The sequence below is a fragment of the Lachnoclostridium sp. An131 genome, assembly GCF_002160825.1.
Classification (GTDB): Bacteria; Bacillota; Clostridia; order Lachnospirales; family Lachnospiraceae; genus Laedolimicola.
Window position 1 is genome coordinate 286700 of the sequence record NZ_NFLI01000001.1, and the last position, 57671, is coordinate 344370.

Consider the following 57671-nt stretch of genomic DNA (forward strand, 5'->3'; position numbering starts at 1 on the left):
GGACGACAATCACCGGACGCGGGGACTCTATTTTAACAATGTGGAGATCCCGATTGACCGCAATTCCGAAGGCTTCCGTCTGATTACCCGGATTCAGGACGAGGCGCACCGCTTTGCCATTGAATATCACCGCTCCCTGCGGAGCAAAGAACAGGTTCATTCTGTGCTGGATGACATCGAGGGCATCGGCCCTTCCAGGCGGAAGGCGCTGATGCGCCAGTTTCAGTCGCTGGAGGCTATCCGGGAGGCGGATGTGGAGACGCTGGCAGCCGTGCCCTCCATGAACCGCGCCGCCGCCGAAAGGGTCTGGAAATTTTTCCATTGAGGCGGCGGATACAGCCGCATTTGCTGTCATATTTTCCCGTCCGGCCTTGCAAGAATTACGGCAGATATGATAAAATGAAAGAAATATTTTGACAGGAATTCTGACAAGAAACTTTGAGAAAGGAACGATTATGGCAAGTGTATTGACAGTAGAGATGACCAAAATGGTCGAAAAGCTGAATCTTAAAAATATGACGCCGGATATTGATATCACGGATATGAAGCTGGCCTCGCCGGAGATCAACCGCCCGGCTCTGCAGCTGTCCGGATATTTCGCCCATTTTGCCTCGGAGCGGGTGCAGATTGTAGGCTTTGTAGAATATACCTATCTGCAGAGCAGGAGCGACGAGGAAAAGGAGCCTATCTATCAGAAATTTTTCTCCAGCGGAATTCCCTGTGTGATTTATACCTCTAAGACAAGACCGGAGCCCAGGGCTCTGGAGCTGGCAAATCAGTACAGGGTTCCTGTTTTTCTGGCGGACAAGACGACGTCGAATTTTATGGCGGCGATCATCAACTGGCTGAATGTACAGCTCGCGCCCCGGATTTCCATTCACGGCGTACTGGTGGATGTATATGGCGAGGGCGTGCTGATTATGGGTGAAAGCGGCATTGGAAAAAGCGAGGCTGCCCTGGAGCTTTTGAAGCGCGGACACCGTCTGGTGACGGACGACGTGGTGGAGATTCACAAGGTCAGCGACGACACGCTGGTGGGCCGTTCTCCGGAAATCACCAAGCATCTGATTGAGCTTCGCGGCATCGGCATCGTAGATGTAAAGACCCTGTTTGGCGTGGAGTGCGTGAAGGAGACGCAGCAGATCGACATGGTAATTAAGCTGGAGGACTGGGACAAGGATAAGGATTACGACCGCCTGGGCCTTCAGGAGGAGTATACGGAGTTCCTGGGCAACAAGGTGGTCTGCCATTCCCTTCCGGTCCGCCCGGGCCGGAATCTGGCGATCATCGTGGAGACCGCGGCTGTAAACCACAGGCAGAAGAAGATGGGCTACAACGCGGCGCAGGAGCTGTACCGGCGCGTGCAGGAAAGCATGGCCAGAAGAAATTAAAAAGACGCCTGCAGGCGATCCTGCTTTTGCCGGGCGCAGGCGCAGAAAATAAAAATATTTCGCGGCATGCCGTGAAAACAAGGGGTGTAAAGCTATGAGAAAATACTGTTTTGGAGCCGATATCGGGGGAACTACCGTAAAGCTTGGGCTTTTTGACCAGGACGGAATCATCCTGGAGAAGTGGGAGATTCCCACGCGTACGGAGCAGGAGGGAATTGCGATCCTGCCGGATATGGCTGCGTCCATAAAAGAAAAGATTCAGGCGCATGGGCTTGCAATGGAAGAGATCGCAGGAGTGGGCGTGGACGTTCCCGGTCCTATTTCAGAGGATGGAATCGTGCCCCATACGGCGAATCTGGGCTGGGGCTACAAGGAAGTGACAAAGGAGCTTTCAGAGCTGACGGGACTTCCCTGCAGGGCAGGAAATGATGCAAATGTAGCTGCGCTGGGAGAGATGTGGCTCGGCGGAGGAAAGGGACATACGAATGTACTGCTGATTACGCTTGGTACCGGAGTGGGCGGTGGAATCGTGGTAGATGGAAGGATTCTTACGGGCGTTCACGGAGCAGGCGGAGAGATTGGACATATTCATGTGGATGATGAGATCCAGGAGTGCTGCGGCTGCGGAAACAGGGGCTGCCTGGAGCAGTTTGCTTCTGCGACTGGAATCGCGCGTCTGGGACGTAAAGCCCTGGAAGAGAGCGATCAGCCGTCTGTGATGCGCGGTCAGGAGATGTCTGCCAAGGTTGTGTTTGACGCGGTGAAGGAAGGCGATGAGCTTGCGATTCAGGTGGCGGAAAGCTTCGGAAAATATCTGGGCAAGGCGGTAGCCGGAATGACGGCAGTTCTGGATCCGGAGATTATTGTGATTGGCGGCGGGGTATCCAAGGCCGGCCCGATTCTCCTGGACTATGTCCGGAAATATTACAAGCCCTGCGCGTTTAAGTCAGCGAAGGAGACTCCCTTTGCGCTGGCGGAGCTTGGAAATGACGCCGGGATCTATGGCTGCGCGAAGCTGATTCTCGGATAGGAAGCTTTCCGGGCAGGAAGCTTTTGGAGCGGAGGGCAGGCGTAGAAACGCAGAAATTTGTGCAGATCAGAGAAGAAGTGCCAAAAAGTGACAGCATTTTCGGCAGTCAGAAGCATTGACTTTTTGGCGGAAGAGTAATAAAATAGTCACAACAAAAGATAATACATATTGAATTACTAATGATAACAAAGACGTTACCAATTCCCGTGGTAGCGTCTTTTTACTTTTTTTGGGGCACCAGGCCCTATCTCTCCCTTTTATTTTTTATTCTCGAGGGCAACAAGCCAAACGGACATGGCCCCGGGCGCTTTTTTGGCCCCTGTGCTGGCAAGTCCATTTGGCGATTGCCGCGAGGGTAATCGATCCGCAGTTTACTGCGGATTTTTTGTTATTCTCGTTATTCTTGTGTTTCCTTTTTGAAATTGCTATAATGAGACAGTAGCATCGGGCTGCCAGGGATATGTTATCCACGGTAGGCCGGCGCTGATGATATTTGATGCGAAGGAAGCGGCAGATGAAGAAAATAGCAAAAGAAGAATGGCTGGAAATTGTTTTTTATGTGTTTATTTTGACGGTATGGCTTGCCTGGGCCTGGATTATGCCCTTCAATGAAGGACCGGATGAATATATGCGTTCCAGGATAGTGGAGTATATCGTGGAATATGGAAAGCTGCCGACAGGATATCAGCAGGAGATTATGGATTATTCCTGGGGCTTTACGTATGCTTTTCGTCCCATTTTGCCGCAAATCCTGGAAGCGGGCTTTGTGCGTGTGGGAATGCTGTTCACCTCAGATGCGTTTTCACTTCTTTTTGCGGGGAGGCTGTCCAGCATTCTCTGCGGTCTCGTGTTTGCGGGCTATGTGAGGACGATTGCGAAAAAGCTGTTTGACCGTTCCGGCATACAGTGGCTTTTTACGCTTCTTACCGTCTGCCTGCCTCAGGCCACGTTTTTGTTTACCTATCTGAATTGTGATTCTATGGCTCTTATGGCTGCAGCCATGATTGTCTGGTATCTTTTGAAGGGGATGGATGACAGCTTTTCGATTCCTGTCTGCCTGAAGCTGGCCGTCAGCTTTTCGATCTGTATTCTTTCTTATTATAATGCGTATGGTTTTTTGATCACGGGAGCGCTTGTGTTTTTCGGTTATTATCTGGAGAAAAACAGGCAGGGCGGGCACTGCTGGAAAGAGTTTTGGGCAAAGGGCGTTCTGATTCTCGGGGTGGTTCTGCTTCTCTCAGGCTGGTGGTTCGTACGGAATTATTTTCTGTATGACGGAGACATCCTGGGATTGAAGACACAGGATGAATACGCGGAGAAGTATGCGATGGATATCCTGAAGCCCTCGAACCGCCAGACCTATCAGAATCAGGGGCATTCCATGCTGTATATGCTGTTCCGTTCGGATTTTGTTTCGTCTGTGGTGAAAAGCTTTATCGGGGTTCTCGGCCCGTTGTGGTATGCGCTCCGGTGGTGGATGTACGCAGGCTACGGCATGATATTCGGGGCAGGCCTTATCGGCCTTCTGGCGGAGGCCGCAGTACGCCTCCACAGCAGAAAGCGGCGGAAAGAGTGTGAAAACGGTGCCGCGGCACGTCTGAACTACAGGCGTCTGTTTTGGCACATTGGCCTGATTGTTGCGATTGTGGTTCCGAATGTCCTGAATTTCTGGTATTCCTACGCCACGGACTATCAGCCTCAGGGGCGGTACAGCATGCCGATGCTGATTCCGTTCATGTATTATATCACGCGGGGACTGTATTTCCTGATACGCTGGATAGGAGAGCGGGCCGGAGCCTTGGCGCGCAGAATCCTGACAGTGGGTACGACGCTTGTGTGCCTGTGGATTGCAGGCTGTGCACTGTTCTGTGTTGTAAAGATTATGTGGCCGGCCTATAAGGATGTGGAGGATAAGTCGGTGGTGAAGGTGTACACAATGGAAGAGCTTTATGGGGAGGATTGGGAAGAGAGGCTTGGGCAATGAGCCAAGAAATAAAAAAGAGACGTCTGTCATGCAAGCATGTCATCCGTCTTTTTTTGTTTCTCTGCTCTGCTCATTGCCCTATAAAATGGGAGGATGCCAGGCAGCTGCTCTGCCTGGCATTTATTATGAAAAAGTTTATTCAAAAAAGGTAATTGGCGTTTAAGTTATGGTTTATTGCTTTCCTTCATCTTATGGTCTTATTATATGGAAGGAAAATGAATGAGGTATGATTATCTGTTGAACGTTTTTTAAAAGATATATGAATAAAATATGAACACAAAAACCCATAATATGGAAGTAAGATAAAAAGTTAAGCATATGTAAAGAAAATGTTATGACTTAACGAGAACTTTACAAAAATCGCGATTAAACTTTACGAAATCTTGATAATGTACTTAACATGAGCGATTATAATACTACAGAAGGAGAAGAGCCATGGAACATATCGAGATGCTGTTCCGCTTCGCAGGCGGACTTGGAATGTTTTTATACGGAATGAACGTAATGGCCGACGGTCTGCAGAAGTCCGCAGGGGACCGGATGAAGCATCTGCTGGAATTTCTCACCAGGAACAGGGTGATGGGGATTCTCGTGGGAGCAGGAGTGACGGCCATTATTCAAAGCAGCTCCGCCACGACGGTTATGGTGGTAGGCTTTGTCAATGCGGGCCTGATGACACTGGTACAGGCGGTAGGGGTGATCATGGGAGCCAACATCGGAACTACGATCACAGCCTGGCTGGTTTCTATGAGTGAGTGGGGGGCTGTACTGAAGCCTGAATTTTTTGCTCCGCTTCTGATTGGAATCGGAGCGTTTATGCTGCTTTTTGCAAAAAAGGAAAAGGCGAAGGATGTCAGTGAGATCCTGATTGGTTTTGGCGTGCTTTTTGTGGGCCTGAGCTTTATGTCTGATTCCATCACGCCTTACCGGGACGCGCCGATTTTCTCTGAGGCGTTTCGGATACTCGGCAGCAATCCGATTCTTGGAATCCTTACAGGGCTGGTGGTGACTGCTGTCATTCAGAGCTCTTCGGCTTCCGTGGGTATTCTGCAGACGCTGGCGGCAAATGGCGTGGTAAACTGGAGCTCTGCTGTCTTTATTACCCTGGGACAGAATGTCGGCACCTGTGTGACGGCGCTGCTGTCCAGCCTTGGCGCGAACAGAACGGCAAAGCGGGCAGCTGTCATACATTTGCTTTTCAATGTGATCGGAGCGGTTGTCTTTGGCATAGGAATGTTTGTAATATTTTCCTTTAACAGGGTATGGGCAGGCGCTCAGGTAAACAGTGTGGGCATCTCCATTTTTCATACAGTATTTAATATCCTGAATACGGTCATTCTCTACCCCTTTGCCAACACGCTGGTAAAGCTTTCCGGAGTGCTGGTAAAGGAGCCTGTGACGCAGGAGGAAGAGGAAATGGGAGAAGACGCAGCCTGCGGGCTTCCACATCTGGACAGCCGCCTTCTGGAGACCCCGTCCTTTGCCGTGGAGGGCGCGGTAAAGGAAGTGGTTCGCATGGGAGAGCTTGCGCTGCTTCATATGCAGACTGTTTTTGATGCGGTTCGGACGGGAAACAGAAAGTGGGTTGACAAAGCCTTTCAGATAGAGCAGACTATGAATAAATATGAAAAGCAGATGGTGGAATACCTGGCTCAGCTCAGCAAGGGCTCTCTTACGGAGCGCCAGCGCCTGACTGTGGGCAACCTGGTCTACACGGTCAGCGATCTGGAACGGATCGGTGACCACTGTGATAACATTGCAGAGCTGGCACAAAGCATGATTCAGGATGACCTGAGCTTTTCTCAGGAAGCCATGAAGGGCTTTGAGGAGATCACAGAGCTGGCCATGGATTCGGTAAAAGCAGCCGTACTGGCCAGAGAGACTGAAAGAATGGCTTATGTGCAGCAGGTGATTCAGATTGAGGATGAGATCGACGATCTGGAGGAGGATCTGAGAACAGAGCATATCGACCGTCTTGCAAGAAATGAGTGCTCTGCCGCAAAAGGAGTGTTTTTCCTGGATATGCTCAGCAATATTGAGCGGATCGCAGATCATGCCAACAATATTGTGGGCTATGTGGCTGATGAGGGAGAGGAGTAAAGAGATTGAAAAAAAAGGTTCTGATAGGCTATGTAATCGCTGCGGTCATAGCCCTGCTGGCATTTGAGTATGCGTTCTGGACCAATGGTTTCACATATCTGGAGCATCAGAGTGAGCACAGCTATCTGACCCAGGCAGAGCTTCTGCGGGATCTGTTTCTGGCTGAGGATGTGGCGGGGCAGAGCGGCGAGCGGGAGGATGCTTATGAGCAGTTTGCGGATGACTATGCAGAAAAATATAATATAAGAGTCACAATTATTGATGCTGAGGGAAATGTGCTGGGTGAATCCCGGGGCGCCGGAGAACTGATGAATAATCATCTGGACCGGGAAGAGGTTCAGAAGGCGCTCCAGGGCGAAAGCAACAGCCTGATTCGGAAATCGGATACCTTTGATGTGGACTACTGCTATTGCGCGGTTCCTGTGGAGGACGGGGATTTTCGCGGAGTGATCCGGGTGGCTGTTCCTTTGCAGGAGCTTCAGGACATGGATTATGAATTCGTCCGCTCCACGATTATGGCAATCGCGATCCTGGCAGCGCTGATTCTGTTTCTGGGGCTGTATTTCCGCAAATATGTGCTTGCTATGAAGAAGGTGGAAAATATGCGGCGGGAATTTGTCTCCAATGTTACGCACGAGCTGAAGACGCCGCTGACCTCGATCCGCGGTTTTGTGGAGACGCTGAAGGCGGGAGCCATAGAGGATCCCAAGATTGCGCACAAATTTCTGGATATTATTGAGATAGAGTCCGATCGCCTGAGCAATCTGATCAGCGATACGCTGCTCCTCTCTGAAATTGAGAGCAAAAAGGATACAAAGAGAGAGCCCTGCGATGTCAATGCGGTGATTACAGAGGTGGTAGAGCTGCTTCAGCCCAAGGTCAGGGAACATGTCCGGCTGATCTTTCATCCAGACGCTTCTGTGCGTCCTTACAGCTGCAACCGGGACCGCCTGAAGCAGCTTCTGATTAACCTGACGGATAATGGGCTGAAGGCTACAGAATTCGGCGCAGTGACGATTTCATGCAGAAGCACTGCCAGCCAGCTGGTGCTCGAAATTTCAGATACAGGCATAGGGATGGAGGAGGAGCAGCTTGACCGCATTTTTGAACGGTTTTACCGGGTTGACAAAGGACGCTCCAAGGCTCAGGGAGGAACCGGTCTGGGACTTTCTATCGTGAAGCACATTGTGGAGCTCTACAATGGGACCATTGAAGTCACAAGCAAGCCTGGCGTAGGAACAGAGTTCACTGTGAGGCTGCCTTACTGAGGAAGGGGAAAGGAAGAATAGTATGGCAAAAAAGGTAATTCTGACAATTGATGATGAAGAACATATTCTTGATTTGCTGGAATACAATCTGGAAAAGGGAGGCTACGATGTACTGCGTGCAGAGACAGGAGAAAAAGGCCTTGCGATTATGAAGACGATGCAGGTGGATCTGGTTCTTCTGGATTATATGCTGCCCGGTATAGACGGGATCGAGGTTCTGAAAACCATGCGGTCAGATCCGGCGCTTACCGCTATGCCTGTGATTATGCTGACAGCCAAGGGAGAGGAGATAGACAAGGTGCTTGGCCTTGAGATGGGGGCTGACGATTATCTGAGCAAGCCCTTTGGCATCCGGGAGCTTCAGGCCAGGGTCAAGGCCCTGCTTCGGAGAAGCTCTCTGGAGAGGATAGAGTCCCAGCCGGAGGATAAGATTCTCATTGGTGATCTGATGATTAACAATACCGCCCGGGAGGTCACGGTAGACGGACAGCCCGTTACGCTTTCCCTGAAGGAGTTTGAGCTTCTGTATCTTCTGGCAAGCCACCGCAACCGTGTTTTCACCCGTGAGCAGCTCCTGGAGCTGATCTGGGGTTATGAGTATTCCGGTGAGACCAGGACTGTAGACGTCCATGTGCGGAATCTGCGGAAGAAGATTGAAAGAGATCCGGATCATCCCCAGTATATCCAGACTGTGAGGGGGATGGGGTACAAGTTTGTGTAATATAGCCCCGCGGTTTTTCATATCCGGTGTTCGCGAGAAGCCGGACACAGGGATAACAGAAAACTGCGGGGTATTTTATTTAATCCTTTTGGGTGGCTCGGACGTTATTTATATAAAGCCATAAATGCAGAGCCGCAAAATGCAGCCGGAAAGCTTTAGATGTGGCTGATGCTTTTACCTGGAGGGATGTATATATGAGACTGTACAAGATGGAGCTGTATAAATTACTGTATCGGAAAATTTTCCGGATCAGTATGCCGGCTGTTCTGGGAATTCTTTTTGCCTATTTTCTTTTAATCTGCGTGGGAGAAGAAAGAAGCACCATAAACGGAAGCCTGTATACCGGTTTTGAGGCTATTCGAAGAGACAGAGAAATTACAGAGGAGTTTCGGGGCATTCTGACGGACGAGAAAGCCGGCCGAATTATTGAAGAATACGGTTTTCCCTCTCAGGTGATAGAGAATTATGGCGGCTTTCGGGATGAAAATTATTTAAATGGCTTTGTGACAGAGTATCTTGGAAACGGATATCTGAAAAGCTGGGATGATTATCGGATTTCGACCGGCCTGCGGCCTCTTCGGGAAAGCGAGCTGGGAAAGGCTGCGGAAGCCTCCGGCAGAGCTGTAATTCTGGATTATGCAAAGGGCTGGCCGGCTTTTTTGGAGCTTCTGCAGCTGGGGATGATCCTGGGAAGCGCGCTGGTTGTGGCTGCGGCCTCTCCGGTGTTTTCGGAAGAGCAGCAGAGCAGGATGGCTGCGCTGCTTTTTACAAGCAGGGAAGGAAGAGAGAAGGACGCTTTTGCGAAGACAGCCGCAGCGTTTACAGCGGCAGCGCTGATATATATTGTGATTACGTCTTTTATATTTCTGCTCGTGGGCGTTGTGTATGGCTTTGACGGCGGGGAATGTATGAGCGGAATGACGCTGATGCAGTATGGCTTTTATCCGGCGTCGCCAGTTTCCCTGAAATCGACTGCCTTCATCACCTTCCTGATGCTGAGCCTGGATCTGCTGGCGCTTTTTACGCTCTGCGCCATAACCTTGTGCGTGTCGGCCCATCAGAAAACGGCCTTTCACACGGTTGTCCTCACCTTTGCAGTCTGGACGGCCCCTTTGCTGCTCCGGCTTCTGTTTAACGGCGCGGGCTATCTGCTGGCGTCGGGAACACCGCTGTTTCTGGTAATGACAGGCATTCTGGCGGACTGGTACGATATGCTGTTCATCCCCGTCAGCATTGCAGCCTGTATCCTTGTGTGCACAGCCTTTTCCGGCTGGAATGCCTGGAGACGGGCAGAAGCAAATGTGTAAATTCCACGGCGTCAGCAGTGGCAGAAGAAACAATAGATGCCAGCTGATATATTAGAGAGCCTGCGGCCGGCAGTCAGTGAGAGAAAAATCTGAAATATAAAAGCCTCTGCGGTTTTCTGGATACGCCAGCGGCTGCTCCTTTGCGGAGAAAACTTAGAATTTTTCAACACACAGCCCGCGGCTTTCTTTTGCCCCAGTGTCCGGCTTCTCGCGGACGGCTGTATGATTCAGGCGGACTGCTTTTTAGTCCGTCCGGAGGCATACAGCCGTCCGTGAGACGTCCGCAAGGTGAATTGCTGTGCAACAGCAAGAGAGAGCGGCCTGGGCCGAACACCGGGCAAAGAAAGCCGCGGGCGTACGTTTGCAAAAATTCAAATTTTTCTCAGGTGTTCTTCAGCACCACCAGCTCCACATAATTTCCCACATGCTCGCAGGCATCTGCGCAGTCTTCCATATAGTCGAAAATCTCACGCCAGGAAATGATATCGATCACGTCTGTGCAGTGTTGCCGGATATTCAGAGTCGCTTCCAGGTACAGAGTATCGCATTCCTCCTCGATCTGATTCAGTTTAATTACCATGTCGTGAAGCTTTGCGGGTTTTTTGAAATTGATGAACTCTTCCATGATGCCCTTCAGGAGCTCACAGCAGTCCATAAGCTTCTGCGCAAAGGTGATGGCGTCCGGAATGATGGTGTGAATCTGGTCTACATAGAAGCGCTGCAGCACTTCCTCCAGCTTGTCCAGCACCTCGTCGATGCTCTGGCTGATCATGGCCAGGTCTTCCCGGTCTACCGGAGTGACAAAGGCTTTGGCGAGCATGGAGGACATTTCATGATGCTTGTCATCGCCCTGATGCTCGAACTCATGCATGGTGTCCAGCATGGACTTGATGTTGTCCAGATTGAAATTGTTCAGGCATTCTACCAGATATCTGGAAGCCTGGCAGGTATAGTCCGCTGCTGCGGTAAAATTTTCAAAATACTGACGGTCTGCTTTGTTTGCCATGTTCTCTCCCTTTCATTCATAAAAGATATTTAAAAAATTTTCTGTTATATACGTTTTTCAAAGCCTGATAAACATTATTTAAAACAGCCACATAAAGAGCTTTGTCATCAGAAAGCCAATCAGTCCGCAGCCGGGGAAGGTCAGGAGCCAGGTCATGCCCATTTCCTTTACGACGCTGAAATTGATGGCAGAAAGACGTTTTACAGCGCCTACTCCCATGATGGCTGTGGTTTTGGCATGGGTAGTAGAAACCGGGATGCCGAACAGCGAGCTGAAAAGCAGGGACACAGAAGCGGCCAGGTCGGCTGAGAAGCCCTGATATTTTTCCAGCTTTACCATATCCATCCCTACGGATTTGATGATTTTTTTGCCTCCGATTGAGGTTCCAAGTCCCATGACGAGCGAGCACAGAAGCATCAGCCAGATAGGCATCTGTACAGAAATCCCTTCGCTGGGATTGTGGCCGTTCACGAGAAGCATGCACAGAAGGATTACGCCCATGAATTTCTGGCCGTCCTGAGCTCCATGCATGAAGCTCATGCAGGCAGCGCCGAAAATCTGTGCGCCCCGGAAAAAGCCCTCCGTCTTTGGACGTTCCGCTTTCCGGAACAGAAGAACGACCAGCTTGCACATCAGGAAGCCCAGAGAGAAGCCCATGACCACGGAGATAACCAGTCCGTAGAGAACCTTTACCCATTCGTCCGGATTTACGCCGCTTAAGCCTCCGTGAAGGGCGATGGCGCCCCCGGTCAGGCCGGCGATCAGCGCGTGGCTTTCACTGGTAGGGATTCCAAAATACCAGGCAAGGGTGGCCCAGACTACAATCGCAAACAGGGCGGCGCTCAGGGCAACGATTGCCTCATGGGAGTTTGTGCCGAAATCGACCATTTTTGTGATTGTCTCGGCTACTGTAGCATTCAGCATACTCATGAGGAAAACGCCGAGGAAATTGAATACCGCTGCCATGAGAATAGCGGCTCTGGCTGACATGCACCGCGTCACTACACAGGTAGCGATGGCGTTTGGCGCGTCGGTCCAGCCGTTGACCAGAATAACCCCCAGAGTCAGCAGAACTGCGATCAGCAGCAGCGGGTTGGTTGTCATCTGCGCCAGAAAACTTTCCATAGATAAGTCCATAATGACCTCCGAAAATAAAGAAAATAAAAGAGTGTCCCTGAAATAAGGACAGAAAACAACCCAGAAAGACAGAATATAACTCTTTCTGCCAGTTCCGGACACGTTCATTATAGCATAGGGCTTCCGGGGAAATCAACAAATACCTAACGATTACTTAACATAAGCTTTACCTGAATGTGCTTTTAGACTTAACATTTCGATTTTAAGATAAAAAAGCAGGGCAGGGAAGAAAGCCCTGAGGCAGAAAAAGAAGAACGGGCCCACAAGGACACGGGCCAGAAGGAGAAGAAATTATGAAAAAGAAAGTAGTGAGCATTTTAACAGCTGTTACTCTTTGCGCTGCTATGCTGGCAGGCTGCGGCGGCGGAGCTGACACAGCAACGACTGAGACAACTGAAACAACAGAAACAACCGAAACAACCGATGCAGCAGAGACAGAAGAGGCTGCAGACGCTGCTGAGGAGACGGAAGCAGCCGCAGGCGACTTCGATACTTCTGCAGCAATTTCCGTATATTCCCGTGAGGATGGCTCCGGAACCAGAGGCGCTTTCATCGAGCTGATGGGAATCGAGCAGGAGGATGAGTCCGGCGAGAAGGTTGATATGACTACTCCGGACGCTACCATTACCAACAACACTTCCGTTATGATGACCGGCGTAGCCGGAGATCCGTACGCTATCGGCTATGTATCTCTTGGTTCCATGAATGAGACGGTAAAGGCTCTGACCATCGACGGCGTGGCTCCCTCTGTGGAGACCGTAAAGGACGGTACATACGCGGTAGCAAGACCGTTCAACATCGCTACCAAGGGTACTCCGGACGAGACCACGCAGGATTTCATCAACTACATCCTGAGCGCTGAGGGACAGGCAATCGTAAGCGAGGAAGGCTACATCACCATCGACGACGCGGCTCCGGCATTCGAGGGCGGCAGCGTATCCGGCGACATCGTAGTTGCTGGTTCCTCTTCCGTATCTCCGGTAATGGAGAAGCTGGCTGAGGCTTATATGGCTCTGAACGGCGATGTAAACATTGAGATTCAGACCACAGACTCCACCTCCGGAATGACCTCCGCTATCGACGGAACCTGCCAGATTGGAATGGCTTCCCGTGAGCTGAAGGAAGAGGAGACTGCAGAGCTGACCGGAACCCAGATTGCGCTGGATGGTATCGCTGTAATCGTAAACAACGAGAACCCGATTGAGGGACTGACCTCCGAGCAGGTACAGAGCATCTACACAGGAGCAACGACGACCTGGGCTGACGTTCAGTAATTACAGGAGTAAGACAGATGAGTAAAGTGATGGAAAGCCAGGAACCCGGAACTAGAACAGGAAAGGCTTTCAGCGGTCACTGGAAAGAAAAAGGAATGCAGGCGGTGTTTTTTATAGCCGCCTGCACCTCTATCTTAGCGGTAGCCCTGATTTGCATTTTCCTGTTTGCAAACGGACTTCCTGCTATAGCGGAAATCGGGCCTCTTGATTTCCTTCTGGGTAAAACCTGGAGGCCTGCCAATGATTTATATGGAATCTTTCCCTTTATCCTGGGAAGTATTTATGTGACGGCCGGAGCGATCGTCATCGGAGTTCCCATAGGAATTCTGACCTCCATCTTCATGGCGGAGTACTGCCCGGCGAAGATTTACCGGCCCTTAAAGGCCGCCACCGAGCTTCTGGCCGGAATTCCTTCCGTCGTATACGGTTTCTTCGGTATGCTGGTTCTGGTTCCTTTTATCCGTGAGACTACGGGCAGCAAGGGAAACGTCATGCTGACTGCCTGCATTCTGCTGGGAATCATGATTCTGCCGACGATTATCGGAACGACAGAGTCTGCCCTCAGAAGCGTCACGAGAACCTACTATGAAGGGGCTCTCGCTCTGGGAGCGACAAAGGAACGGACGATTTTCACCGTCATGCTTCCTGCCGCCAAGTCCGGCGTGCTGACGGGCGTGGTGCTGGGAATCGGACGCGCCATCGGCGAGACTATGGCGGTCATCATGATTGCCGGAAACCAGGTGGGGATGCCGGAGGGCCTCTTAAAGGGCGTGCGTACCCTGACCGCGAACATCGTTCTGGAGATGGGCTACGCCACGGGGCTTCACAGAGAGGCGCTGATTGCCACAGCCGTAGTGCTCTTTGTGTTCATCCTGATTATCAACTTAAGCGTATCATTATTGAGGAGGGGACAAAATGCAGGCGATTAACAGACAGACCGCAGGCGACAAGCTGCGCGCCTACTTCAAGCATCCGGGCTCCCTGGTTCTGTTCCTGCTGGTGATGCTGGCAGCGGTCGTTACCTTTGCGGTGCTTGTGTTCCTGATTGCGTATATTCTGGTGAGAGGCGTCCCTTACCTGACGCCGTCCCTGTTCGCGCTGAAATATAACTCGGACAATGTATCTCTGATGCCCGCGGTGGTCAACACCCTGCTGATGATTCTGATGTCCCTTCTGCTGGCGGTGCCCTTTGGAATCTTCGCGGCTATCTATCTGGTGGAGTACGCGAAGAAGGGAAATAAGCTGATCAGCGTGGTCCGCGTGACGGCGGAGACGCTTTCTGGTATTCCTTCTATCGTATACGGCCTGTTCGGTATGCTGTTCTTTGTGACGACCCTGAAATGGAGCTACTCCATGCTGTCAGGCGCCTTTACCCTGGCTATCATGATTCTGCCGCTGATTATGCGTACTACGGAGGAAGCCCTGCTGGCGGTGCCGGATTCTTACCGGGAAGGAAGCTTCGGACTGGGAGCCGGAAAGCTGCGCACCGTGTTCCGCATCGTGCTTCCCAGCGCGATACCGGGAATCCTGGCGGGCGTCATCCTGGGCATCGGCCGTATCGTGGGCGAGACGGCGGCTCTGATGTACACCTCCGGTACCGTAGCCAAATATGCCGGGCCGATGGATTCCGGCCGTACCCTGGCGCTTCATATGTACGTGCTGACAAGCGAAGCCCTTCATGTAAACGAGGCCTCCGCCACAGCCGTGGTACTGCTGGTGGTCGTCATCGGAATCAACGCGCTTTCCAGCTTTGTAGCGAAGAAATTAAGACAAAAGACAGGAGCCTGAGAAGCATCTCATGCACTGCAGGACAGATGGGAGTAAAATAGAATGAGTATCATGCAAATCGAGAATCTGGATCTGTTTTACGGAGATTTTCAGGCTCTCAAAAACATAAATATGGAAATACAGGCCAATGAGATTACGGCCTTTATCGGACCCTCCGGCTGCGGAAAGTCCACATTTTTAAAGACCCTGAACCGAATGAACGATCTGGTAGAGGGCTGCAGGATCACCGGAAAGGTGATGCTGGAAGGGCAGGACATCTACAACGGCATGGATGTGAACCTTTTGAGAAAACGGGTAGGTATGGTGTTCCAGAAGCCGAACCCCTTCCCTATGAGCATTTATGACAATATTGCCTATGGACCGAGGACCCATGGCATCCGCAGCAAGGCAAAGCTGGATGACATTGTAGAGAAATCCCTCCGCAACGCGGCTATCTGGGATGAAACAAAGGATCGTCTGAAGACCAGCGCCCTGGGCATGTCAGGCGGACAGCAGCAGAGACTCTGTATCGCGAGAGCCCTTGCGGTGCAGCCGGACATCCTGCTGATGGATGAGCCGACCTCCGCTCTGGATCCGATTTCAACTTCTAAGATAGAAGATCTTTGCATGGAGCTGAAAAAGGATTATACTATTATTATCGTTACGCATAATATGCAGCAGGCAGCGCGTATTTCTGACAAGACAGCGTTCTTCCTTCTGGGCGAGGTCATCGAGATGGGTGAGACCGATCAGATCTTCTCCATGCCGAAGGATGAGCGGACAGAAAACTATATCTCAGGAAGGTTTGGTTGATAAGATGAGAGATTTTTATGAAGAGCAGCTTACGAGGCTGCACACACAGATGATTGCAATGGGCAGTCTTTGCGAAAAGGCGATCGCGGACGCGACCAAGGCCTTGACGGATGGCGATGTGGCCCTGGCTAAGGAGGTCATGGCAGGAGATGCCAAGATCAACCAGCAGGAGAGGGATATTGAGGCGATGTGCATCAAGCTTCTGCTGCACCAGCAGCCGGTAGCAGGCGATTTGCGCCGGGTATCTGCCGCGCTGAAGATGGTGACAGATATGGAGCGGGTAGGCGATCAGGCCGCTGATATCGCAGAAATCGTCGTACAGATGAATGAGAAGCTTCCGGATCAGTTTCTGCACATCTGCAAGATGGGCACTGTTGCCATGAAGATGGTCACCGACAGCGTAAACGCTTATGTAGATATGAAGCTGGATCTTGCCAGGGAGGTCATCAAGAGCGATGACGAGGTAGATGAACTGTTCCTGAAGGTACGCGGAGAGATTCTGGATGCCATCCGTGAGGACAGCAGCAGAGGAGAGGAGCTTCTGGATCTGTTCATGATTACCAAGTATTACGAGCGTATCGGCGATCATGCGACAAACATTGCCGAGTGGGTGGAATATGCCATCACTGGAGAGCGCTCCGCAGAAAATTAGTAAAAAACAGGTGTTTTTCTTCATAAAATATTAAAAAGTGGCTGTTATACTTCTTATCAAGAGAAGTAGAACAGTCATTTTTTTGCCTGCGGGTATCCACACTGCAGGCTTTATTGGTCTGGATGCCGATGCAGGGAAAGGAGGCTGCGCTGTATGAAAGGGAGAAAGAGGCTTTATCTGCTGGCGCTGGCTGCATTACTGGGGATTGTGGCAGGATGCGGTACGAAAGGCGGAGAGATGGGAAGCATGGAATCCCAGGATATGGAAGAAGTGGAAGAAGCGCAGAACGAAACGTCCCAGGAGAATGCTGCGCAGGACGGAGAGAGCGCAGAGGCTTTCGTGGAGGCGCCTGCACAGAATGAACGCCTGACAAAGGAAGGAGATGGATACGGCATCTCCATCCGTATTTACCACAGCGACGACATGGCGGAAAACATCTGCTTCAATACGACGATGACCAGAGGAGTCACCCCGGAGATCCTGGTGATGAATCTGGCAGCCTACGGCATGCTGCCGGACGCAGTGACGGTACAGGATTTTTCAATCGAGACAGAGGTGGAGAAAGAGACCACAGAGACGCGGCTGCAGCTGGATCTGTCCGCTGATTTTGCGGACTATCTTTCCTCAATGGGAACCTCGGGAGAAATGATGGTGATGGGAAGCCTGGTCAATACCTTTCTGGATGCTTATGACGCCTCCATGATGAAGGTGACGGCCGGAGGAGAGCTTCTGGAGACAGGCCATCAGATCTATGACAGCTGGCTGGAGCTGTATGATTATGTGCAGGCCTCCTATTCCGTGGCGGACGGTCTGCTCCAGGAGGGCACGGTGACCTTTTCCTATCCTCAGATTCGGGACTGCGCTGACACCGGGCTCCAGGAAAAATGGAACAATATCATGGAAAAGAAAGCGGAGGACCTGGCGGAGAGCCTGGAAGAAGGCGATACCCTTCAGGGCTCCTTTGACGTAAAAACCATGAATGACGAGCTTCTTTCCATTCTCGTATCCGGAGAGATCTCGGCGGCGTCGGCTGCGTATCCCACCCGGTTTCAGTACACATACAATATCGATATGAGAACAGGGGAAAATATCCGCCTGGCTACTTACAGGAACGTGGATCAGATTGCGGAAGACATGATGAACGGAACGGGCTATACAGTCAGCGGTGACCTGGCAGAGGAATTTCAGAAACGGCTGACCGTTCTTTATGGGGACACGGAGCAGCTGGCGGCGGCTCTCCGAAGCTTTGATTTTGGAAAGGGACAGGTGGAATATCCGGTGGGATACTCCTATCAGGAGAACGGAAAGACCTGTCTGTGCATGGAGGTTCCCCATGCGCTGGGCGATTTTGTAACAGTAGAACTTGAATAAATATTCTGAATATTAATAAAAATTACAATAATACACACAGAAAAAAACGACAGAGAAAGCAAAAGCAGAATTAATAAAATTTTTTATAAAAAAGTATTGACAAATACAGATCTCGTGATTATAATGTAATCAAAGATAAGAAATAAACAAAACAACACCACATTATCTTAGAAGAATATAATTAATTATATTTAATATAGATTATGAGGTGAATCTAAGAAAGAGAGGTACAGTCCAACCAAAACTTAACGAATTACCCTATAATCTAAGAAAAGGAGGTACGGACCACCGAAGACTTAAAGGTGACCTTCTGATAGAACTTTAAGAGACAGGTGTAAAAAACATCTGAATCAAAAAAGTAATATGAACGGAGGTCAGGGTAAAAGCAAAAACGTTCGATGAGAATCGGCAGCAGAAGAAAAGAAGAAGCCGGGTAAGAAGAAAAAGAAGAAGTCAAAAGAACCGGAAAAGAAAAGCTTTATAATCAGAAGAAGGTAAAAAGCCGAAGACAGAAGAAATCGAACGGAAGAAGTCATTGGGACTTCAGAAAATTGAAAAGAAGCTGAAAACAGAATAGGAAAAGAGAGGTAACAGTCCAATGGACAGCATAGTATGACAGCGGGTGTCAATGAATGAAAGTAATTGATACCCGCTGATTTTGTTTGTCCGCTTGAATATTTCCTGCGCACGGGATAAAATAGAAGAAGAAACTAAGCGGGAGGATGAGATTCCTTGGAACATTTTGTAGAGCTTAGGGGGGTTAAGAAAATATACCACATGGGCGAGGTAGAGATCCCGGCCGTGGACGGTATTGATTTTGAAATTGAAAAAGGAGAGTTTGTAGTCATCGTAGGACCGAGCGGCGCGGGAAAAACGACTGTGCTGAATATTCTGGGCGGTATGGATACGTGTACGGAAGGCGAGGTCTGGGTGGACGGAAAGGATATCGGGAAATTTAAGGGGAAGCAGCTGACGGCTTACCGGAGGGACGATATCGGTTTTGTCTTCCAGTTTTATAACCTTGTCCAGAACCTGACAGCCCTGGAGAATGTAGAGCTGGCCCTCCAGATCTGCAGGGATCCTCTGGACGCAAGGCAGGTGCTTGAGGAGGTAGGGCTGGGAAACAGAACGGATAATTTTCCGGCTCAGCTTTCCGGAGGAGAGCAGCAGCGCGTGGCGATCGCCCGGGCTCTGGCAAAGAACCCGAAGCTTCTGCTCTGCGACGAGCCTACGGGTGCGCTGGATTACAATACAGGAAAGGCGATTCTGAAGCTTCTGCAGGATACCTGCAGGGAGAAAGGCATGACTGTGTTAGTTATTACGCACAACTCGGCGATTGCGCCCATGGCAGATCGGATCATTAAGATTCGAAACGGGCGGGTCAGCGAGATGAAGCTGAATGAACACCCGATTTCAGTGGAAGCGATTGAGTGGTAGCAGGGCAGGGATGACGATGAAGAAAAAGGCACTGAGAAAAGAATTCTACATGGAAGTCCGCAAAACGCTGAACCGCTTTCTGTCGCTTCTGCTGATTACAGCCCTTGGCGTGGCCTTTTTTTCCGGTATACGGGCGACGCAGCCGGATATGGAGCTTTCGGCGGACACCTATTATGACGAGGCCAGGCTCATGGATATCAGCGTTCAGGGGACGCTTGGCCTGACGGAGGAGGACGCGCAGAGCATTGCAGCCATAGAAGGCGTGGAAGAGGTCATGCCTTATTATTCCATGGACATGTTTGGAACCCTGGAAGATGAGCGGCTGAATCTGCAGGTCATGTCTGTTCCGGAGACGATGAACCTGATGACAGTGACGGAAGGACGTATGCCTGAGGCGGAAAATGAGTGTGTGGTGGACAATCAGATGCTCGCCGATGGCGTGTGCCAGCTTGGCGATACGATTACGCTGAGCTCTGCCACAGATACGGAGACGGAAGATATCTTAAGCGTTACGGAGTTTACGGTGGTGGGCGCGGTTACAAGCCCTTACTATCTTTCTCTGGAAAGAGGCACTACCAGTATCGGAAACGGGACGCTGAACGGTTTTCTGGCGGTACAGGAAGATGCATTTTCCCTGGATTACTATACGCAGATCTGTGTGAGAATGACAGGGGCTGATAAGCTTGGCTGCTACGGGGATCCATACAGTGAGCTGGCAGACACGGTAGTGGACAGGATCGAAGCGATCGCGGACGAGCGGTGCGAGATCCGTTACGCCGAGGTACAGGAGGAAGGCCGGCAGGAGATTGCGGATGCAGAGGCCGAGATCGCGGACGCGGAAGCGGAGCTTGCAGATGCAGCCCAGGAGCTGGAAGACGGGCGCGCGGATCTGGAAGAGGCAAAACAGGAGCTTGCGGATGGCAAAGCAGAGCTTGCGGACGGCGAAGCCGAATTTGCAGAGAAGGAGCAGGACTACCTGGACGCCAGACAGCAGACCTCAGACGGCTGGATACAGGCGGATGAGGGAAGAAAGCAGATTATAAACGCAGAACGGCAGCTGGAGGGCGGCTGGGAGCAGTACGAGGAAGGGAAAAAGCAGATCGAGGAGGGCTATGCGGCTCTTGCGCCTTACGAGGAGCAGTATGCACAGCTGGAGGAGGCGGAAGCACAGCTTCAGTCGGGAATCGGGCAGGCTCAGGCAGGAATTGAGGAGGTGCAGAAGCTTCTCAGTCAGATCGAAGAGATAGAGAAGCTTCCGGAAGATGAATGGCAGCCCGGATGGGCGGAGCTGGTGGCCCAGAAGGCAGCTCTGGAGGAGAAGCTCTCGCAGGGCCAGGCAGCGCTTGCAGAGCTTGAGAACCAGCTTGCGGCCTGCCAGGAAGGAATGGCGCAGCTGGCTCCCGTCATTGAAGAGACGAGGGCGCAGCTGGATGCCGGAGCGGAGGAGCTGGCAGCCAGCAAGAAGCAGCTGGATGCGGCTCAGGCTGAGATAGACGCGGCGAACAGCAAAATCAGTGAGTCTGTGGAGCAGCTTTCGGAGGCAGAGGATGAGCTCGCGGACGCAGAGCAGCAGCTGGCAGACGGAAGAGCCGAGCTTGCGGACGCCAGACAGGAGATCGCAGACGGCGAGCAGGAGATCGCAGACGCGGAAGAGGAGCTGGCAGACGGAGAGAGAGAGTACGCGGATGCAAAGGCAGAGGCTGATGTGGAGATCGCAGATGCCAGAGAGCAGATTGCGGACGCGGAAGAAGAGCTGGCTGATATGGAGCTGCCGGAATGGTACGTGCTGGACCGTGATTATATTGCGTCCTATGTGGACTATGGACAGAATGCGGAGCGGATCGGTGCGATCGGACGTGTATTTCCTGTCCTCTTTTTCCTGGTTGCGGCGCTTGTATGTCTTACGACGATGACCCGGATGGTGGAAGAGGAACGCACGCAGATCGGAACCCTGAAGGCTCTGGGCTACAGCAGGGGCAATATTGCGGCAAAATATATTCTTTATGCGCTGCTCTCCAGCCTGCTGGGCAGCCTGCTGGGACTTGTGGCAGGACAGAAGTTTCTTCCGTGGGTAATTATAGAGGCCTACAAGATCCTGTATCCGGATCTTCCGTATACGCTGACGCCGCTGAACCTGCAGTATTCGGTGATGGCGACGGCGGCGGCTGTGCTTTGCACGACGCTTGCGGCCTGGGCGGCCTGCTATAAGGAGCTGTTTGAGGTTCCGGCAGAGCTGATGAGGCCCGCAGCCCCGAAGGCAGGAAAGCGAGTGTTCCTGGAGCGGATTACCTTTATCTGGAAGCGCTTGAATTTCAGCCGTAAGGCCTCGGTGCGCAATCTGATTCGGTATAAGAAGCGGTTCTTTATGACCATATTTGGAATCGGAGGCTGCACAGCGCTTCTCCTGCTTGGCTTTGGTTTGAAGGATTCTGTGTCCTATCTTGGTGTGGGGCAGTTTGAAAATATTTTTGTATATGACGCATCTATCAGTATCGATACGGAAGCGGAAGAGGAAAAGAAGGCGGAGCTGATGGATACCGTGGCTTCGGACGATCGGGTTACAGACGGCACGGAAATGCTGGAGACGGCTGTGGATGTGGAGAAGGACGGCGTGCAGAAGAGCGCATACCTGATAGTACCCCAGGATGAGAGCGTGCTGGCTCAGTACATACGGCTGCAGAATCGGGAAACTGGAGAGTCTTATGAGCTTACGGATGATGGCATTGTCATTTCAGAAAAGCTGGCAGCTCTGCTGAATGTGTCAGAAGGAGACACGGTGACCCTGGGCGGTGACGATACGGAGCATGTAGAGGCAGTGGTTACGCATATCACGGAAAATTACTTTATGCATTATGTGTATATGGATCGGGAGCTCTACGAGGAGCTTTATGACAAGGAGCCGGAATGGAACATGCTTTTTGTCAACCTGGCGCAGACAGACGAGGCTTTTGAGAATCAGGTTCAGGAAGATTACATGGAGCTGGACGCTGTGCTTGGCGTGACCTTCATCAGCGGAACTGCGGAGACTGTAGAGGATATGCTGGACACGATGAATGTAGTAATCCTTGTGCTTGTTGTGTCGGCGGGAATGCTGGCCTTCATCGTGCTGTATAATCTGAACAACATTAATATCAGTGAGCGGAAGCGGGAGCTGGCGACTCTGAAGGTGCTGGGATTCTTTGACCGGGAGGTTTCCTCCTATGTAAACCGGGAAAATATTATGCTGACTGTGATTGGAACGGCTGTGGGCCTGATTATGGGCACGGCTCTTCACAGATATGTGATGACGACAGTCGAGACAGATACTTTGATGTTTGGGCGGACGATTGAGCTTCACAGCTTTGTGTACAGCATCCTTCTGACGCTGGTGTTTTCTATTATTGTAAATGGAATGCAGTATTTTAAGCTGCGGAAGATCGATATGGTGGAATCCCTGAAGAGCGTGGAATAGGGAGAAGCCGGGGAAGGGCCTGCGGGCCCTTCCCCGGTCTGTGAAAGGAAGCAGGTAAGGAGAAGAAACATGTCACTGCAGTTTATATTTGGAAATTCGGGAGCGGGAAAATCCTATACCCTTTATCAGCAGGTGATCCGGGATTCACAGGCGCATCCGGATCAGAAGTTCCTTGTGCTGGTTCCGGAGCAGTTTACGATGCAGACGCAGAAGGAGCTGGTGAAGCTGCACCCGGACGGCGGCATTTTAAACATCGATGTGCTGAGCTTTCAGCGCCTGGCTTACCGGGTCTTCGAAGAGACAGGGATATCTGTGGGCAAGGTGCTGGAGGAGACTGGAAAAAACCTGGTGCTTCGGAAAATTGCCCAGGAGCATCAGGATGAGCTGAAGGTCTTAAGCGGCAATCTGAAAAAAATGGGGTATATAGGCGAGATCAAGTCTCTGATCTCAGAGCTGACACAGTATGCGGTTTCCGAGGAAGAGCTGGGACGCTTTCTGGAAGAGAGCAGGGACAGGCCCCATCTCTATTATAAGCTCTGCGATGTACAGGTGCTTTACAGGGCTTTTCATGCATACCTGGCAGAGCAGTATATTACGGCGGAGGAGCTGCTGGAGGTGCTCTGCCAGACTGTGGAGCGCTCCGCCAGAATCCGGGAGAGCGTAATTGTGCTGGACGGCTTTACCGGATTTACGCCGATCCAGAATAAGCTGATGCAGAAGCTGATGCTGTACGCGAAGAAGGTTATTGTGACCGTGACGATAGATGAGAGAGAGGATCCCTATCGTCTGGAGGGCGAGCATCAGCTCTTTTATCTCAGCAAAAAGACGGTGACGACCCTGATGCGGCTGGCAGCGGAAGCGCAGGTTAAGGCAGAGCCGCCTGTGTTTGTCCGTACCGGAGAGAAGAGCCGGTTTCAGCCGGGGAGCGCTCTTGGAGCTCTGGAGCGGAACCTGTTCCGGACAAGGCAGAAGCCTTTTTCGGGAGAGCAGCAGGAAATCAGCCTTCATGTTCTGAAAAATCCTGAGGCGGAGGTCACATGGGCGGCCTCCCAAATCCGGAGGCTTGTGCGGGAGAAAGGGTACCATTACCGGGATTTTGCAGTGATCACCGGAGATATGGAGGCCTACAGCCCGGTTCTGGAGAGAGTGCTGGAGGATTATGAGATCCCCTGCTTCCTGGACAACAAGCGGAGCGTCCTGAAGAATCCCTTTGTGGAATTCATCCGGGCGCTGCTTGAGATCGCAGAACAGGATTTTGCCTATGAGTCGGTATTCCGATATTTGAGAAGCGGCCTGTCCGGCATGGAGCCGGAGGAGACGGATGTGCTGGAGAATTATGTGCTGGCGCTGGGCGTCCGTGGAGCGAAAAAATGGGAAAACCGCTTCGTCCGGGCTTACCGGGGCCTTACGGAGGAGGAGCTGGAGCAGATCGACGGCCTGCGCCAGCGTTTTGCCGATGATCTGATTCCCTTTGCAAAGCTTCAGAGGAAGAAGCATGTGACTGTGCGGGAGCGGACGGCGGCTTTATATGAGCTGATAGAGAAAAAGGGGATTCAGGCCAGGCTTGCCGCCTTTGAGGAACGGTTCCAGAAGGAGGGCAGCCAGGTGCTGGCGAAGGAATACCACCAGATCTACGGAATTATCATTGATCTTTTTGACAAGCTGGTGGATCTGCTGGGAGAGGAGGAGCTGTCTCTGCGGGAATATGCGGAGATCCTGGACGCGGGCTTTGCAGAGGCCCGCGTAGGCGTGATCCCGCCTGGCGTCGATCAGGTGACGGCGGGTGATATGGAGCGTACCCGGCTGAAGGATGTAAGGGTGCTGTTTTTCCTGGGAGTCAACGAAGGGAGCGTGCCGAAAAGCAGCGCCCGCCCGGGCCTTCTGTCAGATATGGAGAGAGGGGAGCTGAAAAGCAAAGGGCTGGAGCTTGCGCCTACGGCCCGGGAGCAGAGCTATATTCAGAGGTTTTATCTGTATCTGAATCTGACAAAGCCCTCCGAGCGGCTTTATGTCTCCTGCTGTCTGCTGGACGGGGCAGGAAAGAGCCTGCGTCCCTCCTATCTGATCAATGTGCTGAAAAGAATGTTTCCGGGGCTGGCCCTTCAAAGAGAGGATGAGGAGGACAGTAATGGAGAGCTGTTTTCCGAAGAAGGAGCTTCCGGAAAGGAAAGACGGGCGGGCGGAGCCGGGGTCTGGAGCGTCCTGCCTGAAACCGGGAAGGAGGGAATCCGCCTTCTGGCTAAGGGGCTTGGAGAATACCGGGAAGGAAAAAGAAACGCCCGTTTTTATGAGCTGTACCGCTGGTATGCGGCGCAGGAGCGGTATGAAGAAAAGCTCTCCCAGCTTCTGGACGCAGCTTTTTCCGTACACAGGGACACACAGCTTGGGAAGGCTGTGGCCCACGCCTTATACGGAACGGTTCTGGAAAACAGTGTGACGCGTCTGGAACAGTATGCGGTCTGCGCCTACGCCCATTTCCTGATGTATGGCCTGAGGCTGAAGGAGCGGGAGCAGTATGAATTCAGTCCGGTGGATATGGGAACCTTGTTTCACGAGACGCTGGAAGCCTTTTCCCGCCGTCTGGAGGCGAGCGAATATGACTGGAACACGCTTCCGCGGGAGACGGCGGAGCAATGGGTAGAGGAGTGCCTGGACAGCCTGACGGTAGATTATGGGAATACCGTGCTGGGCAGCACAGCCCGAAACGCCTATACCGTGCGGCGGATGAAGCGGATTTTGAAGCGGACTGTCTGGGCGCTGGGCGAGCAGATCCGAAAAGGGCTGTTTACACCGGAAAATTATGAGATTTCGTTTTCCAGCGTGTCGGATCTGGATGCGGTCAATATCGAGCTTTCGCCGGAGGAAAAGCTGCGGCTGCGGGGGCGGATTGACCGGGTGGATACCTGTGAGGATGAAAAGCATGTCTATGTAAAGGTAATCGACTATAAATCAGGGAATACGCCTTTTCAGCTTCTTTCCCTGTACCATGGCCTGCAGCTTCAGCTGGCCGTCTATCTGAACGCAGCTATGGAGCTGACCAGGCAGGAGCATCCGGATAAGGAAGTGCTTCCGGCAGGGGTGCTGTACTATCAGATCCAGGATCCGGTGCTGGATGTGGAGGAGGAGCTGGAGGAAGGAGAGCTTTCCCCGCGGATCCTGGAGAAGCTGAAGCCCGGAGGGCTGGTCAATGCTGACCCGGAGATTCTGCGCATGCTCGATCAGAGTATGCCCGGAAGATCATCTGTGCTGCCTGTTGCCTGCAACAAGGACGGCTCTCTGCGCGCCGGATCTCCGGCGGCTACGAGCAGGCAGTTCGCGCAGCTCTCTGACTATGTGAACCGGAAGATTCAGCAGATCGGATCGGAGATGCTGGATGGACGCATGGATGTGGCGCCTTATGAGCTGAAGGGAAAGACAGCCTGTGATTTCTGCGCTTACCGGGGCGTGTGCGGCCTGGATGCCAGGACAAAGGGCTTTCATGTGCGGAGGCTGCCGGTGCTCGATGACAAGGAAATCTGGAGACGGCTGGAAGAGGAGAATGAGCGGACATAATGGCAGGGCGGCAGGAGCGTGACAGACGCGCCGGCCTGAAAGGAAGTATGGCAGGAGCGTGACAGACGCGCCGGCCTGGGAGGAAGCAGGGATATGGGTATGACATGGACAGAGGAACAGAAAAAGGTCATAGACGTCAGAAATAAAAATGTGCTGGTGTCGGCGGCGGCCGGATCCGGCAAGACAGCGGTGCTTGTGGAGCGGATTCTTTCCCTTGTCTGCGGAGATATGGAGGGAGAGGAGCCGGTGGATGTGGACCGCCTTCTCGTAGTGACGTTTACAAAGGCTGCGGCGGCTGAGATGCGGGAGCGCGTGGGCCTGGCGCTGGAGCGGAGGTTGGAAGCCGATCCGGAGAATGAACACCTGCAGAAGCAGCAGACACTGATTCACAATGCGCAGATTACGACGATCGACAGTTTCTGCCAGTATGTGATCCGCAACTATTTTCACCAGATTGACCTGGATCCGTCCTTCCGCATCGGTGATGAGGGAGAGCTGAAGCTTCTGAAAATAGATGTGGTGCGGGAGCTCCTGGAGGATCACTATGCGGAGGAGGATCCGGAAGAGCTCGCCCGTTTTACAGGATTTGTAGAGGCTTATGCGACAGGAAAGAATGATACAGGGCTGGAGGCTCTGATTCTGCAGCTTTACGAGGCTGCTGTCAGCTATCCCTATCCGAAGCGCTGGCTTTCTCAGTGTATGGACGCTTACCGGGATGTGAGTCCGGAAGGCCTGGAAAAAAGCAGGTGGATGGGTTTTCTGCTTTCAGTGGCGGGACAGACCTTTTCCGATTTGACAGAAGGACTTCGGGATATGCTGGAATTCTGCCAGACGCCAGGCGGGCCCTATATGTATTGTGACGCGCTCTCCTCTGATCTGGAGCAGGCGGAGGCGCTTTCGGCCTGCCGCAGCTATGAGGAGATACGGGAGGGGCTTTCGGCCCTAACTTTCGCACGCCTGTCTCCGAAGAAGGACGAAAGCGTGGAGGAAGAGAAGAAAAATCAGGTCAAGGCCTTCCGGGAGGGCATGAAAAAGAGCCTGAAGGATCTGAAGGAGAAATATTTTTCCCTTCCTCTCGGGGCGGCTTCTGCGGTGCTTGAGAAAGCTGCCCCGGCTGCGGAGGAGCTGCTGCGCCTGACTGCAGAATTTGCAGACCGCTATCAGGAGAAAAAGTGCCTGAAAAATCTGGCTGATTTTCCGGATCTGGAGCATCTGGCGCTGGAGATTCTGGTAAAGGATGTGCAGGAGGAGGCCCCGGATGATTCCGATGGCGGGGATATGCGTGCGGCTCACGCCGGCCGCCCGGAGCTTAAGCTCACTGTGACAGATGCGGCCCGGGAGCTGGCGGGCCGCTATGTGCAGATCATGATCGACGAGTACCAGGACAGCAATCTGATTCAGGAGATTATCTTAAACAGCGTGGCCCGGGGCCAGGGTGTGCCCAATGTCTTTATGGTAGGGGATGTAAAGCAGAGCATCTACCGCTTCCGCCTGGCCCGGCCGGAGCTTTTTATGGAAAAATACCACACCTACCCTCAGACGGAGGAGGCTTCGGAGATTCGGATCGATCTTCACAGGAATTTCCGGAGCCGCCGGGAGGTGCTGGACGGGACAAACAGTGTGTTTGCGAGGCTTATGACAGAGGCCGTAGGCGGAATCCGGTATGACAGCGCTGCCGCTCTGTATCTGGGCGCAGATATGCCGGAGCCGGAGGCTGAGGGAGATGAGGAGGCGGAAGCAGGGCGCCGGGCGGAGACGCCTGCGCCGGCCTGCGCTGCAGGCGCTTCTTCGGCTTCTGCAGATCGCGGCGTCAATACGCCGGAGCTGATCCTCCTGGATCTGGACGCTCCCGATCCGGATGGGGAAGAAAAGGAACAGGAAATGACAAACCGGGAGCTGGAGGCCCATGCAGCGGCAGACTGTATCCGGCGGCTGACAGAGCAGGGAAGGGTCTGGGACCGGAACGCGGGCGCGTTCCGGCCTGTGCGGTACGGCGACATCGTGATTCTGCTGCGCAGCCTTGCGGGCTGGGGGGATACCTATGCCCGGGTGCTGACGGCGGAGGGAATTCCGGCGCATACGGAGTCGAGAACGGGGTATTTTACGACGATAGAGATCCAGACCCTGCTGAATCTTCTGCGGATTGTGGACAACCCGAGGCAGGACATTCCGCTGGCGGCAGTGCTGAAATCCATGATTGGAGGATTTTCGGATGTGGATCTGGCACGGGTTCGGAGCGCATATCCGGAGAAGAGCTTTTATGAGTGCTGTATGCATTACGGCGGGGAGGGAGAGGATCCGGGCTTGAGGGAGCGCCTGGGGAGCTTCTGGAGGCGCCTCCGGGAATACCGGAAGCGCGCAGAGTTCCTGGCGATCCATGAGCTGATAGAGGATCTTCTCGAGGATACCGGATACGGGGACTACCTGGCCGCCCAGCCGGGCGGCCGCCAGCGCCAGGCCAATGTGCGGATGCTGATAGAGCGGGCGCTGGCCTTTGAGAAGACCAGCTACCGGGGGCTGTTTCATTTTGTGCGCTATATCGAGCAGCTTCAGAGCTATAACGAGGATTTCGGGGAAGCGGGCATACTTGGAGAAAACGAGGATGCAGTCCGCATTATGACGATTCACAAGAGCAAGGGGCTGGAATTCCCTGTCGTGATCGTGGCGGGGCTTGGAAAAAGCTTCAACCGGCAGGATACGAGAAGCCGGGTGGTAATTCATCCGGATCTTGGCGTCGGTGTGGACTGGGTAGATGCCGGGAAAAGGACAAAGACGGCTACCCTGCCCAAGCGGGTGATGCAGAAGGCGCTGGATCTGGAAATGCTGGGCGAGGAGCTGCGGGTTCTCTATGTGGCCTTTACCAGGGCGAAGGAAAAGCTGATCCTGCTGGGAAGTGCGGCAGGACTTGAGCAGAAGCTGCAGAAATTTCAGGGGGAGGGAAAGAGAAAGACCCTTTCCTTCCGGGCCCTTTCCTCAGCGGGAACCTATCTGGACTGGGTTCTCCCTTCAGCGGCTGTGCCGGAGGATTCCCCCTTTGCAGTGGCCAGGGTGGCGCCGGGAGAGCAGGCAGAGGAGGCTGTAGGCCGCCAGATCCTCCGGGAAGAGGAAAAGGAGATCTTTTTCCATCCTGAGGAGCTTCCAGGGGAGGATCCGGATTACGCCAAAGCCCTGGGGGAACGGCTGTCTTATGCCTATCCCTATCAGGAGGACGTCTCGCTGCGGGGAAAGCTCAGCGTGTCAGAGCTGAAAAGGGCAGGCCAGACAGAGGAGGAGGACGAGGATACGCTCCTCTATCCGGAGGAGGAAATCGTGCCTTATATTCCGCGCTTTATGCAGGAGACGGAGCCGGTCAGCGGAGCTGCCAGAGGAACGGCTTACCACCGGGCTCTGGAGTGCCTGGATTTCACCAGACTCTATCATTCCGAACGTGTGAAGGAGGAATTGGCCCGCCTGGTGGAAGAGGGCAGGATGACAAAGGAACAGGCAGAGGCGGTAAAGCCCTACGATCTCTATGCGTTTGCGCAGTCGTCTCTTGCGAAGCGCATGACGGCGGCCCGGGCGGAGCAGGCCTTTTATACGGAGCAGCCCTTTGTGATCCGCATGCCTGCCAGCGAGCTGGAGCTGGGGCTTACAAGCGAAGAGCCCATTCTCATTCAGGGAATTATCGACGCCTTTTTCTATGAGAAAAATGAAAAGGGCGAGGAGGAGATCGTCGTCGTGGATTACAAGACAGATTATGTGAAAAACGGCGGAGAGCTTCTGGAAAAATACCGAAAGCAGCTGGATTACTATGAGCTGGCACTGGAGCGCCTGACAGGAAAACGGGTCAAGGAAAAGGTGATTTATTCCTTCTGCCTGCGGTGTGAGGTTCCGGTGGAAAAGCGGCAGGAGCCGGAAAAGAGACAGGAAAGAGAAAACACAGAGAGAAAAGAAGCTGAAGAGTAATGGAGCTTGTGATTGACGGAATTCCGGTGGAGGTAAGCCGGAAGAAAATTAAAAATATGTATCTTTACGTGAAGCCGCCGGAGGGACGGGTGTCGGTGTCGGCACCCTTACGGATGCCCGGTTCGGAGATAGCGCGATTTGTACGGCAAAAGCGGAGCTGGATAGAACGGCGGCAGCAGGCGTACAGGCGGCAGTATGCAGAGCAGGATTTGGGAGAAAACGGAGTGCGGCCCCTGGACGAACGGGATCGGGCATTCCTGCGGGAGGAAATCTCGCGCCTCCTTCCCAAATGGGAGGAGAGGACAGGACTTCACTGCTCGAGCTTTCAGATTCGGGACATGAAAACGCGCTGGGGAACCTGCAATACCCGGACCGGAAAGCTGTGGTTTGCCCTGATGCTGGCCCGTCAGCCTCAGGAATGTGTGGAGTACGTGATTCTCCATGAGCTGGCCCATCTCTATGAGCCCAGCCATAACGCCAGATTTAAGGCGTTTCTGGATGTACATATGCCGGAGTGGAGAGAAATCCGGAGACGGATGAGAGGATAGGCAGACGATAGGTAGATGACAGGGTAGACGATAGGCAGATGATAGGGCAGACGATAGGACATGGGGCAGCATAACTGAAAAACCGCAAGAAATATGAAAACAGCAGTTTTCAATTCTGCTATGCTGGACGCAGGAAGGAGGAAAGGCCATGGGCAGTGCGGAAAGCCGAAGGCTTAAAAACGCACAGGCAGCCGTTGATTTCATAGAGAAGCATCTGGATGGCAGTCTCAGCCTGGACAGAACAGCGGCTGCCGTCCACTACTCCAAATATCATCTGCACCGGATATTTGCGGATACCACAGGGATGACGATTCATGATTATACGCTGAGAAGACAGCTTACGGAGGGAGCCAGACGGCTGGTCCGCACGGACCAGCCGGTTCTGGAGATAGCGCTCTCTTGCGGCTATGGGAGCCAGCAGGCCTTCACATCGGCTTTCCGGGAAATGTACAAGCTTCCCCCGGCACAGTACAGGGCGAGGAGAAAATTTTATCCTCTGCAGCTTCCGTTTTCGCTGGGGGAGGACGGGACCTCGGAAGAGCTTTCACCGGAAAATATCCGTCCCGCAGTGGAAGAGGATATTCCGGTCTGGCTGGAGCTTGTACGCCAGTCTGTGGATGGCTATCCCTGCCTGGACGAGGCAGATTATCTGCGGTGGCTGAAGTCTGCCATTTCCGGAAAACGGGCGCTGATTTTAAAGGCTGGAGATACGGCTGCCGGAGTTCTGGGATTCGGATTCTCCGGAGGGAGGGGTACGATTGAGTATCTGGGAATCCATCCCCGGTATCGGAAGCAGAAGGCTGCGGAGCTGCTGGTAAGAGAGCTGTCCGGAAAATATCTGCCCGGGAGGGAAATCAGTATGACGACTTACCGGAGCTGTGACAGGGCGGATACGGGATGGCGCGCTATTCTGAAGAAGCTTGGCTTTGAGGAAAGGGAGCTTCTGACGGAATTCGGCTATCCGACGCAGCACTTTGTGCTCCGGCCGGGCCCGGGAGGGGAATAAACCACAGGAGGAAACGGAAAGCATGCTCAGGAACGCAGACAGATTCAGAAGGGGGAGCAGATTCAAGCGGGGAAGAAGATTCAGGAGGATAGATAGAAAGCCAGATAAAGAGAGAAAGGAAGAGCAGAGCGAAAATTTTCTGGACGGCTGGAGGAGCAGGGCCGTCCTGTTTCTTGCCAGCCAGTGCATTACGCTTTTCGGGTCCACGCTGGTGCTGACGGTAGTTCAGACAGCGGTGACTACGCTTCTTCAGGAGCAGGCAGACAGAGCGGTGCAGGGCAGGATATTCGGAATGCAGAGCTCGATGTATGCGGGCTTTCTGCCTTTGGGGATGGTAGTGTTCGGGCCGCTGGCAGATGTGGTTTCCCTGCAGTGGATTATGATCGGGGCCGGAGGAGCGCTGGCAGTGCTGGCGGTGCTGACGGGCGGAAGCGGAGGAGCAGAGGAAGAAAAGTAAATAGAGAAAAGCAGATGAAAATAGGTAAAACCGGGATGTAATTTTATGGAAAAATCCTTTGCAGTATGCTACAATCAGAGCAGAAGGAGAGAAACGCCGTCTGGAAGAGGTCCGGCGCAATGGCGGAGTCATAGGCGGCAAAAGGACAAGAGCTGCAAAGGAGCCGTTTCCCTTTGAGGCTCTTAAGCAATTTCAGTATGAAAGGGATCAGTCGATTACGCATGTCCTGAAACAGATTCATGCCCCGCTGGAAGGCCGTGAGGTAAAGAAGATTTCCGCGCGGATGGTCACAGACTGGATGAAGGCCGCGGGCTATCTGACAATAGCCTACAGCGGGGAAGTCGGAAAGGAGACAACGATGCCTACGGAGAAGGGCAGGGAGCTGGGGATCTATACAGAGGTCAGAAGTGTGCCGGGAAATACGTATCTGGCTGTGATTTACAATCAGAATGCGCAGGAATTTATCGTGCGGAATCTGGAGAGAATCGTGAGCGGAGAGATGGAACAGCCAGAGCCTCTTTTGTATGGAAAATTTCCATACAGTATGCTACAATCAGTGCAGAAATGGACAAGACCATGACCATACACAGAAAGGCTTCCGCAGGGCTTTCAGCCCTGCGGAAGAGAGGATATCATGACACAGAAGCTTGATCTGAAAACCAAAATCCTGATGGGCGTCACGCTGTTTTCCATGTTCTTTGGAGCTGGAAATCTGATCTTTCCGCCTTATCTGGGGGCTCAGGCGGGAACTGCCGCCGTACCTGCGTTTGCAGGCTTTGCGCTGAGCGCGGTGGGGCTGCCGGTGCTGGGCGTGATCGCGGTCACTCTGTCTGGAGGACTGAATACGCTTGCGTCCAGGGTGCATCCGAAATTTGCGTTTGTCTATATCGCGGCGCTGTACCTGGCCATCGGTCCCTGTCTTGCGATTCCCAGGACGGCCAGTACATCCTTTTCCATGGCCGGACCTCCGTTTCTTCCGGAAGGCGTGCCGGAGCCGCTGGTGCAGCTGTTGTACACAGTGGTATTTTTTGTGGCGGCGTCTCTGGTGGCGATGCATCCGGAAAAGCTGACAGAATATCTGGGAAAGCGCTTGACTCCCGTGCTGCTGATTCTGATTGCCGCGCTTTTTGCGGCGGCTGTGATAAATCCGGCGGGACATCCGGCCCCGCCGGCAGAGGCCTATGCGCAGGCGGCGCCTGTGGAAGGCTTTCTGTATGGCTATCAGACGATGGATACGCTGGCTGCCCTGAATTTCGGAATGCTCGTGGCTCTCAATGTGCGGGAGCAGGGAATCCGGGAGGAGAAGGCGGTCACGAAGGAGACGGTTTTTGCCGGATGGATTGCGGGAGTCATGCTGCTCGTGATTTATGCTATGCTGGCTTTTACCGGCTATCTGTCTGGAACAGCTTTTCCGGGAGCCGTGGATGGAACGGAGGTGCTGATGCAGATGGCACAGTTCCTGTTCGGGAAGGCAGGAGCTGTGATACTGGCTGTGATCTTTGTGATTGCCTGCTTTAATACCTGTGTGAGCCTTTTGAGCTGCTGCGGAAAGTATTTCAACAGCTGCTTTCCCAAAATCAGCTACCGGGCCTGGGTTTTTGGCTTTGCAGCGGTGTCGCTCCTGCTTGCAAACGCGGGTTTGGAGACAATCCTGGAATTTTCTGTGCCGGTGCTGAACGCGATCTATCCCCTGGCAATTCTTTTGATTGTGCTGGCCTTTCTGCACAGAGCCATCGAACGTTTTCCGGCCGTATACCCCTGGGCGGCGCTTTTCTGCGGCGCGGGCAGCGTGCTGACAGTGCTTGAGCAGCAGGGACTGATGCCTTCGGGCGTCACGGAGCTGTTTCAGATGATTCCTGCTTACGAGGCTGGCTTTGGCTGGGTGGTGCCGACGATTTTCGGGGCATTGATTGGGGTTCTATGGAGCGTGATGCTCCGAAAGAAGAGCCGGCAGTGAGTCTTGCGTACTATCGGGCGGCTGAGGCAGGTATCCTCCGCCGTCTGAAAGAAAAAATAAAATAAGGAGTTTATAGATTATGCCTGTATTTGATTTCAACAGCACCCCGGAGGAGAGAAAGGAGCCGGTGTGTACCTATACCATGTTTCGTTCCAACGAGCCAGAGGCTTCCCCGGAGAAGCCAATCCTGATTCTGGACAACAGCGCGCGGGAGTGGAAGCATCATTCCTGCGGCGTCTTTGAGAATCCCAATAAGCGGACAGCCTTTGAATTCAAGGAGGAAGGCGGGACTGTGAGCGCAGATATCCTGCAGATCGACGCCCGTTTTGCAAGCCTTGTGAGATGGCTCGGCGAGCACCGTATCAGCGTGCGGCTTTCGGGGGAAAACAGGGCAGAGGGGTATGCGGTATACCGGATTCGTGAGACGGCCTTCGGCGGCGGGACAAAGCTGTCTGCCGAGGATGGATTTCTGCAGTTTATGATTGAGCGCCTGCTGGCAAGCAGCGCGCCGTCTGAGGCTCTGGAGGATGAGGATCAGATAGAAAACGGCGACGAAATGAAGCTGACGAGCCTTCAGAGCATCACAGATTTTATGACCTGCGCCGGAAGAACCCTGCCGGATAATATCCAGCTCTGGGCCCGCAGGAATCTGGCGGTGGCCCGTTCAGCGGAGGTCAGCCCGGAGGAGCGCCGGCACGCCCAGCGTGCCCTCTCGATCATGATGAATATTCAGTGGAAGCATAACTATTTTGAGGCGATTGATCCGGAAGAGGCAAGGAGGATTCTGGATGAAGAGCTTTACGGAATGGAGAAGGTGAAGCAGAGAATCATCGAGACGATTATCCAGATCAACCGGACCCACACGCTTCCCGCTTATGGCCTTCTGCTGGTGGGGCCTGCAGGAACCGGAAAATCCCAGATTGCCTACGCGGTAGCCCGGATCCTGAAGCTTCCCTGGACGACGCTGGACATGAGCTCCATCAACGACCCCGAGCAGCTGACCGGAAGCTCCCGCGTCTATGCCAATGCAAAGCCGGGAATTATTATGGAAGCGTTTTCTATCGCGGGAGAATCCAACCTTGTCTTTATTATCAACGAGCTGGACAAGGCAAACGCCGGAAAGGGCAATGGAAATCCCGCCGATGTGCTTTTGACGCTGCTGGATAATCTTGGATTTACAGATAATTATATGGAGTGTATGGTGCCTACCGTAGGTGTCTATCCGATTGCCACGGCTAATGACAAGAGCCAGATCAGCGCCCCGCTGATGTCACGCTTTGCGGTCATTGATATTCCGGATTATACGGCGGAGGAGAAAAAGGTGATTTTCTCAAAATATGCGCTGCCGAAGGTACTGAAGCGCATGAGCATGCGCCCGGAGGAATGTATTGTGACGGAGGAGGCGCTGGACGCAGTCATTGAGAAATATGCTGATACGACAGGAATCCGTGATCTGGAGCAGGCAGCGGAGCATATTGCGGCGAATGCTCTGTACCAGATCGAGGTGAATGGCGCAGGCGAGGTCGTTTTCACTGCGGAGATGGTGAGAGCACTGCTGGGATAAGACAGGAAAACCCGAAGGACGGAAAGGGACAGGGAGGGATCACAGAAGCGTATGGCGACGATTAAGGATGTGGCCCGGAGGGCCGGCGTGGGGATTGCCACGGTTTCCAGGATGCTCAACGGCACCGGCTATGTGTCGGCTGACGCGAGAAAACGGATTGAAGAGGCGATAGAGGCGCTGAATTATATTCCGAATGAGAGAGCCAGAAACCTTCCGAAAAAAAGGGCGGGGATCGTGGGCGTCATTATACCGGATCTTCAGATGCCTTTTTACGCTTCCTTTATCCGGCAGGTGGAGATTGATTTGCATGAGTACGGATATAAGACCATGGTGTGCAATACGGTGGAGATCAGCAGCCGGGAAAAGGAATATGTGGACATGCTGGAGCGGAGCGTGGTAGACGGAATTATCACAGGGGCGCTTTCCGTGGATGAGGAGGTCTACCAGCAGATAGACCGGCCTATCGTCAGCATGGATCACGATCTGGGGCCGGGCATTCCGCTGATTCATTCCGACCACGGAAAGGGAGGCCGCCTTGCGGCGGAGCGACTGTTGCGGCAGGGCTGCAGAAGCGCACTGCAGATCGGAGGACTTTTCCCGGCCAATACCCCCTCCAATGACAGATATCTGGAGTTTGAGAGGGTGATGACGGAGCAGGGAGTTCCTGTGAGGACGATCAGGCTGGAGTGGAACCGCACCGATTACGCCTATTACAGAGAGATATTTGAGCGCCACAGAGAAGAGATTGCCGGGGCGAACGGAGTCTTTGCCTCGGATATGGGAGCGCTGGCGCTCTGCCATTTCGCTTCCGGGCAGGAAATCCGTGTGCCGGAGGACATGAAAATCATCGCCTATGACGGGACGGATATGACGAGGCTTCCCTGTCCGGTGCTTACCGCTGTCTGCCAGGATATTCCGCTGCTGGCCGGAAAATGTGTCGATACGATTATGAAGCTGATTCGGGGAGAAGAAGGGATCGAATACCGGCAGATCACCGATGTGTTTATTCAGGAGGGCGGAACAGGCTGAGGCTGGAACGAACGGGGCGGATCTGGAACGGCCGGGGCCGGAACGTGCCGGGACCTGCAGCAGCTGAGAGGACCGGGAAACGGGCAAAGCATACAAAACTGGCAAAAGAGACAAAGACAGGAATGATTCTTGATATATGAAAGCGTTTCCATTGTGCAATTAGCTGATATGGAAACGCTTTTATAATGCAAAATTATCACATATATAGAAAATCATACGAAACAGAGTTGACATGGTTGGGGAAAATGCACATAATAGAGGTATGAAGCATACGAAAAAGAAGCCTGGAAGGATAGGAAGGCTTTCGGGCGTATTTTATCAGAAAAGGAGAGGAATATGAAAGAAACAAGGTGGGCGGTAGCCGGAACAGGCTATATTGCCAATGAATTCGCCAAAGGCATGCAGGAAGCGGAGGGCGCTGTGCTGGCGGCGGTCGTCTCCCGGAAACAGGAAAGCGGTGAGGCGTATGCACAGAAATACGGCTCCGGACAGACAAGGGTCTATACGGATTATCAGGAGATGCTTGACAAGGAGCCTGTGGATATCGTATATGTCGCAATCCCGAATGACTGCCATTACGAGTATATTATGAAGGCTCTTGAAAAGGGAATTCCCGTCTTAAGCGAGAAGCCGATGGTGGACAATCTGAGCCAGCTGAAGGCCGTGCGCAGGGCAGCGGAAGAAAAGAAGCTGTTTTTGATGGAAGGCATGTGGACACGGTGCTTTCCGGCAGTGAGAAAGGCCAGGGAATGGATGGAGGAGGGACGCATCGGAAAGCCTCTGGCTGTCCGCTCCTTCTTCGACATCGCTCCGGATAAGAACGACTGGCAGCCCTGGAAGGGCGGCATCGCCCATGCGGGCGGGGCGCTCAGGGATGTAGGCATCTATGCGCTGGCGATGGCGTATATGGCGTTCCCGGAGGGACCACAGAAGGTACATACCGTCATGAAGTCAAATGGGGAGGTGGATGAGAGCTTCCACATGCTTCTGGAATATGGGGACGGCAAAGCGGCATTCTTAAGCGGGGCCTTTAACCAGATCAGCTCCCATGTGACAGAGATCACCGGCGAAAAGGGCCGGATTCTCATAGGACCTGAGTTCTGGCATCCGGAAGAGGCTCTTCTGTTGGACGGCGATCAGATAGTGGAGAAATTTGAGGACAACTATCCGGCCACAGGCTTTCAGTATGAGATTCTGGAAGCACAGAGATGCCTGCAGAACAAGGAGACAGAAAGCCCTTGCTTCACAGCGGAGGAGACCTGGAGGATCGCAGAGCTGATCGAAAAGACACGTAAGGAGTGGGGAATTATTTATCAGGCAGACAAGGAGGAGGAATAAGCATGAAGGGTGAAATTAAGCAGATCTGTATTCTGGTGGACGATCTGGAGACAGCAATGAAAAATTACTGGGAGAAATTTGGCATCGGACCCTGGGACGTACGCCATTTTACCCCGGAGACCGTCAGGGATTTCTATGTGAGGGGACAGAAGGTCACGGAGGATTTTGACTTTATCTGCGCCGTCACCTGGGAAGGGGATATCGAGTACGAGCTGATCCAGCCCGTCAAGGGACCGAACATCTACTGGGAGCATCTGGAGCGTTTCGGAAGCGGCCTGCATCATTTCAAGATCGTGATCCGGGACGACGACGAGCTGGCGGCTTATGTGAAGGAGCTGGAGGCGAAGGGCCTCACCGTAACTCAGACCGGCTGGATCGACAATGACGTGCACTATTACGTGGATTCCTATGACAAGCTGGGCCTGGTTCTGGAGCTGGGCAACGGCGGAAGGATCGGCGAGGCAGAGGAGGTGTACCCCTCCAGAGACGCTGTGCGTCCGGTGGAGCATCAGCAGAACATCCGGCAGATTGCCCTTGTGGTGGATGATGTGGAAAAATACATGAACAATTTCGCTTACTATCTGGGAATCAACGACTGGGATGTGCGCCATTTCACGCCTCAGAGAGTGCGGAACTACTGTGTGGACGGAAAGCCTGTCACGGAGGATTTTGATTTTATCTGCGCGGTCAAATGGGCCGGAGACATGGAGCTGGAGCTGATTCAGCCCATCAAGGGGCCGAACGTATATCAGGCATTCCTGGAGAAGCACGGCCCGGGACTTCATCATGTGAAGGACGTATGCCCGGATGAGGAGATCCTGAAGCAGTTTGAGCGTCTGAAGGGCGACGGCATGCGGATCACCCAGACCGGCTGGATCGACGGCGACAGCCACTACTATATGAATACCGAGGAGCTTCTGAAGATGACGCTGGAGTTCGGCAACGGCGGAAGGATCGATCCTGCGGAGCAGGTCTTCCACGGCGGAGAGAAGCCGGTTGAGTAAATAGTAAATAAAGCAAATAAAAAAGAACCGGCATATGGATATCAGCCTTTCTGATACCCGTATGCCGGTTTTTCAGGTTCCTTATTCTGTTCTCAAAGCTGTGACAGGATCGCTCTTTGCGGCCTTCCTGGAAGGAATCAGGCCTCCCAGCAGCGTCAGCAGCACGCTTAAGGCGATCAGGATCACTGCGCCGCCCACGGGCAGATAGGCGTTGATATCCTGGGAGCCCGCCAGGTGGTGGATCAGGGCGTTGCCCGGGATCAGGATCAGCAGCGTCAGGCCGATGCCGATGAGGCCAGCCGTCAGGCCGATGATAAAGGTCTCGGCGTTGAATACCTGGGAAATATTTCCTTTGGACGCGCCGATGGCCCGGAGAATTCCGATCTCCTTCTTCCGCTCCAGCACGCTGATATAGGTGATAACGCCGATCATGATGGAGGATACCACCAGCGAGATCGCCACAAAGGCGATCAACACATAGCTGATGACATCGATGATATCCGTCACAGAAGACATCAGGGTGCCTACCATATCAGTGTAGGTAATGACCTGATCCTCCTTCCCCTCCGCCTCCATGCGGCTGTTGTAGCCGCTTAAAAGGTCTGTGACATGCTCCTTGCTCTCGAAATCCAGCGGATAGATGCTGATGGAGCTCGGATTGTCGAAATCCACGTAATCCAGGGAGCTCAGGTTGCTTTCATAGGTGGCGCCCTGGGCGGAGCTCATGGAGCGCAGCAGCTCCGCCAGCTCATCCGCGTTCATATTCATGGAAAATGCATTTGCAAAGTCGTCCGGATCGATCTGGAAGGCGTCGGCCAGGTTTTCTCCGAGCTGGTTTATCATTTCTTCCATGGCAGACTGGATATTGTCTGCGATCTGCTGCATCACCTGTTCCATCACGGAAGCCATGCCGTCCTTCAGCGCGTCTCCCATGGAGCTGGAGAAGGATCCCATAAGCTCTGTCATGTAGCTTTGCATGGAGCCGGCCAGCTGTTCCTGAAGGCCGGAGGCGTCTACCATGGAGGCGACGCCCTGGGAGAGCACGGCCTGAGCCTTCTCAGTATTCATGTAATCAGCGAAATATTCTCCCATCTTCGATGGGTCTGCCAGCTGGTGCTCGGCAGCGTAGGCCTGATAGCCCGCCCCCAGGTCGGCGGCCAGCTTTTCCAGCTGCTCCGGAGTGACGGTGAAATCACCGGCAGTCGGGAAAGCAGCGTTAACCCATTCGGTGATGATGGCCTGGGCTTCGGGTGTCTGCAGGTATTCCTGGAATAAAGCCTGCATATCAGGATCTGTGATATCCGGGGCGCCGGGGATGCCTGGATACTGATTTGCCAGATAATCTGAAAATCCGAGCATAAGGCTGTTTATCAGTATCCCTATCTGCTCGCTGTCCGGGGCGGTGATCCCATTGGCATCCAGAATCGCCTGCAGGTTGTCATTCAGAATCTGCATTCCCTCATCTGTCTGCAGGAAAGCCAGAAAATGATCACCGAGATCCGAATAGTCGGCAGCCGGGTTCGAAGCGGCATATTCCTGATATCCCTCCACAAGCCCGCTTACCAGAGCGTTTACGGCTTCCTCGGATACATGGAAATCGATGCTTCCTATCAGGTCAGCTATATTGAGCTGTGGAAACGCCGGCAGATCCAGCTGCAGGTCGTCAGGATTGATCATGCCGGAGAGATCTACCTCTCCCATGTCGATATCGTCCATATTCATATCCCCCATATCCGACATGTCGAGGGAGTCGGTGAGGCCGTCCGTCAGATTACTTTCGTCGAAGGAAAACATCTCCTCCAGCGCCTCCTCATCGATACTGAAGAGGGATTCCATATCGAAATCACTTTCGCCGCTTTCCTCGCCAAAGGGCTCGTTGGTAAATACGTTCGTGTGGGGATCCGCCAGCTGCTTCTGCATGATCTCGCTCTCGGCAGCCACTTCAGCCACATGCTGTGTCAGGGAGGCCGGGTAGGCGATGCCGGTCTGCAGAAGCAGGCCGCTGGCGTCCGCTGCTGGCTGCACGATGCCGACGACAGTAATGTCCTCGCCGTTTTCCACCAGGCTGCGCATATAGGCGTCATCATCTGTTTTGTCCCTCCAGACGTCATATTCGCTGTCATATTCATAATAATCGGCGCTGTTGACCAGCTTGAAGGTGATTCCCAAAATATCGTCATAATCGTAAGTCCCGATATCGTCAGGGGTGGTCACATTTTCTTCGTTGATGAACTGCTCTATCATGTCATCCAGCTCTACAGAATCCCGCAGCCCCATCGTGTACAGCATAAAATCGCTGATGCTTCCGCCAGAGGTCAGGACAAGCACGCATTCATTGTAATTTTCAGGCCAGCGTCCGGCCTTTACTTCGTACTGGTCTATATAGAGCTCCTCATTGTCCGGCATTTCGTAAAAGACGTCTGTCCCCATCATAGAGGACATCATGCTGCTGGAGCTCATGGAAGAACCAAGGCCCAGGGCGGCGAAGGAATTATCCGGATTGACCTGGCGGATGCCGTCGCCCTCCAGGCGGTAAATCTGAGGCATAACGTCATAGGAATATTCCACGGCGCTGCTATACTGCTCGATGCCGCTCTCGCCGCTGTCCAGCCAGCCCTTCAGAGACGCCAGGTCGTTGGAATCCATGGTGGAAAACATCTCCGTCACCATTTTGATGACGTTGACTTCACCTGCTTCTGTGCGGCTTCCACCGGTGTCTTCCGTGAGCATGGAAGAAAAATCAAAGCCAGTGCTCTGAATTTCAAGGGGATATTCAGAAAGTGTTTCACGCTCTACGTCCTTGATGTAGGCATTTACGCCGCTGGAGAGAGAAAGAATCAGGGCGATGCCGATGATGCCGATGGAGCCTGCGAAGGAGGTCAGGATGGTTCTGGCCTTTTTCGTTTTCAGGTTATTAAAGCTCAGGGACAGGGCAGTCAGAGGAGACATGGAGGACTTTCCCATGTTTTTATGCACCGCCTGCTCTGCGCCGGTCCCTTCCGGCTCATAGGGATCGGAATCCGAACGGATCCTGCCGTCTCTTAAGTTTACGATGCGGGTCGCATACTGCTCAGCCAGCTCCGGATTGTGGGTAACCATCACCACAAGGCGGTCCTTCGCCACCTCCTGGAGCAGATCCATGACCTGCACGCTGGTAGCGCTGTCCAGGGCCCCCGTGGGCTCGTCAGCCAGCAGGATATCCGGGTCGTTCACCAGTGCGCGGGCGATAGCCACACGCTGCATCTGACCGCCGGACATCTGGCTGGGCTTTTTATGGAGCTGATTTCCCAGGCCCACCTGCTCCAGGGCCTTTACGGCGCGTTCGCGCCGCTCGGCCTTTCCGATTCCGGAGATAGTGAGAGCCAGCTCGACATTTGACAGAACCGTCTGGTGAGGGATCAGGTTATAGCTCTGAAATACGAAGCCGATCGTGTGATTCCGGTAGGAATCCCAGTCCCGGTCCTTATATTTTTTCGTGGAAATGCCGTTGATAACCAGATCGCCGGAATCATAACGATCCAGGCCTCCGATGATATTCAAAAGCGTCGTCTTTCCGGAGCCGCTGGGCCCCAGGATGGCGACAAACTCATTATCCCGGAGATTTAAGGATACGTGGTCCAGAGCCTTCTGAACCAGTCCTCCGGTCCGGTATTCCTTGCAGACATCTATGATTTGAAGCATGGATAAGTCTCCTTTTTATTCTGTGATTGGCACTGGCCTGCCGGTGTTTTCCTGCTCAGCGTGCTTTGCGCTGCTGCATCCGGAAGCGCTGCTGCATCCGGATGCGCCGTCTGCGGTATCCTTCCAGATAGCATTTCATTCCGTTCAGGATGTCACTGCGGTAATCTCTCTGGACCATGCACAGCTCTGTGGAGGGAAGGGAATTCTGCACGGACGCGGAGACAAGGCTCTGCTGATAACATCCGGTGATGATCCCGGACTCCATGCAGTAGATATCCATAATCTCTTCCCGGGACAAAACTCCGCTCTCTTCCAGCTGCCGGCTCCAGGCGTCGGTGCGTTCGCTGAGACGTTTTTTCATACGGCAGAGAGTGTCTGTATCCGCGCCCCGTTCCAGAATGACGGCGCGCAGCGCCTCAAGCCGGATGTACAGAGGATTGGTTTCCAGAAGCAGGGTCAGCTCTTCCAGCAGCAGAGCCTGAATATCGGAGAAGCTTTCCGGCTGTTTTCTTCTTACGTGTTCTTCCAGAAAGTCAAGCCGTTTTTCATATTCTCTCCAGAGAAGGCACAGAAATAAGGTTTCCTTCGTTTTGAAATAGACGAAAAGAAGCCCGTTTGAGATCCCGGCTACTTTTGCAATGTCGGACATTTTCAGATCCCGGTAACCGGATTCCAGGAAGAGCTTTTCTGCTGTATTCAGAATTTCTCTGGCCCGGGCGGTCTTGGCCTCTTCGGTCATGGCGCGTTTCAACAGGTGTTCCCCCCCTTTTGATCTGTGCGTAAGGACAGACGACTAGCTCTGGCTGCCCTGTGTCCGGCGGCAGCGCACAGCCGCTGCCGGTCAGACAGAGCATAACGGATAATAAATGATTCGAAGTCAATTATAGTAAGTGGAAGGAGTTTTGGCAATAAACAGAATCTTAAAAAAGTATAAAAAGAAACGGCAAAGAGAGACAGGAAAAAAGACAGAAAAAGGCTGGCGGGGAAATTGTCCACGCCAGCCAGCTGCCGGAAGAAAATTGAAGGAAGGCTGAAGCCAGCCCGGGATCTGTCCGGCCACAGCCTGCAGGCCAGTCCGCGCAGCGTTTACGCCTGCTCCCCGAAAAACAGTTTCATGTCGTCATCCACTGTGCCGATGCCCGCGATGCCGAACTGACTGACCAGTATGTCTGCCACATTGGGGCTTAAGAAGGCCGGAAGCGTGGGTCCGAGATGAATGTTTTTCACGCCCAGGTACAGAAGAGCCAGCAGCACGATGACAGCTTTCTGCTCATACCAGGAAATGTTGTAGATGATGGGCAGGTCATTGATATCATCCAGGCCGAACACCTCTTTCAGTTTCAGGGCTGTGACTGCCAGAGAGTAGGAGTCGTTGCACTGGCCTGCGTCCAGCACCCGGGGAATGCCGCCGATATCGCCCAGGTCCAGCTTGTTGAAGCGGTATTTGGCGCAGCCAGCAGTGAGGATAATGGTGTCCTTTGGCAGCGCTTTCGCGAAATCCGTGTAGTAGCTGCGGCTTTTCGCCCGGCCGTCGCAGCCTGCCATCACGACAAATTTCCGGACAGCGCCGGATTTTACGGCTTCCACGATTTTGTCCGCCAGGGCAAGCACCTGCGCGTGGGCAAAGCCGCCGGTGACAGTACCCTGCTCGATCTGCGCGGGAGGCAGGCACTGTTTTGCCTGTTCGATGAGAGCTGAGAAATCTTTCCAGCCGTCCTTATCTTCGGAAATATGAGCACAGCCGGGATAGCCTGCGGCGCCGGTGGTGTAGAGGCGGTCCTTATAGCTGTCCTTTGGCGGCACAATACAGTTGGTGGTCATGAGAATGGGGCCATGGAAGGACTCAAATTCCTCTTTCTGCTGCCACCAGGCATTTCCGTAATTGCCGGCGAAATGGGGATACTTTTTAAAAGCCGGATAGTAATGGGCCGGAAGCATCTCAGAATGGGTATATACGTCCACGCCGGCGCCTTCAGTCTGTTCCAGCAGCATTTCCAGATCCCGCAGGTCATGGCCGGAGATCAGAATACCGGGATTCTGTCTCACGCCGATATTGACACTGGTGATTTCCGGATTTCCGTAGGTTTCCGTATTGGCCTTATCCAGCAGCGCCATGGCGTCTACGCCGTATTTTCCGGTTTCCAGAGCCAGAGCGGTAAGCTCATCTGCTGTCAGATGATCGTCCAGCGTGGCGGCCAGAGCTTTCTGAAGAAAGGCATGAATCCCGGGGCTGTCATAGCGCAGGACAGCCGCGTGGCTGGTATAGGCAGCCAGGCCTTTGAGACCGTAGGTAATCAGCTCCTTCAGAGAGCGGATATCCTCATTTTCCTCAGACAGAATGCCCACCTGAGCCGCTTTAGCCGGAAACTCTTCCTCATTTCCGTCCCAGAGGGCAGCTTCCGGAAGACCAGCCGTATCCTTTATCTGTGCGGTTATGCCGCGCCGGGCGTCAAGCGTCTCCCGGATGCGCGCCTTTATGGCCTCCGAATCAAAATTTACATTGGTAATGGTGGTAAAGAGATTCTGCGTGATGAGCTCATTGATATGCGCAGGCACTTCCGTGCCTTCGGAACGCAGCCGCACCGCCGCAGCCGCAAGCCCTTTTGTTGTATACACAAGCAGATCCTGGAGAGCAGCAGTCTCCGGTGTCTTGCCGCACACCCCCATTTTGGTGCAGCCGGAGCAGCCGGCGGTCTCCTGACATTGATAGCAGAACATATTCTGGTTCATATAAGATTTCCTCCTCTATGTTTTTATACGGACTGTCGATTGACTTTACGGGTATACTATAGTAGATTTAAAACAACAAATCTGTTGTTAAGACAACAAAAAAGGAGAAAATTTTAAGATGAATTATCAGTTTCTGTCCCGGACAGCTCTGTTCTGCGGCATACAGCCGGAAGAGATGAAAACGATGCTCTCCTGCCTGACAGCGGAAGCGCAGACCTATGAAAAAGGGGAAATGATTTACCGGGCCGGTGACGCGGCTGCTTCCCTGGGAGTGGTACTGGAGGGAAAGGTCCTGATCGAACATGATGATATCTGGGGAAATACCACGGTGCTGGACAGCGTCCTGCCGGGCCAGATTTTCGCCGAGACCTATGCCTGCACGCCAGGCGAGCCTCTGATGGTAAACGTGGAAGCGGCGGAAGAGTCGCAGATTCTTTTCCTGAACGTTAGCCGGGTACTCCGCAGCTGCACCCATGCCTGTGCCTTTCACGGAAAGCTGATTCGAAACTTGCTGGCCCTTTCCGCCCAGAAAAATCTGAACCTGTCCCGGAAGATTTTTCATACGGCTTCCAAATCGATCCGCGGCCGGCTGACGGCCTATCTGTCGGATCAGGCTGTCAGGAGCGGAAGCAGCAGTTTTACCATTCCCTTTAACCGGCAGCAGCTGGCCGACTATCTGAATGTGGATCGGAGCGCCCTGTCCGCGGAGCTTGGGAAAATGCAGCGGGAGGGGCTGCTCAGAGTAAAGAAGAACCTGTTTGAGATCATGAAGGAATCCAACGGATAATACAATAATACGGCAGTATGACAATATAGCAATGTAGCAATACAAAAATACAGAAATACAGAAGCGCGGGAAGCGCCCTAGGCGGGCGCTCCGGCGTACCTTTTATAGGGATGCTTCAGAAAGCCTTTATAAAAGATAAATCCCAGCAGCGTGGTTAGAATCTCCGTGCAGGGGAAGGTCAGCCAGAACCAGGTCAGTCCAAACCGGGAAAACAGAAATCCCAGGGGTACAAAGAGCACTACTGTGCGCACAATGGTCAGAAGCGAGCTTTTGAGTCCCTGGCCTACTGCCTGAAAGAAAACAGGGAAGGTAAGAGACGTGACCATGGGGACAAAGCTCAGTCCGATAAAATGGAACCCAAGCTGTCCGATTTCCACGACCCGTTCATCAGAGGTAAAGACTCTCAGCATGGGCCCGGGAACCGTCTCAAAGCAGAGAACGCCCACAAGCATCAGAGCCGCTCCAAACAAGACGGCGGTGGTCAGAGTCTTTTTGCAGCGGCTGATGTTCCTGGCCGCGTAGTTAAAGCTGATGACCGGCACAATGCAGGTCTGCATGGCGCCCAGCGGGATGAAGAAAAAGGTCTGCCATTTATAGTAGAGGCCGAGGGCAGTCACCGCCTGATCAGAGAAACCGGACAGAATCAGGTTCAGGCCCAGGATGTAAAAGGTATAGGCCGACTGCATGAGAATATTCGGAATGCCCAGAAGGAAGATCTCCCGGACGCGCCGGGGATAGCGATGCCGGGCGGGCGATTTCCGGAAGCCCTTTTTCATCACGATAAGAGCCGCCACGATCTGTCCTGCCACCGTGGCGATGGCAGCGCCCGAGATGCCAAGCTCCGGCAGGCCGAACATGCCGAAGATCAGCAGCGGGTCGAAGACTATATTGGTCAGGGCTCCCGCGATCTGGGCCAGCATCGGCGTCTTCATGTCGCCGGAGGCCTGCAGAACCTTCGTCCAGATGCTTTCCAGAAACAGGCCGAAGCTGAACAGGCAGACGATGCGCCCGTATGCGGTGATATCCCGAATCACCTCCGGGGAGTTCGTGGACATTCTGGCATAAGCCGGTAGGAAGAACCAGCAGGCAAGGGCAAAGACAGCCCACATTCCCACCGCCAGCGGCGTGCCTACGCCCGCGAACTCATCCGCTTCCTCCGTTTTTCCCAGGCCAAAGCGGGCAGCCATGGCCGTATTGATGCCTACGCCGGTTCCCACTGCCAGAGCGATCATCAGAAGCTGGAGCGGGTAGATGATGGAGAGGGCCGTCAGGCCCGATTCGGCGTAGCGGCCTACGAACAGACTGTCCACGATATTATAGAGCGCCTGAATGAGCTGTGCCAGCATAACAGGCGGCGCGATTTTGAATAATATTTTTGATATTTTCTCCTGGCCGAAGAACCGGGATTCTGAAAGTGTGCGTTCCATTTTTCTTCTGTAACTCCCTCGATGTTTATTTCCGCGGGCAGCGAGCCAAGCGGATGCGTTTACGCAGCCATTTGGCGAACGCCGCTATGATTATCCTATAAAAATATATTGCGGCGGGGGTGGGTTGTCAATATGGAAATTCCGAGGATACTGGGGAGTGATTGTGGAGGAAATAAATATCTGGCGGAGACCTCGTGGAAGGGAAAAGACGGAGGGAAAAGGTGGAAGAAACAAAGCAGATTTGGTATAATTCAGGGAAAGAGACCGTTTAAAAGGTACGGAATAAGCGGGGAGAACAAAATACCAGAAGAGGGTGTATGTCAATGCAGGAAACATTGGATTATTACAACAGAAACGCCCGGGAATTCGCAGAAGGAACGTCTGGCGTGGATTTTTCCGGGATTCAGAACCGCTTTCTGTCTCATCTGCCGGAGGGAGCGCTGATTCTGGACTTCGGCTGCGGTTCCGGAAGGGATACGAAAGATTTTCTGGAGAGAGGATTCCGGGTGGAGGCGGCCGACGGCTCTGACGAGCTGTGCCGGCTGGCCAGCGTATACACGGGAATCCCGGTGAAACAGATGCTGTTTCAGGAACTGGAGGAGGCGGAAAAGTATGATGGAATCTGGGCCTGCGCTTCTATACTTCATCTGAGACGGGAGGAGCTTCCGGAAGTTTTCAGGAAAATGTACAGGGCATTGAAGCCGGGTGGCATCCTGTATGTCTCTTTCAAATACGGTGATTTTGAAGGAGAGCGGAACGGGCGGTATTTTACAGATATGACAGAAGAGACGGCTGAAGAGCTGCTGGAGAGCGTGCCGGAACTGAAGATAAAAGAACGCTGGGTGACAGGAGATGTCAGAGCGGGAAGAGGTGCTGAAAAATGGCTGAATATGATCCTCAGAAGGTCGGATACCTGTTGGAGGTAGGAGAAGAATATCACGATACGCTGGATATGGAAGGCTTTTCGCGGATGATGCAGAGCCCTTCTTATTGCTATAAATTTTACTGGCTGGAAGCGATCGTGAAGCTGATTTCTGAAAATAAGGAGGAGGCCTCTTATCATGAAATTATCGATGAGATGGCTGGTATCACATGGACATAGGCGTTTCAAATGTTGCTTCAAATGTTATGAGTCGTACTCAGAGATAACACCGAATTGACAGGGCAAAGAATAACGGATTGATTGAGGGGGTTAATACATTGTCTGTGCTATTAAAAACACAGTTCCAAACAGCATATGGGAAAAGGTAGAATTTTGACTGCTTGTGGTGACAACGAGAATGGAATCAAAGGCAAAAAATTTATTATATTAAAATCAATCTTTATACATCTAAAGATTGCACTAGCGATTTTTAAGTAGATATGGTATACTATAAACTGCAAATAAATAATCTGTAATAAAGATGAAAGGTGTTAATTATGGCGGTATCTTATAATGGCCTATGGAAAATTTTAATTGATAAAAAATTACAAAGAAAGGATCTAACAGAGCAGCTGAATATAAGTTCTACAACTATCGCGAAGATGGGAAAAGGTGGAAAGGTATCTATGGACGTTTTGGAACGTATTTGCCGGTATTTGGATTGTGATCTGGGAGATATTGCAAGTTTTGAGATAGAGGAGAATATCGATGGTAGTAAATAAACACGGTAGTTTTTATATGAGAAGTGGATGGGGCACAAAAATCATTCAGGCAATAGAAGAAGATGCCATGATTTTTACTCCAAGTAGTGAACAGGAGGCTATTGATAATATTGGATTAGGGCGTGTAATGATCAGAGCGCTTAGATATTGGTCTAATGCAATGATGCTTACGCACGAAGAAAAAGAGCAGGGAGGGATAAGATTAGTACCTGAGCCGATTTACTACAGCATATTGCATCATGACTTGTATTTTCAGAGACAAGGCTCTTTGCTCTTGATGCATAGAAACTTAGCATTGAATGAAGAAAATGCAACTGCATGGTATTGGCTATTTAATGAGTGGAAACAGAATACGATTACCAAAGAGGCATTTGTAGATGGATTTCATTTGTTTTTGTCTGTGAATGGGATGAAAGTTAAGAAGGCAGCGGTTGAAAAAGAGTTTAACTGCTTAAAAAATACTTATATTGGTGACAGTAAGTTTGATAAAAATAGCATTATGGATGAGGATACATATCCGTTCTTAGCACCATTACAAATTTTGAAGAAAAATGGGAAAAATGCATATGAAAAAAGGAGTCTAACAGGCAAGGAAGTTCCGCTAGAAATTCTTATTTATGCAATAGCAATGGATAATGTAGATGATAGCTCGAATGGTAGACAGATAAATATTGATAAAGTAATGGAGGAAAAAAGACAGATTGGAAAATATTTTGGCATGAAATATTCCAAATTGCTTGAACTGCTTGTAGAGGCAGAAAATAAAAAGTATATCAATCTAAATAATAATTTTGGAAATCGTTTTATCGAATTCATTGATTATGATTATGCTGGATTGGTAGATAAATATTATGTTGATAAGGAACGGTAAATGATGAATTACACAAGTTTAGTCACGAAAAAGAAACAATATAAGTACTCTGCTAATATTTGTTTTGATATGAAAGATGATGAGAAACTAGCCGAATTTATTCCAAATATAACTACAACAGAGATTTTACGAGAATATTTGTTAGGAATCATCAATAGAAATGCAGAGGTACATTCAAGAATATTATATGGTTCATATGGAACTGGAAAATCGCATTTATTAACAGTACTCAGTGATCTGTTAGGACATGTGAATACTAATGGAAAAGGCATTGTTGAATTTTTAAATGCAATTGCAAAATATGACAAAGAGCTTGCGTCAGAGATAAAGAGATTTATAAGCGAAGAAAAACCTTATTTGGTAGTTCCGATTTACGCCAATTTTGGCGATTTTGATAAATGTATTACATATTCACTTAAAAAGGAATTGGAAAGAAATCATATAGATATATGCTTTAAAAGTTATTTTGATGATGCTTTAAAATTGATAAATAAGTGGAGTCAAGGAGACGAGTCAAATAAAAGATTAAAAGAAATATATAAGTCTAATAAAATCAGTGAAGCAGATTTGCTAAATGGTTTGGAAAATTATGATTCTAAATCTGAAAAAGAGTTTAATATTGTTTTTAGAGCTATGACGTATGGTGCAGAATTTGTAAGTGAAGCGGGTAACATGATTGATAACATTACACTCACAAATTCAGTAATTACAGAGGATTACAGAGGAATTATATTTGTATTTGATGAGTTTGGCAGATATATAGAAGATACTGGAGAAAACATTAAAGTAAAAGATGTGCAAGATTTGGCGGAATTTTGCGATCACTCAGATTTTGATGATTATCTCATACTAGTATCTCATAAACAGCTGTCACTTTATACAGATAAAATGAAAAAATCCATTAGTGATGAATGGAAAAAAATAGAAGGAAGATTTAAGTCAACTTCTATCAATATTAAGTATGATCAATGTTTATCATTAATTCCACATATCATTCCAAAGACAAAGAAATGGAATGGATTTAAGCGCAAATATCAGGAACAACTGAATGAGCTTTATACTCAGGCATATGACTTCAAAGGTTTTTTATTACCACCGGAGAACGAAGGAATAAATCCGTTTGAAGGAGGATATCCGCTACACCCAATTACATTATATGCACTAGATAGGCTGTCTAAGCGCGTAGCCCAGAATGAAAGAACATTTTTTACTTACTTGGCAAGTGACGAAGAATATTCATTATTTTCGCAACTTGGAAAAATGGATTTAGAAGAGTTTCATTTTATTGGACTTGATGCAATATATGATTATTTTGAAGAAAATATATGTTCATATAGAGGTGGTGAAGCAAGGGAAACATACAAGAAATACCAAGTGGCTATTAGTAAGCTTGGGAGCAATTCAGAGAAGAGTCTAGAAATCCGCGTGTTAAAAGCAATGGCAGTCATTTATATTATAAATGATTCTGGAACGCTGGCACCAGATATGGAGACATTAGTAAATGTTATTGATGCGAATAAAGATTTGGTAAGAGATGCAATTACAGAGTTAGAAAAGAAAAAGATTATAAAATATATGCGTCAATATGGATATTATGATTTTTTAGACAGCAGTATTTATGATTTTGATTCGATGATTGACGAAAGGCTATCATTTATAACAGATGAGACAGCAGTTTCTATTTTGAATGAAGAATTTTCGGATTTTGTAATATATCCATACGATTATAATTGGCACTATCATATGAACCGTGTTTTCTTGCCCATATTTGCGCTGAAGGCAGATCTTACCAAAAGAACATTAATGAGATTTCTTCCAAAGTATTATGATGGAATGATTGCTTTTGTACTTGATAAGAAGTTTGAAATTTCAGACTATCTGAATGAAAATAATTTGCCAGATAGAGCTATTTTAGTTATTAATCAAAATGAAGAGGAAATTCTTTATGAGGTTAAGCGGTATGTAGCTATTAAATATTATTATTCTATAAGAGATGAGTTAAAGAAAGATGATCCCACAGTAGAGAAAGAGCTAGAGTTATATCTTAACGAACAAAAGAGCGTTCTTCACGATATCATTGAAAACTGGAAAAATATTAAAATGAACAACATTGCAGTGGTATCAAATGGACAAGAGTATGTGACTCGAAGCGACAAAGATATATCTGAAATTGCTTCAACAATTATGATGAATAGTTTTTCGAGAACAATTATTGTTAATAATGATTTGATCAACAAGAATACAGTGACGGGAGCAATTAGGCTGGCAAGATCAAAAGCTCTTTCATATATCATGAATAATAAAGAAAATATGTTAGAAGATTGCAGCCTATTATCTCCGGAACATTCGATTATCCGTTCTGTTTTGTCAAAAAATGGGCTTTTCGATGGTGAGGATAATGTAGGGGTTTTAAATACATTACCGAGTGGAGAAGTGGCAGGGCAGTATGTTTCTGATGAGATAGGCAAATATATTAAAAAATGCATGAAAGGACAAACTAGTATTAAGGAAGTATACGATGTATTGAAAGGGACACCTTATGGTTTAAGAGATGGGTATATTTCAGTAATCCTTGCGTATGAGCTGAGAAATTTTGAAAATATTTCCATTTATTTTCATGGTTCAGAGCATGATTATTGTGAAGAAGAGTTATTGAAAGCGTTGGAGAATCCGGAAGATTATAGTTTATATATTTGTAACTGGTCTAAAACCGAAACAGATTATATTGAAAGCTTGGAAAAGATATTTGCCCGTTATGTAGACAAAAAGGCAAAGAACAGATTGAAAGAATTATATGAAGCAATGAATAAGCATTTTGTTGCTATTTCTAAGGCTGCCAGAACCACAAATAAGTATGTATCAGAGAAGATTGACGAAAAAAAGTGTAAGCATTGCAAGAAATGTATTGCCAAGTTTTATAATGGTTGCATTATTTGTGATAAAGTTGCAGGAAAGAAGGAATCATAAGTGGTTTATTTAGATAATGCCGCAACAACTAAATATAAAGGCAATTTTTGACACATTAACGTTAGATAGAGATAAATTATCTGGCATAGATCCGTACAGTGATGATGAAGATGAGGATAAGTATGGTAAAAGTGAATTAAAATCATTTTTGTTCTATAAAATAAATGCTGCGGATCCTTTTAAAAAATCATATGTAAAAATACAGCATTCTAAAGTAGATCGAAATGCCTACGAGACAATCATTAGAGAAAATTTTATAGAAAAGAATATGGTTTATTGTGATAAGCTGGATGCTATAGATATGAACGACGATCGAACTAGCTTGATTTTAAAATGTTATAAATATTTTAGAGAACGTTTATTGCAGATGAAAATCGAAGATATTATTGCACTGCATAATTCTATGTATAACGATGGAAAGAAGATGATAGTTCTTATTACCATGGATTTAGATGATGACAATGAGCAATCTATCTTTGACACAATAAATCGTGCAGGTGTTCATTTAAGCGTATCAGATATTATAAAGAATGATCTTTTCAAAAAGTACATGGATTTATGTCAGGGAAACGAAGAAGAAGAAAAAAGGGTAATACAAATATATGAAGAAAAATGGGAAAAATTGTTTTATATTTATCCCGATGGGCAAAGACATATTTGGGATGATGTAAGAGTGTTTGGTAATCAACAAAGGACTAATCTTGATTTTTTATTGTATTGTGTTGCGTTTGTAAGATGGGGAAAGAAGGAGGATATTTTTTCTGATCTAGCGAAGGTGTATAAAGAAGAAACGAAAAAAATGAATAAAGAAGAATTGCTTTTGCTCATAGAACAAATTCATTCATATGCAATTATTTTTCGGGATAAAATTGTTAATTTACAAGATAAATACAAACAAGAAGATGATGCAATGACTTTTTCATATAATGTTTATGTAAATCGTCTTTTGTTAATATTAGAGGTATGTGGAGTGCAAATGTTTTATCCATATGTGTTAAAAATATTATCTGAAAAAGATAAGCTTGGGGAGGCAAAGGTAAAGAAAGAATTTCATATTCTAGAATCATTTATTATTAGAAGACGTCTTTCTTCTAAAGGGGTATCAGATTATGCTACAAAGTGCGACTATCTTATTAAATGTGGGTCGGATGAAATACAAAGAGAACTTAAAGAAAAAGATTCTCAAATTGGAAATGGGAATTTGAGGGGGTATTTGCAATCCATCAAACCAGAAAATGCCAAGTTATTATTATTTATCATAGAACTTTATAAAAGGCGGGATGAGAAATATGATATAAGTTCACTAGCATATAGATATACTTTGGAACACATTATGCCCAAAAGTTGGCAAAAACATTGGCTTAGTGTTCCATTACGCAAATCAGATGGTACGGAGTATATTGCTGATGACGGAACAAAAATTGATTTGACAACTGATGACGGACAGAAAATTAGAAAACAGCATATAGAATCTCTCGGTAATATGACACTTTTATCACAAAATTTAAATGCTTCTGTAAAAAACAATACTTATGAGAAAAAAATTGAAGGGGAAGGCGATAAAAAGCCAGGTTATAGAAAGTATACATCATTACTTATTACAAAAAAGTTAGTAGATAACTATGACCAGGGGAAGACTGAGTGGAATGAAAGTGAGATTGATAAAAGAACGTCAGAGTTGTGTGGACTCATTTCAAAAATCTGGCCAGATAAGTTTTAGTTAACAAAGGAGCACCCATGGATCACCTCCGCTGCGTCATCGAACGCATCACCTACCAAAATCCACAAAACGGTTACACCGTCCTCAAAGCCGCCGCCAAAGGCTATACCGACCTGGTCACTGTCGTCGGAACCATGCCCGACACCCACGTGGGCTCTGTCCTTTCGCTGGAAGGCTTCTGGAAAGTAGACGCAAAATATGGCCGCCAGTTCTCGGTAGAGAAGTTTGAGGAAACCCTTCCGGCCACCGTCTACGGCATCGAGAAATACCTGGGTTCCGGACTGGTGAAGGGCGTGGGACCCAAGTTTGCAAAGCGCATTGTTCAGAAATTCGGCAAGGACACGCTGGACGTGATAGAGGAGCATCCGGATTCTCTGCTGGAGGTGGAGGGAATCGGGAAGATCCGGGTGGAGCGCATCAAGAAGAGCTGGCAGGAGCAGAAGGAAGTTAAAAATATCATGCTCTTCCTCCAGAGCCATGAGGTCAGCACCGCCCATGCCACAAGGATTTTCAAGACCTACGGCAGCGACAGCATCAGCATTGTCCAGGATAATCCCTACCGGCTGGCGGATGATATCTGGGGTATCGGCTTCAAGACAGCCGACCAGATTGCGGAAAAGCTGGGAATCGGGAAAGAGAAATTTGTCCGGCTGCGGAGCGGAATTCTTTACACTTTAAACAAGCTCTCCGAGGAGGGACACTGCTACGCGGTCCGGGAACAGCTGATTGGCAAAGCGGAGGAGCTTCTGGAGGTAGAAGCGCCGGAACTGGAAATGACGCTGGATGAGATGCTGCGGACCAAAGATGTGATTCAGGATGAAGAGGCCATTTATCTGCCGCCCTTCTATTTTTCTGAGACAGGCTGCGCCAGAAGGCTGGTCCGCCTGCTCCTGGCAGAGCGCGGGATTCGGCTGGATGCCGATAAGATCCTGGAGCAGATTGGGGAGCGCTCCCGGATTTCCTATGACGAGATACAGCTGGAGGCGATTCGGACAGCCGTTTCCTCAAAAGTCATGGTGCTGACCGGAGGGCCGGGAACAGGAAAGACCACCACGGTGAAAGGCATCATTTCCGCCTATCAGATGGCGGGCTGCCGGGTTCTGTTGGCGGCGCCCACCGGACGGGCGGCGAAACGGATGTCCGAGGCCGCAGGCATGGAAGCAAAGACCATTCACCGGCTTCTGGAATACAAGCCCCCGGAAGGGTATCAGAAAAACGAGGAACATCCCTTGGAAGGCGACGTGCTGATTCTGGATGAGTGCTCCATGGTAGATGTGATGCTCATGTACAATCTTCTGAAAGCCCTTCCTGACCAGATGACACTGATTCTGGTGGGAGATACGGACCAGCTGCCAAGCGTGGGAGCGGGAAATGCGCTGAAGGATATCATAGCCTCCGGGCGGATTCCGGTGGTGAGGCTGACGCGGATCTTCCGTCAGGCCCAGGGAAGCAGGATTATCATGAACGCCCGCCGGATTAACCGGGGAGAAGCCATAGATATGCGGGGAGGAAAGGACGCGGACTTCTTTTTCGCGTCCAAAGATACCAATGAGGAAGTGGTGGAGACGCTGGTGCGCTATTGCACAAAGAATCTTCCTCAGTATTATCATGTGGACGCTCTGCAGGACATCCAGGTGCTGACGCCGATGCAGAGAGGTATCTGCGGGGCGGCGAATCTGAACCAGGTGCTGCAGGAAGCCATGAATCCTTCGAATGTGTTTCTGCGGCGGGGCGGGACCCAGTACCGTCTCCGGGACAAGGTCATGCAGATACGCAACGATTACGACAAGGAAGTGTTTAACGGAGATATCGGCGTTGTTTCAAAGGTAGACATGGAAGAGCGGGAGCTGACTGTGGATTTCGATGGGAGGGCAGTCGTCTATGATGTCAGCGAGCTGGACGAGTTGACGCTGGCTTATGCCACGACCATACATAAGGCCCAGGGAAGCGAGTATCCCATCGTGGTCATGCCCTTTACCATGAGCCATTTTGTCATGCTTCAGAGAAATCTTCTCTACACCGGCGTGACCCGGGCAAAGAAGATTCTGGTACTGATTGGTGAGAAACGGGCCGTATATTACGCCATCAAAAACGTGACTACAGATTCCCGGAACACGAAGCTGGCCAGACGCCTTCAGGAGGAAAATACGGAAGAAGAGGCAGAAAAGCATTCTTCCGAAGAAAGCATTTCCCGTAAAAAACCGAAGCTGATCGTTTATAAAAACAGCCTGCAGCCCATGCGGACAGAAGAAGAGCCGGGAGCGTACAGCGGCGATCTGTTTGCGCGCCTTGCTCAGTCAAAGTTTCGGAGCAGTTTTCATCTGAAAGCCAACGATAAAGCCTATGTGAGAGAAAAGGGCATGGACACGATCCGCAGCCATGCCTGTGATTTTATCCGGACACGTCTCGCTCTGGCTGAGCCTGCAAATGACGGAAAGCAGACGCCCATGCGGGGCCATCCGGTCTTTGTGGCCCAGCATGCCACAGGAATCTGCTGCAGGAGCTGCCTGGAGAAATGGCACAGAATCCCGAAAGGCCGGGAGCTTACGGAGGGTGAGCAGACGTATCTGGTGGATGAAGTCATCATGAAATGGATCAAGCGGGAAATGGGATAAGACAAAGGAAGGTATAGACAATGAGACTGTTTATTGCGATTCCCCTTTCGGCGGAAATGCAGAAGGCGCTGGTCGCCTGCATGCACGATTTGAAAAAGCAGGGAGTGGAGGGAAACTATG

42 protein-coding genes (2 of these 42 running past the window's edge) are annotated in these 57671 nt (G+C 51.0%); 36 read left to right on the plus strand and 6 right to left on the minus strand.

All coding sequences use genetic code 11. The features are described from left to right. The 8 genes from uvrC to B5E77_RS01415 form a co-directional block, all read left to right on the plus strand. Positions 1-325 carry the final stretch of an excinuclease ABC subunit UvrC gene (gene uvrC, locus B5E77_RS01380; RefSeq protein ID WP_087163590.1) on the plus strand. It extends 1532 nt beyond the left edge of the window, so only the last 325 of its 1857 coding nucleotides appear in the window; its start codon lies beyond the left edge, outside the window; it ends in the stop codon at positions 323-325. A gap of 130 nt (positions 326-455) precedes the next feature. After that, the gene (hprK, locus tag B5E77_RS01385) at positions 456-1391 is read left to right on the plus strand and encodes an HPr(Ser) kinase/phosphatase (protein ID WP_087163652.1); all 936 of its coding nucleotides are present in this window, start codon (positions 456-458) and stop codon (positions 1389-1391) included. Positions 1392-1485: 94 nt separating this feature from the next. Beyond that, entirely contained in the window at positions 1486-2421 is a 936-nt protein-coding gene (locus B5E77_RS01390; RefSeq protein WP_087163591.1) for an ROK family glucokinase, read from the plus strand. A 514-nt stretch (positions 2422-2935) separates the two neighbouring features. Then, positions 2936-4405, plus strand: coding sequence for a DUF2142 domain-containing protein (locus tag B5E77_RS01395; RefSeq protein WP_162609615.1), 1470 nt, complete (start codon positions 2936-2938; stop codon positions 4403-4405). Between the two features lie 435 nt (positions 4406-4840). Further along, positions 4841-6505, plus strand: coding sequence for a Na/Pi cotransporter family protein (locus tag B5E77_RS01400; RefSeq protein WP_087163593.1), 1665 nt, complete (start codon positions 4841-4843; stop codon positions 6503-6505). Positions 6506-6510: 5 nt separating this feature from the next. Next, positions 6511-7773 carry a sensor histidine kinase gene (locus tag B5E77_RS01405; protein WP_087163594.1) on the plus strand — a complete coding sequence of 421 codons (1263 nt, stop codon included), beginning with the start codon at positions 6511-6513 and terminating at the stop codon, positions 7771-7773. Between the two features lie 22 nt (positions 7774-7795). Continuing rightward, positions 7796-8494 (plus strand): winged helix-turn-helix domain-containing protein, encoded by a 699-nt coding sequence (locus B5E77_RS01410; protein WP_087163595.1) that lies wholly within the window; start codon positions 7796-7798, stop codon positions 8492-8494. A gap of 194 nt (positions 8495-8688) precedes the next feature. Further along, positions 8689-9801, plus strand: coding sequence for a hypothetical protein (locus B5E77_RS01415; RefSeq protein WP_087163596.1), 1113 nt, complete (start codon positions 8689-8691; stop codon positions 9799-9801). Between the two features lie 382 nt (positions 9802-10183). On the opposite strand, the gene B5E77_RS01420 is transcribed toward B5E77_RS01415, so the two are convergent. Both B5E77_RS01420 and B5E77_RS01425 read right to left on the minus strand, forming a co-directional pair. Beyond that, entirely contained in the window at positions 10184-10807 is a 624-nt protein-coding gene (locus B5E77_RS01420) for a DUF47 domain-containing protein (protein ID WP_087163597.1), read from the minus strand. A gap of 78 nt (positions 10808-10885) precedes the next feature. After that, complete coding sequence (locus B5E77_RS01425) at positions 10886-11944, minus strand: inorganic phosphate transporter (RefSeq protein ID WP_087163653.1); 1059 nt, start codon at positions 11942-11944, stop codon at positions 10886-10888. 293 nt (positions 11945-12237) lie between these two features. Here B5E77_RS01425 and B5E77_RS01430 point away from each other — a divergent pair, with 293 nt between their 5' ends. From B5E77_RS01430 to B5E77_RS01520, 19 genes are all read left to right on the plus strand, one after another. Next, positions 12238-13218, plus strand: coding sequence for a substrate-binding domain-containing protein (locus B5E77_RS01430; protein WP_191431196.1), 981 nt, complete (start codon positions 12238-12240; stop codon positions 13216-13218). A 29-nt stretch (positions 13219-13247) separates the two neighbouring features. Beyond that, positions 13248-14147, plus strand: coding sequence for a phosphate ABC transporter permease subunit PstC (pstC, locus tag B5E77_RS01435; RefSeq protein WP_087163654.1), 900 nt, complete (start codon positions 13248-13250; stop codon positions 14145-14147). Beyond that, positions 14134-15006, plus strand: coding sequence for a phosphate ABC transporter permease PstA (pstA, locus tag B5E77_RS01440; protein WP_087163599.1), 873 nt, complete (start codon positions 14134-14136; stop codon positions 15004-15006). Before pstC ends, pstA begins: the two co-directional genes overlap by 14 nt. 42 nt (positions 15007-15048) lie before the next feature. Continuing rightward, complete coding sequence (gene pstB / locus B5E77_RS01445; protein WP_087163600.1) at positions 15049-15798, plus strand: phosphate ABC transporter ATP-binding protein PstB; 750 nt, start codon at positions 15049-15051, stop codon at positions 15796-15798. A 4-nt stretch (positions 15799-15802) separates the two neighbouring features. After that, positions 15803-16450, plus strand: coding sequence for a phosphate signaling complex protein PhoU (phoU, locus tag B5E77_RS01450; RefSeq protein ID WP_087163601.1), 648 nt, complete (start codon positions 15803-15805; stop codon positions 16448-16450). Between the two features lie 153 nt (positions 16451-16603). Next, positions 16604-17821 carry a hypothetical protein gene (locus B5E77_RS01455; protein WP_087163602.1) on the plus strand — a complete coding sequence of 406 codons (1218 nt, stop codon included), beginning with the start codon at positions 16604-16606 and terminating at the stop codon, positions 17819-17821. A gap of 732 nt (positions 17822-18553) precedes the next feature. Further along, entirely contained in the window at positions 18554-19258 is a 705-nt protein-coding gene (locus B5E77_RS01460) for an ABC transporter ATP-binding protein (protein WP_087163603.1), read from the plus strand. A gap of 10 nt (positions 19259-19268) precedes the next feature. Next, on the plus strand, positions 19269-22709 hold the full coding sequence (locus tag B5E77_RS01465) for an FtsX-like permease family protein (RefSeq protein WP_162609616.1): 3441 nt from the start codon (positions 19269-19271) through the stop codon (positions 22707-22709). Positions 22710-22778: 69 nt separating this feature from the next. After that, complete coding sequence (gene addB, locus B5E77_RS01470; RefSeq protein WP_087163605.1) at positions 22779-26261, plus strand: helicase-exonuclease AddAB subunit AddB; 3483 nt, start codon at positions 22779-22781, stop codon at positions 26259-26261. Between the two features lie 93 nt (positions 26262-26354). Continuing rightward, positions 26355-30206 carry a UvrD-helicase domain-containing protein gene (locus tag B5E77_RS01475; RefSeq protein ID WP_087163606.1) on the plus strand — a complete coding sequence of 1284 codons (3852 nt, stop codon included), beginning with the start codon at positions 26355-26357 and terminating at the stop codon, positions 30204-30206. Then, positions 30206-30754, plus strand: a complete 549-nt coding sequence (locus B5E77_RS01480; RefSeq protein ID WP_087163607.1) for a M48 family metallopeptidase — start codon at positions 30206-30208, stop codon at positions 30752-30754. Before B5E77_RS01475 ends, B5E77_RS01480 begins: the two co-directional genes overlap by 1 nt. 148 nt (positions 30755-30902) lie before the next feature. Then, positions 30903-31760, plus strand: coding sequence for a GNAT family N-acetyltransferase (locus B5E77_RS01485; RefSeq protein ID WP_087163608.1), 858 nt, complete (start codon positions 30903-30905; stop codon positions 31758-31760). A gap of 22 nt (positions 31761-31782) precedes the next feature. Further along, a complete protein-coding gene (locus B5E77_RS01490; RefSeq protein WP_087163609.1) occupies positions 31783-32217 on the plus strand; it encodes a hypothetical protein in 435 nt (144 codons plus the stop codon). A gap of 58 nt (positions 32218-32275) precedes the next feature. Next, positions 32276-32797 (plus strand): hypothetical protein, encoded by a 522-nt coding sequence (locus B5E77_RS01495; protein ID WP_087163610.1) that lies wholly within the window; start codon positions 32276-32278, stop codon positions 32795-32797. A gap of 54 nt (positions 32798-32851) precedes the next feature. Next, positions 32852-34174, plus strand: coding sequence for a branched-chain amino acid transport system II carrier protein (gene brnQ / locus B5E77_RS01500; RefSeq protein ID WP_087163611.1), 1323 nt, complete (start codon positions 32852-32854; stop codon positions 34172-34174). Between the two features lie 79 nt (positions 34175-34253). Continuing rightward, the gene (locus tag B5E77_RS01505) at positions 34254-35738 is read left to right on the plus strand and encodes an AAA family ATPase (protein WP_087163612.1); all 1485 of its coding nucleotides are present in this window, start codon (positions 34254-34256) and stop codon (positions 35736-35738) included. A gap of 51 nt (positions 35739-35789) precedes the next feature. Further along, positions 35790-36767 (plus strand): LacI family DNA-binding transcriptional regulator, encoded by a 978-nt coding sequence (locus tag B5E77_RS01510; RefSeq protein ID WP_087163613.1) that lies wholly within the window; start codon positions 35790-35792, stop codon positions 36765-36767. A gap of 336 nt (positions 36768-37103) precedes the next feature. Further along, positions 37104-38105, plus strand: a complete 1002-nt coding sequence (locus B5E77_RS01515) for a Gfo/Idh/MocA family protein (protein ID WP_087163614.1) — start codon at positions 37104-37106, stop codon at positions 38103-38105. Between the two features lie 2 nt (positions 38106-38107). Beyond that, positions 38108-39109, plus strand: coding sequence for a VOC family protein (locus B5E77_RS01520; protein WP_087163615.1), 1002 nt, complete (start codon positions 38108-38110; stop codon positions 39107-39109). An 81-nt stretch (positions 39110-39190) separates the two neighbouring features. Here B5E77_RS01520 and B5E77_RS01525 read toward each other — a convergent pair whose 3' ends face one another. The 3 genes from B5E77_RS01525 to hcp form a co-directional block, all read right to left on the minus strand. Then, complete coding sequence (locus tag B5E77_RS01525; RefSeq protein WP_087163616.1) at positions 39191-42790, minus strand: ABC transporter ATP-binding protein/permease; 3600 nt, start codon at positions 42788-42790, stop codon at positions 39191-39193. 55 nt (positions 42791-42845) lie between these two features. Beyond that, positions 42846-43541 (minus strand): TetR/AcrR family transcriptional regulator, encoded by a 696-nt coding sequence (locus B5E77_RS01530; RefSeq protein WP_143468561.1) that lies wholly within the window; start codon positions 43539-43541, stop codon positions 42846-42848. Between the two features lie 335 nt (positions 43542-43876). Continuing rightward, the gene (gene hcp / locus B5E77_RS01540; protein WP_087163619.1) at positions 43877-45520 is read right to left on the minus strand and encodes a hydroxylamine reductase; all 1644 of its coding nucleotides are present in this window, start codon (positions 45518-45520) and stop codon (positions 43877-43879) included. Positions 45521-45638: 118 nt separating this feature from the next. On the opposite strand from hcp, the gene B5E77_RS01545 reads away from it, so the two are divergent. Continuing rightward, the gene (locus B5E77_RS01545; RefSeq protein ID WP_087163620.1) at positions 45639-46307 is read left to right on the plus strand and encodes a Crp/Fnr family transcriptional regulator; all 669 of its coding nucleotides are present in this window, start codon (positions 45639-45641) and stop codon (positions 46305-46307) included. Positions 46308-46384: 77 nt separating this feature from the next. Here B5E77_RS01545 and B5E77_RS01550 read toward each other — a convergent pair whose 3' ends face one another. Then, on the minus strand, positions 46385-47734 hold the full coding sequence (locus B5E77_RS01550) for an MATE family efflux transporter (protein WP_087163621.1): 1350 nt from the start codon (positions 47732-47734) through the stop codon (positions 46385-46387). A gap of 323 nt (positions 47735-48057) precedes the next feature. Here B5E77_RS01550 and B5E77_RS01555 point away from each other — a divergent pair, with 323 nt between their 5' ends. The 8 genes from B5E77_RS01555 to thpR all read left to right on the plus strand — a co-directional run. Further along, a complete protein-coding gene (locus B5E77_RS01555; RefSeq protein WP_087163622.1) occupies positions 48058-48660 on the plus strand; it encodes a class I SAM-dependent methyltransferase in 603 nt (200 codons plus the stop codon). Further along, a complete protein-coding gene (locus tag B5E77_RS17045) occupies positions 48615-48836 on the plus strand; it encodes a hypothetical protein (RefSeq protein WP_087163623.1) in 222 nt (73 codons plus the stop codon). The genes B5E77_RS01555 and B5E77_RS17045 overlap by 46 nt, the downstream gene beginning before the upstream one ends. A gap of 317 nt (positions 48837-49153) precedes the next feature. After that, positions 49154-49378, plus strand: a complete 225-nt coding sequence (locus B5E77_RS01565) for a helix-turn-helix domain-containing protein (protein ID WP_087163624.1) — start codon at positions 49154-49156, stop codon at positions 49376-49378. Beyond that, complete coding sequence (locus B5E77_RS01570; RefSeq protein WP_087163625.1) at positions 49365-50249, plus strand: DUF4007 family protein; 885 nt, start codon at positions 49365-49367, stop codon at positions 50247-50249. The genes B5E77_RS01565 and B5E77_RS01570 overlap by 14 nt, the downstream gene beginning before the upstream one ends. Continuing rightward, positions 50250-53216: a hypothetical protein gene (locus B5E77_RS01575; RefSeq protein ID WP_087163626.1), complete on the plus strand. Its 2967-nt coding sequence runs from the start codon at positions 50250-50252 to the stop codon at positions 53214-53216. 16 nt (positions 53217-53232) lie between these two features. Next, positions 53233-54936 carry an HNH endonuclease family protein gene (locus B5E77_RS01580; protein WP_087163627.1) on the plus strand — a complete coding sequence of 568 codons (1704 nt, stop codon included), beginning with the start codon at positions 53233-53235 and terminating at the stop codon, positions 54934-54936. Positions 54937-54953: 17 nt separating this feature from the next. After that, a complete protein-coding gene (recD2, locus tag B5E77_RS01585; RefSeq protein ID WP_087163628.1) occupies positions 54954-57551 on the plus strand; it encodes an SF1B family DNA helicase RecD2 in 2598 nt (865 codons plus the stop codon). A 20-nt stretch (positions 57552-57571) separates the two neighbouring features. Then, a protein-coding gene (gene thpR / locus B5E77_RS01590; RefSeq protein WP_087163629.1) for an RNA 2',3'-cyclic phosphodiesterase crosses the window boundary here: on the plus strand, positions 57572-57671 show its 5' end (the start). 386 nt of this gene lie beyond the right edge of the window; only the first 100 of its 486 coding nucleotides appear in the window; it begins with the start codon at positions 57572-57574; the stop codon falls past the right edge of the window.

Coding starts and splice junctions, on each gene's coding strand:
- B5E77_RS01410 (WP_087163595.1), top strand. CDS start 7,796: ATGGCAAAAAAGGTAATTCTGACAATTGATGATGAAGAACATATTCTT.
- B5E77_RS01510 (WP_087163613.1), top strand. CDS start 35,790: ATGGCGACGATTAAGGATGTGGCCCGGAGGGCCGGCGTGGGGATTGCC.
- hcp (WP_087163619.1), bottom strand. CDS start 45,520: ATGAACCAGAATATGTTCTGCTATCAATGTCAGGAGACCGCCGGCTGC.
- B5E77_RS01545 (WP_087163620.1), top strand. CDS start 45,639: ATGAATTATCAGTTTCTGTCCCGGACAGCTCTGTTCTGCGGCATACAG.
- B5E77_RS01465 (WP_162609616.1), top strand. CDS start 19,269: ATGACGATGAAGAAAAAGGCACTGAGAAAAGAATTCTACATGGAAGTC.
- B5E77_RS01515 (WP_087163614.1), top strand. CDS start 37,104: ATGAAAGAAACAAGGTGGGCGGTAGCCGGAACAGGCTATATTGCCAAT.
- recD2 (WP_087163628.1), top strand. CDS start 54,954: ATGGATCACCTCCGCTGCGTCATCGAACGCATCACCTACCAAAATCCA.
- pstB (WP_087163600.1), top strand. CDS start 15,049: ATGAGTATCATGCAAATCGAGAATCTGGATCTGTTTTACGGAGATTTT.
- B5E77_RS01555 (WP_087163622.1), top strand. CDS start 48,058: ATGCAGGAAACATTGGATTATTACAACAGAAACGCCCGGGAATTCGCA.
- B5E77_RS01525 (WP_087163616.1), bottom strand. CDS start 42,790: ATGCTTCAAATCATAGATGTCTGCAAGGAATACCGGACCGGAGGACTG.
- B5E77_RS01395 (WP_162609615.1), top strand. CDS start 2,936: ATGAAGAAAATAGCAAAAGAAGAATGGCTGGAAATTGTTTTTTATGTG.
- B5E77_RS01420 (WP_087163597.1), bottom strand. CDS start 10,807: ATGGCAAACAAAGCAGACCGTCAGTATTTTGAAAATTTTACCGCAGCA.
- B5E77_RS01575 (WP_087163626.1), top strand. CDS start 50,250: ATGATGAATTACACAAGTTTAGTCACGAAAAAGAAACAATATAAGTAC.
- pstC (WP_087163654.1), top strand. CDS start 13,248: ATGGAAAGCCAGGAACCCGGAACTAGAACAGGAAAGGCTTTCAGCGGT.
- phoU (WP_087163601.1), top strand. CDS start 15,803: ATGAGAGATTTTTATGAAGAGCAGCTTACGAGGCTGCACACACAGATG.
- B5E77_RS01400 (WP_087163593.1), top strand. CDS start 4,841: ATGGAACATATCGAGATGCTGTTCCGCTTCGCAGGCGGACTTGGAATG.
- B5E77_RS01550 (WP_087163621.1), bottom strand. CDS start 47,734: ATGGAACGCACACTTTCAGAATCCCGGTTCTTCGGCCAGGAGAAAATA.
- B5E77_RS01425 (WP_087163653.1), bottom strand. CDS start 11,944: ATGGACTTATCTATGGAAAGTTTTCTGGCGCAGATGACAACCAACCCG.
- B5E77_RS01570 (WP_087163625.1), top strand. CDS start 49,365: ATGGTAGTAAATAAACACGGTAGTTTTTATATGAGAAGTGGATGGGGC.
- pstA (WP_087163599.1), top strand. CDS start 14,134: ATGCAGGCGATTAACAGACAGACCGCAGGCGACAAGCTGCGCGCCTAC.
- hprK (WP_087163652.1), top strand. CDS start 456: ATGGCAAGTGTATTGACAGTAGAGATGACCAAAATGGTCGAAAAGCTG.
- B5E77_RS01415 (WP_087163596.1), top strand. CDS start 8,689: ATGAGACTGTACAAGATGGAGCTGTATAAATTACTGTATCGGAAAATT.
- B5E77_RS01430 (WP_191431196.1), top strand. CDS start 12,238: ATGAAAAAGAAAGTAGTGAGCATTTTAACAGCTGTTACTCTTTGCGCT.
- B5E77_RS01455 (WP_087163602.1), top strand. CDS start 16,604: ATGAAAGGGAGAAAGAGGCTTTATCTGCTGGCGCTGGCTGCATTACTG.
- B5E77_RS01390 (WP_087163591.1), top strand. CDS start 1,486: ATGAGAAAATACTGTTTTGGAGCCGATATCGGGGGAACTACCGTAAAG.
- addB (WP_087163605.1), top strand. CDS start 22,779: ATGTCACTGCAGTTTATATTTGGAAATTCGGGAGCGGGAAAATCCTAT.
- brnQ (WP_087163611.1), top strand. CDS start 32,852: ATGACACAGAAGCTTGATCTGAAAACCAAAATCCTGATGGGCGTCACG.
- B5E77_RS01485 (WP_087163608.1), top strand. CDS start 30,903: ATGGGCAGTGCGGAAAGCCGAAGGCTTAAAAACGCACAGGCAGCCGTT.
- B5E77_RS01520 (WP_087163615.1), top strand. CDS start 38,108: ATGAAGGGTGAAATTAAGCAGATCTGTATTCTGGTGGACGATCTGGAG.
- B5E77_RS01490 (WP_087163609.1), top strand. CDS start 31,783: ATGCTCAGGAACGCAGACAGATTCAGAAGGGGGAGCAGATTCAAGCGG.
- B5E77_RS01475 (WP_087163606.1), top strand. CDS start 26,355: ATGGGTATGACATGGACAGAGGAACAGAAAAAGGTCATAGACGTCAGA.
- B5E77_RS17045 (WP_087163623.1), top strand. CDS start 48,615: ATGGCTGAATATGATCCTCAGAAGGTCGGATACCTGTTGGAGGTAGGA.
- B5E77_RS01565 (WP_087163624.1), top strand. CDS start 49,154: ATGGCGGTATCTTATAATGGCCTATGGAAAATTTTAATTGATAAAAAA.
- B5E77_RS01505 (WP_087163612.1), top strand. CDS start 34,254: ATGCCTGTATTTGATTTCAACAGCACCCCGGAGGAGAGAAAGGAGCCG.
- B5E77_RS01480 (WP_087163607.1), top strand. CDS start 30,206: ATGGAGCTTGTGATTGACGGAATTCCGGTGGAGGTAAGCCGGAAGAAA.
- B5E77_RS01580 (WP_087163627.1), top strand. CDS start 53,233: ATGCCGCAACAACTAAATATAAAGGCAATTTTTGACACATTAACGTTA.